The organism is Proteiniborus ethanoligenes (assembly GCF_900107485.1).
GTDB lineage: Bacteria > Bacillota > Clostridia > Tissierellales > Proteiniboraceae > Proteiniborus > Proteiniborus ethanoligenes.
The window spans coordinates 1-57524 of sequence record NZ_FNQE01000002.1 but is presented as its reverse complement, the minus strand read 5'-3'; the positions used below and the strand labels follow the sequence as shown (position 1 = coordinate 57524).

The window sequence follows — 57524 nt, the reverse complement described above, 5'->3', positions numbered from 1 at the left end:
TGCTAGTCTTATTTTACTAATACTTCTCTGAATTTAGTTATTTCGTCAGCCCACATTTCTCCATACTCTTTTTGCCCTACATAGCCTGGAATTATGTTTGACATATCCTTCTCTGATGCTTCCTTATATACATCAGAATTGTATACCTTTTCAATTATCTCTGTTAGATAGTCTTTTATTTCTTGTGGAGTACCCTTTTTAACTGCAAATCCTCTCCATGATCCTTGTGTAAATTCGATTCCTTTTTCAACTGTACATGGCACATCTTTTAACTCTTCAATCATAGTTAATCTTTCATCGTGAAGTACTACAAGAGGTTTTATATCTCCAGCTCTAACCATAGTAAGGAAAGATATAACTTTATCTTGATAGATATCAAGCTCTCCACCAAGTGCAGCTGCTTTTGTTTCAGATGCTGAGTTATATGGTACATAAGTAAGCTCTATACCAGCTTCCTTAGCAAAGCCATTAGCCATATAATCGTCTAATCCTCCTGGAGAAGTTCCGCCTATTTTTAACTTTCCTGGGTTAGCTTTTGCATACTCTATTAATTCATCTATTGTATTAAATGGACTATCTTTTGATACCCCAAATACCTGTATATCTTTTTGAAAGTTAGCTATTGGTTCAAAATCACCAGTAAGATTTGCATTTGGTCTTCCTACTGCCTCTGCTATAGCATGAGAAGGTGTTATTTGTAATATAGTATAGCCATCTGCTGGAGCTTGTGCTACATAAACCATTCCATCTACACCACCGCTACCTGCTTTGTTTATAACATTTATAGGCTTGTCTACATAATCGCCCATCCAAGTTGCAAGTTGACGAGTCATAATGTCTGCTGAACCACCTGGTCCAAATGGTACTACTATTTCTATTGCTCTTTTAGGATAATCAAGACCTGCTTCTTTTTTTGCTGAATTATCTGTTGACTGCCCACATGCCACTAAGCCCATCATCAGTACAAAAATAATAAGAAAACTAATAGCTTTTTTCATTACATTACCTCCATTTTTTATTTCATTTTTCTTTGTTTTTTATATTTACTCAGTATAAAATATTAGATTTTTAGCAATACAGCTAAATATAATCTATCCAATATTTTATATGCACTAAATATTATTTTAAAATAATGGTAGCCTTTCTAGGTTCAAAGCAGCAACTTAAACGTACACATAATATTCTTACACCACTACCTCTCGCTTCGCCAATTTTAACAAAGGTTCCAAGAGCCGTTGTTTTTCCACCTAATCCTAGAGGACCTACTCCGCTTTCATTGATTTTATCAGTTATATACTGTTCAATATCACTTTGAATATCAAAATTGCCATCCTTCAACGCCTCTACCATCATAGAACTCGCTTCATAATGAGTTCTTCCTATTCCTATGGCCGGGATACAAGGGGTGCAGCCTAACTTAGCAACCATTTCTAAAGACCACTCTACAGCTGTATCTATTAGCTGCATTTCTTCATGTTTATGAAATACATGATAGGTTTTCGATCTTATCTCTGGTCCGCCACCCTGCATTATGACAGTAACTTTTACTTCATTACCATCAATAATTCTAACATTTGTAGGTGCTGGCAAAAGCATGCCTGGATCTTCATATAGGCCATGCTTCTGAGCTAGTCTTTCAAGACCTTCTCCTTTTACTGCCATGGGTCTGCCTGGTAGTTCTCTTAGTCCATCTGCTACTCCTAATTTTATGGCTTCTAAAACTTCATACATAGTTCCATCAATAATTGCGTCTTTTCCTATTTCAATAAATGGATGGGGTATTCCAGTATCATCACACAATGGTCTAATATCCATTTCACTGATTTTTGAGTTTTCTAGGGTTTTTTCTAAAACCCATTTAGCTTTTTCATCTGTTTCTTTTAATATTGCTCTTTCATAAGCTCTTATCTGATCAGGCCTAAATGTACTGCTTCCTTTTACTAAAGCCTCACATGCAGCAGCTCTAATATCTTTTATAGATATAGACAATTCACTTCACCTCCTAGAAACGTTAAAATATGGTCTCTCCATGTGCTACAGCAACTATGCCAGGAAATCTATCAACTTCTAGCTTCCAAAAGGCTTCCATTCCTTCGTTTTCGAATGCTGCAACCTCTCTTTTTAGTGTTTTGTTAGTCAAATATGCAGATATTGGGGGAATGACTACGAAAATAGAGTTATGCTCTTTTAATACCTCTACTGTTTGTGGTGACAAAGCCCCCTTGCCGAGATGTACTTTAACTCCTGCGGCTGATAGCTCAGGAAAATTTCCTTCTATTTCAACCTTATTGCTTGATGTAGGTCCTAATCCAGCTATACTTACTGCTGAGTGAAATATAATCCCACCCTCTAGCTCAATATTATATTCACTTAATCCATTAGTTTTAATTAAGTTAACTATTTGTGGTAATACTGCATCTCTTCCCACATAAACTGTACCACTTATTTCTATAGTATCACCGACTCTTAGTTCATTGATTGCTTCATTAGTTATGGGAGTCGTAAGTCTTTTCACATTCATATATCCACCTCCAATACTTATAATTATATACCTAGCTTATCTTTCATTTCATTAACCCAGCCAGGTGCAATATCTGGAAGTTCTTCATTATTATCACGGCATGCTACATATTCCGCTATAGTTTTTCTTCTTTCTTCCTCATAAGCGCTTTTCTTTTCAGCTTTTTCAAGTACCTCTTCTATTCTGTCCCTTGGAATAACCGTTACTCCATCGTAGTCCCCAAAGATTAAATCTCCTGGCTCTACCTTTACTCCTGCACAGGTTACTACAGTATTTATTTCACCTGGTCCTACCTTTGAAGGTCCTCTTTGCATAAAGCCTTTCGCATATATAGGAATATTCAATTCCTTTAATCCAACTTTATCCCTAACGAACCCATCTATCACTATGCCATTTAAGCCAATAGCATCTGCTGCAGCTCCCATTAAATCTCCAATATATGCTCTTTCAGTATGACCTTTACCAGCCACTACTAGTACATATCCTGGTTTTCCTTGATATATAGCCACATGAATAGGGAAATTATCTCCTTCCTCTGTGTCTACTGTATAAGCTGTTCCAATCATTATCTTATTCTCATCAACAGGCATTAGGCTTGCATCCATACAACCATCGCGTAATATACCTAAATCTTTCATTCCATCGCATAATTGTGCTGGACTTAATTTTGATACTCTTTCAATAATTTCTTGAGGTATTAACTCTGGCAACTTATTATATTTCACCTTACTCATTGCTAATCTCTCCTTGTACAAGTAGTAGTTTAATTGCTTCTCTAAATTCCATATCTCCCTTTGGACCTATTACGTCTACTAAATTCATTGCTGCAAGCTGTTCTAGCTTTTCTTTTGTGCTTTTAGACATGGATGCATCTATTCCCATGCTCTCTAGAGTTGAAACAACATCTGTCATCTCTTTAGCTCTTCTTTCAGCATGCACCACAGTTCTTGCTATAAATACATTTGCTAAGTCTTCTATAGTCTTACCTACAATAGTCTCGTTTAATGATTCTACTAGTGCATCTAATGCTCCAAACTTAGCAGCCGGAATCATTGATTCAATCATTAGCTGTGGTAACCCCTTCATAAATACACTTCTAAACATTTTAATAGCAGAAGAACCGCCTATAGGTGCATTTAAATTAGTTAAATTCATACCATATTCTTTTAGACTATCATGGAAAGCGTTTGCTCCTTCCCCTGATAAAAATATAGGCACCTTATGTCCGCTTCCTGGTACAGTACTCATAACCGCTGCATCACAAACTAAGACACCCTCTGCATGAGGAATATTTCCAATATCACTTTTAAGTACAGGTGCTGCTGAGTTCATATCAACAAAAACCTGTCCTGGTAAAAGGTTAGGGATTATTAACTCTGCAACTTCATAGGCAACCTTTGAGCTTGTCAAGGATGCAATAAATTTTGCTGAAGAATATGCTTCTTCTAGAGTATCTGCAAGAGTAATTCCTGCTTCTTCAGCTCTTTTTCGGATGATTTCTCCCCTTTTTTCGTCATTTTGATTGATATCATAGGCAACAATATTCATTAATCCTTCAGATTTAAGCCCGTTGGCTATATGAAATGCCGCCTCACCAAATCCAATAAAAGTTATTAAGTTTTCCACTAATATCACCTCTTTTTTCTAGTTTTAAATAAAATATTTTACTATCATAGCTAATGAAAGATTGTGAAATGTTTTACAATGTTTCGTTGTATTTTTTTACAAGTCCTTCAGTAAAATATTTTTAATTTTGCTTATGCAATTATTAATTGCATAAACTGTGCCAAGTGATAATAGTAACTAAAAAAACAAACAAAAAGCAGAAATTATGATTATTTCAGCGTTTTTGTTTGTTTAATATAATATTAGGTTTTAGTGTCCTCTTTCTTTTTCAAATATTTATTTCATCCTATGCTCTGAATACGTTTGAAATGAAATGAAACAAAATGAAATGTTTTGAAATATGATGAAAGAAACAAATTTTATATTTCACCATATCTAACTCTTTTTAAAAAATCTTCATCTATACTATCAATCTTTTTTATTTTCCTCCAAAGTGTTGTTGTGCTAATTCCTAGCTTTTCAGCTGCTTGTCCTCTATTTCCCCTTGTTTCAATTAATACCTTCTTAATCAGCTCTACTTCCGTCATAGTCTCGCCTACATCAGTATTTTTATTTTGTCCTTTATTATCTGCCTTTTCATCAAAAATCTTTGTTATATTATTGTCTATCTCTACTGATTCTTTACTTACGATATCTGCAGCTTCTTCTACCATTTCCGAACTAATAACACCATTATTACAAATAACTATGAGTCGTTCTATGATGTTACTCAGTTGTCGTATATTACCTGGCCACTCAGCGGATGCAAGCATATTCATAGCCTTATTTGTAATTCCCTGCACCGGCGTCTTGCTATTTTCTATGAAATGTCGTACAAGACCAGGAATATCCTCTGCTCTTTCCTTTAATGAAGGTATCTTAAGTTCCAATACACAAATTCGATAATATAAATCTTCTCTAAATAATCCTTCTTTTATTTGCTTTTTTAAGTCCTTATTACTAGCTGTAATAATTCTTACGTCAATAGGTATAACTTTATCATCGCCTATACGTATTATTTTCCTTTCTTGAATAACCCTTAATAGTTTGATTTGTACATCAAGGGGAGTTTCACTTATTTCATCTAGGAATATGGTTCCTCGATGAGCAAGCTCAAATATCCCTGCTTTTCCTTCATTTAATGCGCCTGTAAACGCACCCTTGACATATCCAAATAGCTCACTTTCTAGAACACTCGGTGGAAAAGCGCCACAGTTTATTGCCACAAAGGGTGCTTCTCTTCTATTGCTATAGTTATGAATGCTTTGCGCAAAAAGTTCTTTTCCAGTCCCTGTATCTCCCAATATTAATACCGTGCTGTCTACTGCTGCATATCTCATAGCTAGTTCTTTAGTTAAACAAATTTTTTCACTCTCTCCAATAATATCATCAAATGTTTTATCCGATACATGTCCTTTATTCAGCATTGTATGTCTTATTTTTTGTTCTACGGCTTGAATTTGTTTTGATTGCTGTAAGGTAGCCACAGCTCCTATTATATGAGAATCTACTTTTACAGGCTCTATATTCACAACAAATGAAGTTTTAGCACTGTTAATAATTTCATTAGTAATAGATTCTCCGTTTTGTACTGCTTCCATAAATATATCTGAGGTTAAAATTTCGTTAATTTTCTTTCCTTCTATTTGCTGCCCCAATACTCTTATGGCATTATTATTAATGTTAGTAATGAAACCATTAGAATCGTAGCTTATGATTCCTTCTGACACACAGTTAAAAATCGAATTAATCATCTCATACTTATTTTCTAACTCCATTCTTCGGGCTTCTTTTTCAATTTCAATTCTTATAAGATGTAGTGCTTCATCAATAGCCTGACGCAAAGCCTCACTATCAGCCTCAGTCATTACATATTTAATGCCTAATGAAGTGACCTTTTTTTCTAAAGTCAATCCTCCTATTGCAACTTCAATTCCCATTTCAACCAGTTGACTAAGCTTTGCATCAATAACTTCTTTATCCTCAAATAAATTTATTGGAATAATAGTTACGCCCTCTAAAAGGTCCTTGCTTCTCTCAAGTATATGCTCAAATCCCTTGGATGTAGCTAAAAAAGCAATCTTGTCTGATATTGTCCTTGCTTTTTTATATGCAGTATAGCAATCAAAAAAAGTATGCTTAATATCTACAATAGGAATATCTAAGTTCTTCCTCAATGCTGATGCAGTAACCCCACGGCTTATTATTATCTTTACACCCTTTAAGATCAATTCCTCAGCTTCATTTACAGCATCAACTGTAAAGGCTTGTCTCACTACAATGTCAAGATTTCGCTTTTCAACTTCCTCCTTCATTTTCTGTGTTACAATACTGGAGGGTGAAATTACAGCTATTTTACTATGCATAATAATACCCCCTTAAAAAATCTATTATATATAGGTGTTCTTTAAAACAATCTTTTAATATATAAAGTACAGATTCTACAAATTTCGATAGATTCCTTTATTCTTCTTATTAAATACATTTAAAGGAATCCCTGTTGTGATAAAAAGACTATTCATCATTTTACTGTTCAATATTACATTACGATTTTTTGTACGTAACAGCTTTTCCATCTTAAATATTTAAAAAAATTCCCTTAAACCTATGGTTTAAGGGAACAAAAATATATAGAATATATTTACTTAATTATCTTAAATTTGTGGTTATAGGTTTTCATCCCTGAGACATCTGCTACATCCCATAATAATTGCAAGCATTAGCCAAAAGGAAAAAATTATTCGATAGTCAAACAAAACATGCTCCACTAAAGAGTGAAATAAAAGCCCAGAAACAGCCCCCATGGAGGCAACTACAATCCTCTTGTAGAAAGAGTCTTTCGCTTTTAGCCAAACTCTAATTCCTGTTCCATAGCTTTTAAAAACCCCCCATAGAAAGGCCAACAATCCAAATACACCTATTTCAATAGCCATCTGCAAATATGAATTGTGGGCATGAGCAGCTTTAATTCCCGGTAGCATATAGTTAGGGTAAGCCTTAATAAAGGCTGCATAGCCTAATCCTACTCCACTTGCCCAAAAATCCTTTAGCATCCCCAAGGACGCAGACCATATAAGAAATCTATATGCATTAGAGGAGTCTTTCACACTGCCAATGGTTTTCAATCGCTCAATAACTACATCTGGCAAAAAGAATATGGATACAGCTCCTAGAAGAAGCATAACTGGAATAACTCTTTTGTCTTCGGCAGTAAGTATGATTATACAGGAAATTGCAAATGCAATCCAACCGCCTCTTGACATAGTTAACAGCAATCCTACAAATATTATTCCTGTAATAGCTACTAATAATAGTTTCCTCCATATGTTTTTACTATCTAAAAACAAGGCTACTGATATACTTCCTGCAATGACCAGATATTCTGCCAATATATTAGGATTCTCCATAGTAGAATAGGCTCTGGCTTTTAAATTTGGATTGGTTTTTACATCTACCCAGCCATGGCCTCCCATTTCTCCAGTAAAATATTGAAAGATTCCATAGATCGCCACTATTGCTGCCACTCCAGCAAAAACCATGAGAATTCCTTTTAAGTTTTTTTTGTCCAAATCTCTACTTACCATAAAAGTCATTAAAAGAATTCCAGAGTAAAAATACATATCCTTAATGCTTTGGTTTAGTGTAATAGAAAATACTACAGAAAATACTAATACAATGAAAAAAATAACCAAGGGTCCATCTATGGGAGTTGTATGGATTTTTTCTTTTTTATAAACCTTTTTCCATATATAGCAGACAAAGGTATAGAACATTAATGCTGCTACATATTTGAAGTTTATAAATGGTAATGCCACCACTGCTCCATACAATCCAATTTCCGTTTTCCATAGTACCAGGACCATTGCTAGTATAGCTCCTAAGATCTTAACATTAGTATAAGTAGGTAATAAAATCATGCTTACGCCTAAAACCATGCTAATGATCAAGAGCCAGAACATTTCATTTCTTCTATTTGCTGTTGAATTCATAGCTATCTCTCCTCATTTTCATGATTAAAGGATTCATCATAAAGGATATTATAGGTAAAAGCAATAATCCTGCTATTCTTCATAATAGTAACATAATCCAATTGTAGAAAATATAAGATTATTAGCCCTAAAGCCATTAATATAAAGTTCTTGTTTCCTGCTAAGGTAAAGCTTCCTAATATTGTTTTAAAACCCATATTCATCAGTAAGGCCAAGGATAATATTAGATAAAGACTGTTTATGGCTCTCTTTTCCTTATGATGCAATATTCTAGTAAAAAAGCTAATAAAATAGCTGTCTTTTAAAGTGTTTTCTATGATGCCGTTTTTCTTTAGCCCTGATTTTAAAGCTTTTAAAAGCACACAGAACAATTTATATATTATACTATCTTTAAAAACATTTTTGCTATTAAATAGTAATTGAAAAGTCTTACTAGTGGTAATAATCTGAAATACTTTAGATAATACCCCTGAAAAGGCCTGTACAGATAAGCTATTCAAATATATGGTGCTAAGCCTTTTATATGCTCTATAAGTTACAATATTATTTTTCATGCTAACAGCCCCTTATTTCTTTAGGTCTATTTCTACAACCTTTGTGGATACTGAGTATAGCTGGTGTTTTGTAATGATAGTTCCTCCCATTCTAACCTCTTTGCTTCCTATGGATATGGCATTGTCGGTTACAATTCCTTTACACTTCAGCTTAATGTATACATCGTATTTACCTTCTACTGCTGCATTTACAATCCTACCGTCAGCAGTCTCAACAGGTTCGTAATGCTGTGTTACCTGTTTTTCAATAATTTCCCCAAATAATTGGTTGCTATCATATTCTCTTATTACATCCCCTACATTTATAACATCTACAGTTATTTGCCTCACATCTTCTACCCATAGTGTAACATCAATATCTGATTCATTAACCATAACTTTGTTGCCTAAAATAAAATACTTATATCCTACTCCTCCTATTAACGCCACCAATAGTATAACAACCATTAAATCGAATATATTGATTTTTCCAAAAAATCTTCCCTTTTCATCTATGAATTTCATGTGCGCTCCTCCTATTCATATTAGCTTTTTGTCTAAGATATATAATTATACCTTTTTATATGGGACTTGTCTAAACACAGTGTTAAATCTCCCTTCGTAGAAAGCTGTTACAGAATTTCAAGCTTTTTTCTAAGTATTATTATCTGTTACTAGCTATATTAATTAAATCCTCCACTCTCTTTTCCCAAGAGTTTTCATAAGCATACTTTTTACGTCTTTCTCGCATTTTTTCCGTATCAGACTCTAGACTTATGCCTAGTCCTTCAATAAATTCCTCCTGATTTTTGCATACTTGAACTACTTCTGTTAAGCTTTTTACTTGCTCAAATTGGGTAGAAATAACCGGATATCCAAAGTAGCAATACTGAAAAATCTTATTAGAATTTACGGTTTTTAGCCTAGGGTACCTTTCCTCCGAAACGAAGGGAATAAGTCCTATATCTAAGCTAGCAAAGTAATTCCCTATATCAGCTTTGTCCTTCTCCCCTAGATAATATACATTGGAATTTTGGCAAAGCTTATCTATTTGGTGCTGTTGATCAGTGGGACCAATCAATACAAAGCTGTAATCCCTATACTTATCTGCCAACCTACTAATCAAATCAAAATCTATCCATTGAAATAAACCACCTATAAAACCACAGACAGGCTTTTTATATTTATCTCCAAATATGTTTTTGGAATCTGCAAACTCGTCTAAATCTACCCCATTCTCCACCAAATAGACGTTGGTTTTATCTGGAGCCTTTTCCCTTAGCTGTTCTGCTGTAATGGTGATAAAATCCGATTGATCTATAGCTTCTTTTTCATAAGCCAGTACTTGTCGCTTCCATTTATCATTAGTTGCAAATTGAGAAAAATCATCACTTATATCGTAGCAAAGAATACCTTTTTCCCCCCTGCTGTTTTCTATAGCTCTTATCCAGTAGGGTGATTCTAAAATAATTAATGGCTCATCAACCATTGAAAATAATTCTTTCAACTGTGCTGTCATAATTCTATCATTTAAGCTGTAAATGCTTTTAACTTTTCCTTTTAAATATGGTAAAGCGAGTAGACTTATAATATGGATATTCTTATCTTTGTATATTTTAGGTTTAAAGCCTAAATCTCTTATATTGCTAACATTTTCTTTTTGTACATAAAAGACCTCAAAACCCTTCTTAGCAAAATATTTAGCCAACATATGAGATCTGTGTAAAAGCTTACTTTTCCAATTTAGAAGTGAAAATATCAGTACATTTTTCTTCATGTTAAGCTTCCTTTCGATACTTGATAATCTTTGCTGGATTACCTCCTACAATTGCATAGGAAGGAACATCTTTTGTAACTACTGCCCCTGCTGCTACTACAGCTCCTTTTCGAATGTGTACTCCAGGTAAAATAATGGCCCTCGCCCCAATCCAAACATCATCTTCAATAAGAACTGCTTTCTTCGGAGTATCTCCCTGTTCTATCATAGGAATATTTACATCGCTTATTTCATGATTGGATGTAAAAATCATCACTTCTGGTCCCATCATCACATCTCTTCCAATTTTTAGTGGACCGGAAACACTGCAGTTGATACCTAAGCCAGAGTTGTCTCCTATTTCGATGTTCTCTCCACTACCAAAGAATGCCCCATGTTCTATGTTCACATTTTGACCTATAAAGGAGAATAGGTGCTTGCAAAGAAAATATCTGATTTTTTTTGCCCCCAAAGCATAGGGACGATCTGATGCTGGCATATGCCTTCCTATAAAATAATATAACATAAGATATATGGTTCTCATAAGAATACACCTCGAAGTATAAATAATTATTTCTTATAAAATATAATATATTCAGTAATTAAATCATAGATAATGCTTCTGCTAATAAAGATATCATTGAAAAAGTAATGCTTGCTTTTATGCTGAGTATACCATACTTTATAGGAGCTTCAAAGCAAAAAAACTTTTACTTAATAGCTTTGTAGGAAAAGAAATCATACTGAGCTATTAACCACAAAGCCTTCAGAAGCAACATACAATGCAAATTTATTTTATCACAAAAGAGGTGCCTATTGTAAACAGAATTGTTACATTTTGATTACAGTGGTATAACTACAATTTGTATCTCCTCCGATTATAAAAACTGTAATTAGATAGGTGCATAATTAATCACAAAATTCCCTTAGACTATAGTCTAAGGGAACATCCAGCTAAAGTAGTAACTAATGTTAATACAACCATATATCTGTTCATACTGCTTACACTTTAAAGTGTCACATCAATTAAAACACCTACATTGTTATTTTGCTTGTTTATAAATATTGTAACTCCATATCCATTCTTAGAACCTATAAGGACATATGCGTCTTCTTTTTTATCCTCTACAGTAATAGTCCCATCCTTCATAATATCCTGATAGAATTCTATCACTTCTTCATAGCTCTTATCTGTCTCTAATACAATTCCTAATGCCTTGGAATCCTTATTATCATTTACATTGATGATATTAGCATCCTCTGGAAGTGGAAAAACATCTTTAGGAAATCTTTCAGGCAAGCTCATATTCTCTCCTGTTGTACCTAAGCTCACATTTACATTCATTCCACTGTTTTTCTCTGTTTCCTCGGTTGTGGAATCCGATGTTGAGCTATCTGTTGCTTCAGTAGAATCTGAACGAAGAGTTGCATTTTCATTAGGAACCTGTTTAGAATTATTCGAACAACTGATTAAGATTATAACAACTAATAACAATAATGATAAAAAGATACCTTTTCTCATGATACTTATCTCCTTTGCTTTTTATGAGTTACTCTTGTTTACTATATTACTCATGGCTTCTAAAAATTATTAATACTCCCTGAGCTCTTATAGTAGTTTTTGCTCAAAATCGTAACTACTATCTATATCAAAGTACTTCAATAAAAGTATAATATCATGTGGTATGCCTAATTAACTTTCTTAAAATCTCATATATTTTTCAAAAAATTGCTATCTTTATTCATCATTCTATATAAACATTATTCAGCTTTGTATCATCTAACAGGAATTTTTCCCATGGAACATCTAGTTTATTTGTGTTTTTCTACTTCCTATTTCCCTTAATTTTATTTTCCCTCGCTTAAATATGCGGAACCTAGTATTAGTAATCCACCTAATATTTGTAAAACTCCCATAGGCTCATCTAGAAATACAAAAGATATTAGGACTGCAAAGATTGGGTCGATATAGCTTAATATAGCTATGGATTGCCCTTTTACTTCCTTTATTGCAGAAAAATATAACAAATAAGCAACTCCAGTATGTATTATACCTACTAAAAGCATGATTATCCAGGATTTCATATCCACTGATTTTAAGTCAAAAGTATTTTCACTAATAACAAAGGGTAAGAGTATTATAGCCGCAACAAATAATTGTAATAATGTAACAGTAAATGTTGGTAAGCACTTAATATGTTTGTTGAGCATGACTACTATTGCATAAAGCACTGCTCCTGATAAGCCAAATAATATACCTTTTACATGATTATAAGACGAAATAGCGGACTTTTCTCCAGTTTGTAATATTAAAAACAGCCCTATCAATGCTATAAATATATACGTTATTTTCTTTGTACTCAATTTCTCTTTTAATATGAAAGATGAAAGAATTACTATAAATACTGGTGCGAGATAATAGCTTAGAGTAGCGTTTGATATTGTAGTATATTTATAGGCTTGAAACAGTAAAACCCAGTTGACCCCAATTATTGCACCCGATAACATTAATATAGGTAAATTCTTTTTAAATTCAGCTCCAGCCAGTTTCTCATGTTTAAATATCCCTAGAAAAAACAAAAATATGCTCCCTATTAATGCCCTAAAAAAAGCAATATCCACACTACCTAAATCTATTTCTCTAACAAAAATGCCTATTGTTCCCCATATTAGCATAGCTATTACTATTTTGATTTTTTCTTTAGTTATATTCAATGACAACATCACTTCCTTAAACATTATTTTTACTCAATGTTGTTTCCGCCCTCATCATAAAAGCTGTATTCAGTTTTAAGAGCATCGTCTGAGTATTCAAAAAAACTAATATATGGATTAGTAGTAACTTCTTCTGTTTGAATTTCTCCATTTTTAATTATTCGTTCTATTTTAGCAAACTTAGGATTCCATAAGGGTGGATGACTGACTCGGTTAGCACCGTATAATCCTATTTCAGTTCTGTACCGCCCCATTCTATAACAGTGAAACCTTCTCTTTCAAACCTGGGGAAGAGCTGCTCCTCAACTTCCTCGTACTCATCTAATGATTTAAATACCATGAATACTCTAAGTATTGAATCGGGTTTTGGTGTGATTTTTAGCTTTGCTAACTCCTCATATTCTTCTCCTGCAAAATATATAAAGTTATACGGATTATCTTTCATATGTGGAAGCCAATATACAATAAACTCGTTATACTCCTTTGGAATAAGTCCTATTTCTGAAAGTTTCTTCTGTAAAAAGTCTTTTGTGTCTTCACCTTTTACAACAAAACCTTTAGAAATGTTCCATGTGTGTTTTTTGCTTTCCCCTTCCCAAAATAAGTATGAGTACTCCAAGTTATCTTCTAAATTAATTAATACTCCATCTGGTTTAGCAACAACTTCCCATCCATTTTTATACTCTGGATATGTACAGGTCAATTCTCCTTCATACTTTAGTTTCACAGAAACTACTTTCTCATTTTCAGGATATAAATATATAATAGGCTTTGCAAGTGGAGTATTTATTATATCACTCTCATGACTATTAGCATTTAATATTACCACTATAGTTCCAGCTACGACGATAATAATAAAAACCACACTAAATATAATTAAGGACCTTTTTTTAAGGTTCATCATTTAATTATCCCTCCAAACTTAAAAGCTAATAAAGCCTTTCCTCAATCTTAAAAATATTATTTTAGATAACATCCTATCTAGTAACAAATGCTGTGCACCCATCACCTGTAACACCTAAATCAATTGACATCCCCTTAAGTAGTCGTTTTGTTACAAACTTTTCAATATCATTATCAGACTTAGCCCCAATTTTAAGAAATTCATCAAATCCATAATCGCCATAGTAAGTCATCTGATACATAGGATATTCATCTGCTTTTTCTAATGACGCTAGAGTACGTATCTCGTTAAAAAACAAAGCAGCAACAACCATAAACAAAACAGTAAAAACTAGTAAGATAGAAATACTTAATCGTTTTATTTTCATTACTTCCTCCTTGTATGATACATTGATTTCTCCTTTTTAACCTAATGTGCAACGTCTTCTAACGTCCCAGTATTTTTAACATCTCTGAGCTGGACCCCTAAGAAATATCCTTGGTGGTGCTTTGCTCCAGGTGGAGGAATTTAGTGCGCAGTATATAAGTTGTGTATATTAACGACTAAAACCAATTAAGGTTATTTTTTTAATACTCTATTTGTGAAAAAAAATCCTACCAATGAAATAATTGCGATCAAGGCAAGTATAATTGCTAACCAGTCGGGTATATCCACAATAAAGCGGTCAATTAAAATTGTTGATGAGCATAATCCCAAAGATAATAATAGTAACCATATGTTTTTGTTCTTCATCTAAATTTCCCCCCTTATAAACAAGATATAAATTTCCTTACATGTACATGATTCTACAAATACATCATAGACAGTTCCTCAATATGTTCCCTCTTTTCAGATTTTTCAATTAAGACCACAAAAGTTGCCCTGATATCATCATTTCCCTTAATGTCCTATATTTGCAAAGTCCATAAACCAGACATCAGAGGGATAACACCTGGTAGGGTTTCTCCCACATCGAGAGGCTGTGGTACACATTGTCCTAATATTACATTTAATTGCAAATACAGGCTATGTTTATTATCTTACCGAAGCCTATAAAGATATTTACATATTTCATGGTTCTCACCTTTGTAATTTCCAAAACCTTTATGCTCTAAAATGAATGAACATTTTTCTAAAACTTTACGAGAAGCAATATTGTCTCCACGACAAATCCCCCAAATACGTGCAATACCAATCTTTTTCATTATTAACGGCACAAAAGCTCTCACAGCTTCTGTTGCATAACCATTTGCTGTATAATTTGAGGCAATGTGGTATCCGACCTCCCATTCGTCATCTATCGGTATCGCTTGTACATAGCCTATATTCTCACCACTTTTTAATAAAATTGGATACACAAACGGACCCTTCATATCTCTGTAGCATTCAATTAGGAATATAATCGTGTCATGTGCTTCTTGAACTGTTTCAAATACTTCATCAGGTACAAACCTGCGGTTTTCTTCATCTAAAGAATTAACATGCACGCTTTCAGCCATGCTTTCGTCAAATTCGGTAATTATTAATCTGTCTGTTACGATTTTTAAATTTTCCACAATGCATGTCCTCCATTCACGAAATATAATTTGCATTTAATACACAATATAAAATCAATATTAGTTCTAAAAAAACTCCAAAATCTTTCACCACATTAAAGCGGCATAGTTTGCAACCATGAAACGCTTAGTAAATTATAGCATATTTTGGTAATGAATACAGTAAAATGTATGCCTTTATTAATGAAAGTTAATAATTGGAGTTATATAAAGTTGTTATATAGCTAATTTTTGTGGACAAGGGGTAATATAATATGAATGAAGACAGGAGTTTGTGTGGGTGGGAGCTGGGGTAACGTCTTGTATTTGGAACGTCCCTAAGCTGTACTCCAGGTATAGAACTGTTGGTGGAGCTTCACTCTGGTGAAGGTATGTGGCACACCCTTATGCAATTACTTTGTAGGAAGTGATGATGATTTTTACCCGTCATAATTCTTGGCATAATATAAGAAAGACGATACAAGCATATCACTATTATCCCTTTGTATTTTCATGTCTCTTTTTAGAAATAAAACCCCAGATGATACCAGCCATAATTGAGAAAATGAAAACAGTTCCCCATATTATCCAAGCATTATTTGTTCTCCCTCCACCTGGGTCTACACCATCAGTATTAAATATCATGGCAAGAACAAACCCTCCTATATACCCTACAACAGTTACTACTGGAATTATTCGATTCTCAAATATAGTAGCAATAACTATTATAACAATACTTAATATAGCCAATAGGTTTGGCCACTGTTTCATACCATGTATTTTTAAAAAAGAAAATCTGCATAGCCAATATGAGATACCAAGTAATCCAATCATACTAATTCCCCGCAGGATTTTATTTTTTATATTCGTTGATTTCAACTATACGACCTCCTATTTTATAAAAACCTTTATTCCATATTTACCTACAATTATGACATAATTTAAAACATCCAAAAAATCTCCCTAACAAACCCCCGATTAACCTACCATATTGAGGATAAGTGCCTGTATTTGTATAGATTATTACCTTGCAGATGCATTCATAGGTTTATTTGTTATGCTTGTTTTTATTATATTTTACTATTTTTCAAAAAAATCCTGGCAACTATCATCTGGTTTATAATATGTAGGTACATCTTTTCCCTCAATAATTCTATGAATGATATGTATTTCTTAACTTTAGATTAGGCTTATTACTAGAAATTAGTCAAACTTTTTAAAGAAATAGGTCACATCGTCATTAGTATTACTTGTTTTTTCACCACCAGCTTTTTCATATAGTGCACAAGCAACAGCATTATGTTTCTGTGTAAATAAAAAAAATCTACAAATGCCTGTCAGCTTACAAAGATTCTTTATACTAGTAAGAATTTGAAATCCAATGCCCTGTTTCTGATATTGTGGAAGCACACCCACCTCATGAATATATAACATATTCCCCTTGTTATCTAAACGATTAAGTTCGTATCCATAAGCAAAGCCAATAATTTGTTTTTCTTGGATACATGCAAACATCCAATTCATTGGGTTTGAAAGAAATTGCCTTGCATTTTCTTCAAAAATAAAACCACTTCGAAAATCGCTTTCCATTTGTAAGACAATTTCTAGATCTGAAAGACACAGTTTTCTAAATTCTCTTTTTTGAGTCATCGTACTCCTCCCATAATATATAAAACTCCTCAATTTTTTTATACAAGTACGGCTGAATTAATGGATAAGTTAAGCTTTCAGGTATAGTGTCAAAAAATTTAATTTCATCAATTTCAGAATTTGGTAATTCATCAAGGCATTCTACATCCGAATAAAATAATTGCCCAAAGGATTCAGTTTCGTCCCTAGCTACCGAATATATACAAACTGGAATAATAATAAAATTCTTTGCTCCTGTTTCTTCAGTCAATTCTCTTGAAGCGGTGAAATTAATACTCTCATTTTCTTCCCTATGTCCACCTGGAATTTCCCAAGTTAATCTTTCTTTATGCCTTACAAATATCCATTTGTCTTTATATCTTGCCATAATAACCGCAAATTGAAGTTTGCTATCTTCAACTGTATTTAGTTCATAAAAATTCACCTTTAACACTTTAATAACTCCTTCTTACTTTTAATTTTCATATTATATAATTCTACAACACCTTATCTTCTAACAAATTAGATCCCATAGCGGAACTTTGCCCCACGAAGAGATGTGGCGTACATCGCCCTAAGATTACGCCCTAGTACACTCTTGCAAAATTTATACTTATAAGAAAAACTTTATTCAAATAAAGTTTTAAAATATTCCGTGTTAATACCAGAATTTAAATCTTTATAAAAATAGTTATGATAGCTAATCTTATTACCACCAATAATTAGAAATTCATCTACTAACGTACTGTGGATGCCCAAAGTCTAACTATTACATTCATCTTCTCTTAGGTTTCCGAAATTCACTGTTATCTGACGTCGGACTGACTTGGATTTTGAAGCTACTATTAAATTAGCCTTATAAATATATTTACTGCTTACAATTCTTTTACATTGTTAGAAGTTTTATTTCACTTTAAGGCAGTTCTAAGAAAAAAGTCCCTAAATCCTTTAGCCATTTTATATTCTTTATTAGGATTGTTTTTTTCATGTATATCCATATAGTACTGTCCTGTTTCAATTTCTATAGAAATTGAATCCAAGGGAAATCCTTTAGTCTTCTTATTATGAGGTTTTGATGTTATAATAAATTCTTCAGATGATATATCCTCTCCATCATATTCGAAGATTGTTTCTTCATCTATTATCAAGCATATCGCATTTTTATATTTTGCTTTAACAACGCCTCCTAGTTCTGCTGCTAAATTAGTATAATATTTTATCATTTCATTATCATTTAGTTCTTTTCCATTCACCCTTCTAACATGAACACCTGGTTGTTTTTTTCTTTCCAGCCCTTCAATATATAATCCAGAGTCACAAGAAAATACAGGAACTTTAAATTCTTTAAAGTATGTCATAGCTTTAATCCTTGCATTCTCTAGTGGATCATTGCCTGTTTCGCGAACTTGTATTTTAACTGCATTACCAATATCATTTAAACCTATTATTTCTATATTTAATTTATCAAGCATTTCTTTCATATGCTGTATTTTGGCAGAGTTAGATGTTCCATACAATAATCTTATCATGTTTATACCTTCCTCCTTAAGGAAACTTATCCTATGCTTTACTGTAATTTTTCTAGAAGTCGAAGCTTTAACGCTTTTTCGTCCGCTGTAATCTAACATCTGGCATATTCAAAAGCACTTCATCTATATATTCTCTTAGAACTTCGATTGGGTATATCTCCATAAATACATAATGATACATGAGGCTTTGTTCCTTCATCAATGTATATTTTATTTTTCTGAAGCTCAGAGCGTATCTCGTTTATCCTTGTTGAACCTTCGTCATCTAAATATAATTCAATCGCATAAGGCATTAGTCTTGACTCCTTTCATTTTTACTATCATAGCATATTCACTTAACGTTTCGAGTGTTCACGACGTTCATCAGCTCCCACGAAGCTTGATCCGAGATGCTGATGGATGTTGGGAACAATCTGTTAGATAATGTGGGAACTTGACAGAAATAATAAGTCTCAAATCAAATATAATGTATTATAAAATAATCCTTAATCCCATACTACCCGTTGCCTTGCCTTTTGTATCAGTTTACTATATAAATTAACATCAAATTCATTAAAATATTTTCTGTTGAATTTATCCAATTCAAACCAACTAACTCCACTATTTTCATCTTCATTAATTTTCAGTTTCTCATTTTCATCTGCAATAAGTATATATGCAATTGAAAAATGGAGATGGGGATTAACATACCTGTTCTTTCTCATATGACCATTTACTACTCCAATATCAATTGATGCAATATTTGGTATAAAAGGTGTAACATTAATTATACCGGTTTCTTCTTTCGCTTCTTTTATGGCAACATGTAATAAATCTGTATCTCCATCTGCATGACCACCAGACCATGCCCAAGTGTTACGTATATTATGATGAACCATCAATGCTTTATCTAAAGAATTATTCATTATAAAACCAGAACTTGTAATATGAGCAACTTCATTATCTCTTAATAATACAGTTTTAGGAAACAACTTAATATAATCTAGAATTACTTTCTTGTCTTGTGTTTCTTGCTCATTAATCGGAATGTAGTCCATAATTTGTTTAACAAAATCCATTAATGTAAATCCTCCTATCATTAATGTAATTATTCCTATGTAACCTAAGATCGTGTCCTTGTGCAAATTCAATGTTATAAGATATAGCTACATTTTTTCCTCAATAATCCTTCACATAATTTAAAGAATGTGTCATTATACAGGAGGCCAAAGGTCTCCTCTACGCATTGATATGCCTATTGTAGGGGCTAGCCTTACTGGCCCGCTTACGGCACACTTATCTACCCTTGCGCAAATATGTTATTATAGGAAGTAATTATATTTTTTCCCTATAAGCCTTCTTATAATTTAGATGATACCACATTATTCTGAATAACCAATTGTAGCAAAAATTAATCTAGTAAAGCTTTATATTTATCTACATCATCAAATCTATCGCCAAAACTAAAGGGTGTATCATTAGTACTAACATTTTTCATATTAATTGGTTTTCCATCATTTAGCTTACTAATAACTATCTCAAAAGAATTATCGTCTTTTAATTCTACTTCAAAGTTTTGCCTGTTACTTTTTATTCTATATAAATTTGTGTCGACTCTTTCATAGGTTCCTTTGTCAACCTCTCTATTATTAATCCATTCAATAAAGCTATTATCTTCTTCTCGAATTTGCATTTGAATAATATGATTTCCAATCATTTCACTTTGATAAAATCCTTTTAAATTTTGATCTTCCTTAGATAACAATTTCCACAATATCAAAATAACTACCATAAATAAAATAAGAAATTTTAACCTTTTCACAACTTTCCCCCCCTGATTTTTCCTTGAATACTGCTACTGCTATATCGCAATATTTAACAAATGCCCATATGCAATTCTTCAATACATGTCTTTCCTCTCAGCTTTTTTCAACAAGACCCACAAAGAACTGCCCCGATATCATCATTCCCTATAACGTTCCCGTATTTGCGAAGTCCCTGAATCCGACCCTAAAACTAGACCCTTTGGCGGAGCTTCGCTCGCGATGAAGGGATGTAGCGACGTCTTTCCCCCAATGGTTCTTCACATAATATAAGTGATATATATTATCCATCAATATAAGCACATTTATAAATTTATGACATACTGACAGGTTTTTTTTCGCCCTGTTTTAAACATCTCATGCCATGGCGGAACATCAATAATTCCCTTTAATTTGGCACCGCTATATTCACAGGTCTTTCTTGATGCAATATTTTCTGGTGAACATGTTATAATAACTTCATCCATCTTATGCTTCTTTGCCAATATAAATAGTAGTTTGCAAGCCTTTGAAGCATAATTATTTCCCCTGAAAGGTTCATAAATTTCATATCCTATATTACCACCAAATTTTGTGTTATCATTATGACCAACTCGCAAATCACATTCACCAACTATGGTATCATCAAAGCATCTTATGATTTTAAAATGATAGGCAGGCACATATCCTTTGTCCTTATTTTCACTAGCAGTTTTGTATAGACTTAAGTAAATTTCTTGATTTTTTAAATCAGTTGTGTCAAAAAACAAGTTTACACCCCCAAAATATAACTAATCACTAGGACACATAATTTAATCTACTATTCATTCCATGTTGTTTTCTCTGTCTCTTTGCAACTTTTTCCACTTTAGCCACCTTAAATCTAATACCGTTGCTTTTTCCCTTGTCATTATTTCGTCACAAGGAAAATTCTTGCATAAACCACAATAATCAATTTTTTGATCATCTACACAATCAAATGTATAGCAATCCCCTTTTGTATGTGCTATCCTACATCCTGTACATTTATCTTTTGAGTAAGTAGGGCAACTTCCACAATAAAAGCCACATTTTCCAATTAAGTTACTTATTTTCTCATACATGTTTTTTCTTCCTCTTATGAAATTATTTTGATACAGATAATTTATCTGTTATTTCTATATTGTTTTCTTAAATCAACCCTCAAAGAACAACCCCAATATCAACATGTCTTATAACGTTTCGTATTTGCGATGTTCGTGAACCGGATCCCAAAGCATTACCCCTTGGCGGAGCTTTGTTCCCGGTGAAGGGATGTGGTGCACATCTCCCTAAGATTGTGCCCTAGTGCACCCCTGCGCAAATACATTGTTAGATGATGTTCAATAAATTGACCCTAACATAAAATCTGTTTATCTCTAAGCATACTATGGTATAATACTATTAACTAAATATGTAAAGCGAGGTGTTTTGCTATGAGTATTAAAGTGACCGTCGTTGTTCAAAAAGAAGACAACTGGTATGTTGCAAAATGTCTTGAAAATAGTGTTGCTTCACAAGGCAAGACTATTGAAGAATCAATTGATAACCTACGAGAAGCACTTGAGTTGTTCTATGAAGATACAACACCAGAAAACGTCAATGTTCCTACCTTTGTCACTACAATGGAGGTAGCGTTGTAATGGGCTCAAAATATCCTGTATTATCACCTAATGAAATCATTAAAGCCTTAGAAAAAATCGGTTTTCAAAAGATTTCTCAAAAAGGAAGTCATGCGAAATATAAAAAGTTTGGAAATCCTTCAAGAGTTATAATAATACCAATGCATGATGAAGTTGCCAAAGGCACTTTAAAAAGCATTTTAGAACAAGCTGACTTACCACTAGAAGAGTTCTTGAACCTTTTATAATATCCCATTCTTATGAATGGGTTTTCTTTTACCCGTGAGATTATTGAATGTCACCTACCGCCCACGTATTTGCGATGTCTCTGAACCGAACCCAAAAGATAGACCCCTTGGCGGTGCTTTGCTCCCGGTGAAGGGATGTGGTGCACAACGCCCTAAGATTGTGCCCGAGTGCACCCTCTCGCAAATACATTGTTATCGGATGGACGATGCCAATTTCCCATTACAAAAACTTACCCAACAAAAAAACCTCAAGAACTTCTATCAAAATTCCCAAGGTTTCATATTTTTTAAATCTCTTGCTCCATGTACAATTGTTAAAATTAGTATATAGTCTTCATCTACTTTATAAACAATACGATAATTGTTAAGTAGTATTTCTCTAATATTAGGATTATTTATCTCTGGAACTTCTCTCCCAATGTTAGGAAATCTCGATAGCTTTTCAACAGCATCGAAGATTCTTTCTACTACAATTAATCCGTAATATTCTGAGTCTCTTGATATATAATCTCTAATATTCTCTAAATCAATAACTGCTGGTTCTGTCCATCTTATTCTCATTTCTTCATAACTCTTTTCCTTACATCTTCATGGGCCATAATTCTTCCTTCTTCTGCTGCTTCTAATGAATTTGTTATTTTTTTCTTTACGTAGAATTGATACATAATATCGTCCCATGTTGCATGTTCAGGTAAACTCTCAATTATCTTTCTAGCATCATCCTTAGCATGACTCAAAATATACACCCCATTTCAAATGTAATTTTCTAACTTAATTGTATCATAAACCACCTTTATAATTCACTAATATTCAAATATTTTGTTATAGGAAGTGGTGACGTATTTTATCTCTATAAACCTTCGCAAAAAAACTATGAATTTACATAATTAACGATTTCATCTATGTTACTTTTTCTCGTAAAATCTGCTGGTTTATCTAGTACTTCAAGCATACCTATTTCATCAGATGTCAATTCTTTTTTCTTTTTCTTTTTATTCTTTATATTCCACTTCAATAATGTCATAAGCACTTTGTCAAAGGATGATAGCTTATTATAGTTAAAACCTCCTTGTAAGTAGAAAAACTTAATATGTTTTTGTTGGTCTGAAGTAAAGTTGCGTGTAATAACTTCTTTTATTACTTTTTCACTCGATGGAGAAGCACCAGAAGCAAAAACAACTACCCTTTTGCCCATTAGCTTATCAATGTTTCTTGTAATAAACTTAACACCATTAATGCCAACCGCATGTAGACTGCCACCATAAATCACAGCATCATATTTTGTCAACGTATTGACATTAACCTTTGAAACTTCATAAATATCCGCTAATAAATCTTTCGCAATCCATTCTGCATATTTCTTTACAAAACCTGTTTTTGATTTGTAAATTATAATGGTTTTCATTGTTTTAAACTCCTTCCAAAATTTGTTGCAGGTGATCACATTACTACAATATTATGTGACATAGTTTCTAATAAAATTGGTCCAAAAGAATAGTCTTGATATCATTATTACCTATAAAATCCCGTATTCGCGACGTCTCCGAACCGAACCTGGGAGATAGACCTCATAGCGGAGCTTCGCCCCCGGTGAAGGGATGTGGTGCGCTGACCTTCCCCTTAGAACGTGCCCGCCTGCATCTCCAGTAAACACGCTGTTAGACGGAGTATTTACACTTACCTCAAATATCTCTATTCTTTAAATTTGATAAAATAATTTGCATCCTCACAGTGCAATCTATCTTTCTATTTATAGCTTTTCTCCATGAATTAGATAGTGGAAAATAAATTTTATCTTTAACGGTTTGCCCCATATCCCAAAATCCATCTCCCGATGAATTTTCATTAATCCATTTAATTACATGCTTACATTTAGTTGAAATCAGATGATAATTACTCAATAATTCAAATGCACTTACGTATCTACTTGATTGTTTCGAACAATAATTGTTTGGCGGGCTTTTTAGGCTGCCATCATAAATGTAATAGATGCCTTTTTCTGAACTAATAATATAATCTAAGAACTTAGACTCTGTATCACTGGATAAAAACTTTGATAGTAAGGATACAACATAAAAATTTTGAAATCCCCACATAAATTTATCTTTTGACGACTTATGTACTTCATAATAAGCTTCTTTATAATACTCTTGGTCATATTCTTCTTTAGAAAATGCATAAGTTATGATTTTTGCCCAGTCTTTAGCTATTTCCGTAGCTAAAACATTAGATGGATCAATTATTAACATCCATGTTGAAACAAATAATCTAGTTAATAAATCCCAATCGTGTTTTTTTCTTTATAATCTCTTAAATCCAATTCTCTTAGTAAGTATTTTTCCATGTATTCAAAAGCTTTTTTGATAGGCTCATCGTTCTTATCTAAACCCAATATAAGTAATCTTCGTAACGCATACTCTGTTGTCATTACTGAACTTGATAACTGGCTCATACTGTGAAATTGCCCCCATGAACCATCATCCCATTGGAGGTTTACAATTTCTTTTACCCATTTAGTTTGTAAAACTTCACTTTTAGCATCTATTAATTCTATGTTATCTGTTTTTAATTTGAGCACATCTCTCATTAGGCGATATTTGGGTATAGGCTCTATATTTGCTTTTATCAATTCTTCTACTGTAGCCACATGTTTTCCCTCCCATCTAATTAAAGTATGTGGTGCACAATGCCCTAGGCCTGTGCCCGAGTGTACCCTTGCACAAATACAATGTTAGACGACGTATTAAATACTAACTTTCTTTTTAAATCTTATATAATATGTTTGGTTCATCTCTTCTTTTGTTATAACTTCAAATCCTATTTTTTCACCTAATTTAATATAATATTTCATGTCTTGTTGAGCTTTATTCCACAATACACCATAGGTTGTTGTAATTTTCTTATCTTTTAATTCAATTTCAAGTGGTACCAAAATTATATCTTTAATTCCTCCAGGAAATTGAGAAATAGTAGCATCCCAAATAACAAATTCACCCTCATCTTTTAAAACCCTATATATTTCTTCAAATACTTTTTGATGATACTGTTTTTCTATGTACATCAATGTAAAAAATGATGTTACTCCATCAAAAGTTTTGTTCAAAAATTTCAATTCTCTTGCATCCATAATAATTTTCAATGGTCCTTCTGCCGCCTCTTCAAGTTCATCACTTCTAGGATCAATTGCAATCACCTTTTCACCCAAAAGTTGACCAATAATTCCTTCTCCTCCACCACCAATATCTAAAACTCTCCCCTTTTGGCTAAATTCCTTTAAATTGATATTCTGGACACCAATTGAAAACATTCTTTCATCTTGATTCATATGACAAACTCCCTTCACGTAACATGATTAATCTATATAGTCACACTTAGCCTAATGTCGTCTAACGTTCCCGTATTTGCAACGTCTCTGAGCTGAGCCTCAGAGATAGGCCCGAAAGTGGAGCTTTGCTCCCTGCGCCTAAAAATAATATATTTTTCAGATTCTATGTATTCTTGATATTTCTCTAATTTTTCTCTTAAAGTGTCTTTTTCGTCATATTGTATATCACAATTATATAACCATGAAAATTCTTCTACTCTATGTATTTGACTTGATTCTGTGCTATATCTTAGTTCTCCACCTTCTGTACTAAATAGCAATATACTTTGGTTTAGAAATCTATTTATCTCATCAACAAAAGATATCATCATATTTATATTAAACGAAGGCTCACGAGATTTAATACTAAAATCCAAAGTATTCGAACAGATGGTTTGTACACTCCAAAATTCGTCTATCCAAAACAATTCATACGTATAGCTCCCATAGCCTTGATTCATATACGGATTATATCGTAATAAATAGACAGTCCCATCTTTAATATACAGAAATAAAGAGTTCCAACCTACGTGTGGTATTCCAGCACGCTCTTCCCAAATAATATTATTTTCAGCATCTATAATTTTAAGAATTGCTTCTTGTTTTTCTATAACATTTGAAATATCAACAGTTATCTTTTCTTGCATACCATTATGTGTTATATCAGCATAAGTAATAACAATGTCACCTTGGTTAACATCAGTTTTTGAATTAACTAAATCTACATTATTATTTAACAAAGCTACTTTAAGGCAGCTGAAAGAAACTATTAAAAGAATTGAACCAATAAGTGCTACCATTACTCTTTTCAATCTCAAAATCCTCCAATATGTTTTTCAAAGCATTTCCTGTATATAGGATGTTTCAGATAACGTCCCAGTATTTGCGACGTCCCTGACCTGGACCCCAAAGATAGACCCCATGCTCCCAGCGAAGGGATGTGGTGCACATTGCCCTAAGATTGCTTCCCGTGCACCCTTGGGCAAATATTGTGTTAGGTGTAGTGCGTGGCTACTATACTTGCTCCAAACTTTTTGTCATAAAACTTTCTATTAAATCTGGATTTTTCTTATATAACGTTGATAACCATTTTAAGTGTACTCCGGGCTTTAGAATAACATCCCTTCTTAATTCTTTTTGAAATAATGCTTTCCCTTCGCTTTTTAAAAAATCATCAATTGTAATTAATTCCTTACAAATCAGTTCTACATCTTTCAATTTAAGAAGTAAAATACCGTGGGTCTCAAAATAAGGTTTTGGTTCTTCTTGCGAGTATGCAAAATATGTTACTGATAATGGACCATTTTGAGTACCTTTTATAATAATTGGATATATGTCTTCCTCCAAATCTCTTTCTATTAGCTTTGGTTCTTCATCCCATTCTTCTATGTGGTATGTCACTGGTGAATTCGCTAAAGTTATTGTTATCGATGCCTCTTCTTTTAACTCTCTTTTCAAGCATTCTATAATTGTCTCATCATTTTCCCTATGACCTCCAAATCTTACTACACCCAAATCCCCTTCCTTATTTGGTCCCACCATAAAAATAAATAAATAATCATATAAAACAAATGCTCCTGCTGTAATTGCTTTCTTGTTAAAATTCATGTTTTCCCCCCTAAAACCTTCAATCCAAAATGAATTTCTATAGCATTGCACCTAACGTCCGCAGGTTTGCGACGCTGCCGGACCCTAGTAACACTTCGACTTGGGTCCGGCGGTGTGGGTGAGGCCATTACTTTCTTTTCCGCTTTCTTTATAGCAGAACCCCTTGCACAAACCCTTGCTGTTATCAGAAGGATGCCGCGCCCACAGTTGAAAGCTGAAACGGATGTCAGCTGCTTTCACATTCTTTACAGCTACGACCAAAAAATTAAATCATTCCCCACTTTTTACATTGTTCAATTCTCTTTCCATTATCACCTTGCTCTTTATCATAAGAAAACCTATTTAAAAGTTCACAAGGAAAATCTCCACATTCCCCACAATGATTTATTGTTTTATTTTCACAGCAATATTTAACTGGGCATGACTCTCCCCAAAAAGGTTTTTGAATGTTTACACAACCTTGGCAGTTCATCTCTTCCTTATAATCACACTCAGTACAAACAATACCACATCTTGATTCAATCATTTATAATTCCTCCCATTAACTCAATTTGTCTTTTTTCCCCAAATGAATTCAATACCAGTTTATTGACTGTTCAATCATATCTTTTATTATCATTTCTGGTACATTTCCATTCAAATCAAATGAATTCCAATGCACTTTATTCATGTAGTATCCAAGGGTTATATCACTATAATTTTCTCTTAAATATATTCCAAACTCAGGTTCACACTTTACCGTAAGAATTTTTTTGCCATTTTCACCATAACAAATTGCTGCAAATAACTTATTCCCAATTTGATACCTATCCCATTGCCATTCTATTTTAAAATCTTTCTTGACGGATTTTTTTGCTTAATAGGTATTCATCTAACCATGGATAATTCAATCCTTTTCCCTCCTATAGGGTTCAGGTTTAGCCCTTTTACCTGTAATCCCCGAGTTTTTATTACGTTTCAAACTCCTATATGGTTCTAATCGGCGCACACGATGTGCGCCACCCTGCGGCATCTTTCTGATAACGTTCTGTATTTGCGACGTCCCTGAGCTGGACCTCAGAGATAGACCCCATAGTGGAGCTTTGCTCCCGGCGAAGGGATGTGGTTTACATTGCCCTTGGATTGCGCTATAGTGCACCCTTGCGCAAATATTTTGTTATAGGATGTAGTGAGTGCTTTGCCTTGCCTTGGACTATCATTAAACTTACTTTGAGACACACTTCAGATGTACCAATAATATCCTTATCCTATTTTCTTTGAAATAATGTCATTAATCATATGAATAAGCATACTTTTATAATCCTCATTTTGCTTTCCAGAACCAATTTTATAGAATGTTATTCCAAATAAAACCATATAATATTCAAATGCTTCTTTTGAATAATTGTGATATCTACTATAGGATTCTAAAAAAATATCACGTTCTTTTTCTGTCCTTAAAAATTTTTGTCCTGGTCTTAATGTTAATGCCCAAGCTAAATCGTACTCTTTACTTCCATATCCAGACAATTCATAGTCCAGCAAGCAGGATACTTTGTAATCCTTCCATAAAATGTTTGCATAATGACAATCCCCGTGAATGAAGCCTTTCGTATCCTTAATTTTTGTTTCTAGCAAATATCGTTCTATATATTCCAATTTATTGTCAACATAAAATTCATGGGGTAATACAAATTCTCTTTCTTTTACTGGGAATGAATCGATTTGAACATTATGTATTTTAGCTAACAACTCCCCATAAACTTCCATATATTTTAGGGACTCCATGTTCTGGTTATCTCCTAAAATATATGATAGACGTTCGCCATCTGCCTCTTTCGTCAATATGTATCTTGGTGTATCAAAAGAATAATCTATTACAGTAGGTAAGAAAGGAAAATCTAGTTCATTAATAATTAAAACCTCCCTTTCAATATCGGCAGTTTTCTGTCTCTCTACTTTTAGAAATCCTTTGACCTCTTGTCCATCTTTGCCCATTCCCTGAACATAAAAAACATCATTTCCAGCATGAGGATAACCTAATACTTCTTTAAGATGAAAATTATTAAAATGTAATGTGGAGGGATCAATAGTTTCCCGCCATTTATCTGGTTGTTTCATCACAAATTTCCCCCCGCTATTAATCATTTTTGGTATAAAATACTAATTTTCTTTTATATACGTAATTTAGCTGATGCATATTACATGAATACTGTATTTTAATAATTCCAATTTGATTCCTAATGATTCTATTTAAAACTCTTTACTTTTTATTATGTTTATAATCTAAATACAATTTTACAAGTATAAGTACATTGGTTGAAATCAGAATAAACCTGTTATTTTTCCATATTGTAAAATAGGTAAGTACTAAAGCACACCATATAACAAGAAAAACAAATATTGAATTTTCTTTTTTCAAAACAATTTCACCCTTTTTAATAGTTTATATTTCGCTACTAATATTTAACTAAAGAAATCTCTCCAGAGTACTGCTCTGATATTGGGATGTCGCCTAACGTTTCGTGTTTGCGACGTCCCTGAACCGGACCTCAAAGATAGACCCTCTGGTGGAGCTTCGTTCCCGGTGAAGGGATGTGGTGCACCTGACTTTTCCCAAAAACTTGCTCCTGTGCACCCTTGTGTAAAAACAGTGTTGTGTGGAGTCCTCACAAAGACCCCAGCATATTTTTTATCATATTGTCTTCTCTTCAATAATAATATCTATTTTTTCTTCATTCAATCTCTCTCCAAGCCACTCTGCTTGTATTTCTCCTAGTTCAGTAAGTTTTGAATCCTTTTGTCCTTGCATTCTGCCTTCTAAGTTCCATTCTGTTTGTCCATGTCTCGTTATAAATAACCTTGTCATAATATCCTCCAAAATATAACAAAAGTTTCTTTAAATCAAATGCTTTTAAACCCACGACCCTAAAGCTAAACCCCTTGGTGGAGCTCTGCTCCCGGTGAAGGGATGTGGTACATAACGCCCTAGGCTTGTGCCCGAGTGCACCCTCTCGCAAATACATTGTTATCGGATGGACGATGCCAATTTCCCATTACAAAAACTTACCCAACAAAAAAACCTCAAGAACTTCTATCAAAATTCCCAAGGTTTCATATTTTTTAAATCTCTTGCTCCATGTACAATTATTAAAATTAGTATATAGTCCTCATCTACTTTATAAATAATACGATAATTGTTAAGTAGTATTTCTCTAATATTAGGATTATTTATCTCTGAAACTTCTCTCCCAATGTTAGGAAACCTCGATAGCTTTTCAACAGCATCGAAAATTCTTTCTACTACAATTAATCCGTAATATTCTGAGTCTCTTGATATATAATCTCTAATATTCTCTAAATCAATAACTGCTGGTTCAGTCCATCTTATCCTCATTTCTTCATAACTCTCTTCCTTACATCTTCATGGGTCATAATTCTTCCTTCTTCTGCAGCATCTAATGAATCTGTTATTTTCTTCTTTACGTAGAATTGATACATAATATCGTCCCATGTAGCGTGTTCAGGTAAACTCTCAATTATCTTTCTAGCATCATCCTTAGCATAACTCAAATTATCCACCCCATTTCAAATGTAAGTTTCTAACTTAATTATATCATAAACCACCTTTATAATTCACTAATATTCAAATATTTTCCTATAAAATTCACAAATTCACAAAGCCTTTTCAGTCTGTCCGCTAACGTTCCGTATTTGCGACGCCCCTGAACCGGACCCCAGAGATAGACCTCCTGGCGGAGCTTTGCTCCCGGTGAAGGGATGTGGTGCACATCGCCCTAGGATTGTGCCCTAGTGCACCCTTGCGCAAATATTTTGTTAGAAGATGGCATAACCTATGTAGTTTCTTCTCTCAATAACCCCAATTATAGAAAGTTATACTCTAGCTGCCCACAACATCAATATATGTTTCTTTCCCGTTTTTATAAACTTTAAGGTACTCAAAATCCTTATTTACTTTTATTCTATAAACCAATCTATTCCTCTCAACATTAGAATAATCATTTGTATAATATTCATTGAATGAGATTGCAATTGTATCTCCTTTATCCTCAACCACGACATCCTTATAAAATCCTGCCTTATCTCCTTGCTTTACATTTTTATTGTTTAAAAATAAATAAATTTCCTTTTCATTATTATAAAAAATGTAGATACCATTTGAAAGTTCATGATCTGTGATAAACTTAGCAACCCTTTTATTCAATTTTTCGGTTGTTACTTCTGAATATGTTAAATTAGGAGTATTAGCACACCCTGATATTAAAGATAATAGAATTGTTAAAAGAATCCCTATTGTTAACAACTTCTTTACCATCTTTATTATTCCTCCTTTCCATACACGTCAATGAAATATGAAATGGAATATTTATTGTTCCTGCGTCTCCCCATATCTTTTCAAATGAAGCCCAAAACAACTATCCCGGCATAATGCTGTCTTCTAACGTTTTGAGGCTTAGCGACATCGGACTTTCCCTAGATTATTTCTCCCCGATGTTGCTAAGCCTCTGTTATGCGACGGATTTTTTATATACAATTTTAAGACTCTCTATTCTCCCAGTGTTCTTTAGCTTCTTCAAAAATATCATCTACAGACATGTCTTTAAATATTTCTTTATCGATATTTAAATAATCTTCTTTACTACTGCTTTCAACCTGACGAATAAATCTTAAAAATCCTGAATAACCAAGTTCTTTTATCAATACCCTTGAACCTTTCTCAATTATTTCTTTATCTGTAAACTTTAACCTCTCATTCAATGACATCAATTTCCATCTCCTTTCTAAGAAAATCTATAGGACTAAACAACCTTATATTCCCTAATACTTCTTCTAACTTGTTTTTATTCCTAATGATTGTTTTAATGAACTTATCATCACATGTAATAAAATACTCACACCCATTATATATTGCACATGCAAGATGTAACGCATCCTTTTCTTTAGCATTCGATTTTTCAACTATATTTTTTGCTATTAATCTAATATCATTATGGGGCATAATAATTTCTTTGCACAAAGTAGAAATTGATTGGATATGTGTTTTTCTATCAGTAAATGGATTTTTGCTATTTTCGTAATCTAGCATGAAAGACCATGTTAAAATATATTGTCCTTTCTCAATAAGTTCAAACAATATATCAATAGCCATAGATTCAAATCGCACTCTAGCTTGAGTTTGATCATCAAAAATCCTATTAAATATGTTCATATCAAAATAAATCTTCATGCTCTCGCCAACCTACTTTCGTATATCGTAATTTAATTATATCATATCTTTTATAGTAAATTATACAATTCTGAATTTTCTAAACAAGTTATCTGTTGCATAACGTCCCGTATTTGCGACGTGCCTGAGCTGAACCCCAAAGATTGACCCCTTAGTGGTGCTTTGCTCACAGCGAAGGGATGTGGTGCACATTGCCCTAGGCTTGCTCCCCCGTGCACCTTTACGCAAATATATTGTTATAGGAAGTGATGATGTCCTCAATACCTATAAACCTCGCATAATAAAAACATATGTCTTGGCTTATAATAAAGTTATATATTGGCATCAAGAACGCCTTATAAAGATATAAAGTTAATTTCTTTACTTTCACTAAGCGGTAAGCCTAAGACAGTAAGATAAATTTGATTTAAAATGTTAGTAGTTGTGCATGATATAGTTCTTAGTCTCGTTTTATATTTATGTGTAGCTGTTAATTAATACAGGTTGTAAAATTGTACCATGCTTAATTTTTGTGAAATATACCTATTTTGATTTTATATATGTATAACAAAAGTTAAATATTAAATACTAACAAAAGTTAAATATTAAATACATAGTTCTATTTTCTTATTTATTTCTGTATTATAAAAGGTTAGGTATTAAACCTAGTCAAGGTTTATAAGTGATTATTAAAAAAATAAGCTCCAATTGTTAGAACTACAGATATTCCTAAAGTCGGTAAAAAAACATGTAAAAACACTTTTCCGCCACCATTAATAAAATCATATAAAGCGTATATACCTAAAAAAGCTAAAAATACTATCGCAGCTTCTCCTTTTATAAGCTTTCCAGAATCATCATTTAAAATTCTCAATATACTGTACGCCATTTTTTTAACAATGTTCTTCATATATTTTCACTCCTTTCTATGAAACTTATTAGTAACTCTATCTTTTTAATGCTTTTCAAACAGAATCCCCGAAGAACTGCTCCGATATCATCATTTCCTATAACGTCCTCGTATTTGCGACGTCCCTGAACCAGACCTTAAAGATAGACCCATTGGAGGAGCTTCGCTCCCGGTGAAGGGATGTAGTGCACAACACTCCAAAAACTTGCCCAAGTGCACCCCTATGCAAATATTTTGTTAGATGAAGTGACGTCTTGGTTCATCCAGAGCCTTCACTCTTCTAATTCTGTTTCAATTATTTTAAAAATATCCTTGTTAATATCAATGTTATTAATATACTTTATAAATTTCGATTCTGCTTCATCAAAAGATATTCCAAACGTCTCTTGAAAACAAGAGTTAAAGTTCTCATCCAAACTTTTATAAAATTCTTTATATTTTTCGATTCCAAAACTAGAAATAATATATTCAGTAAATGCACCTGATAAAGGGTATGTAATAGTACAACTATATTCATGGAAATTTATATTCTCTATTACGTCGCATAATCTAGGCAATTTATTGTTTTCTATGAAATAAGCTACCCAAGCAAAATTGGATATGCCCCACCATGTTTTATCAAAAAACATTGCTAGACCTTCTCGGATAAAATTTTGAGGTGGTCTTGATAAAGTATTGTACGAAATAATATGAGCGTCCTCATGATAACCAATACATTTAATCTGATCATTATAAACTGCATAGATTCCATCAGGCATTCTCGCAAATCCATTACAAGGCTCATTATCTCCGTATAATTTACCTACCTCAACTGGTGAATCGCAAAGAAAATAGTTTAACTTCTTATTTAACTTGACGTCTAAAACCTCACATATATATTCATAGCAATTTTCTTGTGTCTCAATAATTTTGATAATATCTTGTTCAGCATAGGAATTTTCATGATAATGAAATATATAATTTTTTGTTTCCCTTGTTTTCCACATATGAATTCCCTCCTTACAACCATAAAAACTCTGCCAGTCATTTCATCTAACGTCACAGTATTTGCGACGTCCCTGAACCGAACCCGAAAGATAGACCCACTTGGTGGAGCTTCGCTCCCAGTGAAGGGATGTGGTGCACTTCGTCCTAAGATTGCGCCCCGTGCACCTTTACGCAAATAGCATGTTATGTGATGGGCCTTTTTCCACTATAAATACCTGACTACATCTCCCAATGAATCAATAATTAATGCTTCTCCTTCTTTTTTTCCTACCCCTATACCAAACGTCTTTATCCCTAGTCTTTCTCCTAGTTCAACATCGCATAAGGAATCTCCTACAATAAAACAATCCTTTAAATCTATTTCAGGATATTTCTCTAATGCCTTTTTTACTAAACCATCTTTTGGCTTCATGCAACTACAATTTGATTCTCTAGAATGAGGGCAATAAAAAATATCTAATATTTCAATCCCATTGTCTTTTATTTTTTTATGAATTTATTCGTAAAATCTTGATATTGTTGTATTGAAATAATTTTTTCATCTATTAAATACTGATTTGTTATAATAATAATTTCATAACCCTTTCGTTTTATCTTTTCAAGTGCCTCTAGTGAACCACTTAAAAAAATTGGCTCTGTTTTATTTCTCCATAGCTCGTCCTCATAATCCTCTATAATTGTTCCATCCCTATCTAAAAACGCTACCTTCAAAAACTCACCCCTGCCCCTCCAATATTTAGCCTGTCACATAACTTATAAATCTCCGACGTAGTGTCGCTAATCTATGTAAATTAGCAAATATCACGACATCCTCTTCAATCTATTCATGTTGCCTACCATTCACATTAACCCTATCCATTATCTTATCTAATGTACTTTTTATCTTACTGATAGATGATTTAGTAACATGTATGTAAATTTCTGTTGTTTTTGAACTACTATGTTCTAAAAACTCTTGTATATATCTAATATCAGTACCTCCTTCCAATAAATGTGCTGCAAATGAATGCCTTAAGCAATGTACACTCATATTTCTATTGATTTTAGCCTTTTGGCATCCATTTTGAAATATTCTCTGCACTGTCCTTTCTGTAATAAAACTGTCTCTATTTGCATATGAATGGCTTACTTTATGATCATTTAACAAACAGCACATATAATTCTCTATATCTACCTTATTAATATCCATAGGTTTCTTATCTAAAAATTCCATAAATCTTCTTGAATGTCCTATATAACTTCTACATATTCAAACCTTTTCCTTCCACAATTTTAGTTATTTTACATAAACATGTAATCACTTAGTATGATGTCAATCTAAAATTTAAATATAAAAAAACCGGACACTTTGCCCGGCACTAGTTTAAACTCCTAGATTTCTTATTTGTCTAATATACATAGTCTTGGAGAATACATAATAGAAGGTCTGAAATACAAGATATATTGCTGCTATGGTTAGGAAATATATGGTTATGTTGTCTAATAGTAAATTGCTTAAAGCTATTATTGCGAAAGACGCATGGCTGAATGTTACTATGAATGGTAAAAAGAATACGATAAACGATTGTGTCGATATGATTTTCTTCATTTCACCATCTGTCATTCCCATTTTTCTTAAGGATATGAACTCTTGTCTATCCTTTTGAACTTCATTAAACATTTTAAAGTATATTATACTGCCTGTAGCTATAAAAAACAGTATTGATACAAAGGTTCCGATAAATAGAAATAGTGACGTAGTCTGCATTATATCTGCAAAGTCTGTTATCTTTTGTGAAAAAAGAATGTTTTCATTTTCAGGAACCATCGTTGCTATTTCTATTACTGCATTAGCTGACTTTTGCCAGTCTTTTATATTATATCCATGGTATATAACTTGTTTTTCCTTCGGAGTACTCGCCTGAAATCTTTCAAAATCAGCATCGCTTACTACGGCTATATTAGTTTTGTTCCTATCTACATCTATAACTCCTCCAACGGTTTCGCCTACAAGCTTTAGTTTATTATCTACTCCATTTATATTTAAGTTTAAAAATTCATTATTAATAAATAGTTTTTCATCTTTGGCCCCCATGATTACAAATTCATAAGAATTAACATAAACCTTACCTTCAGTTAAGGTGATATTTGGTTTTTTAAATTGATTTGCTAAAATATTATAATCTTTATTAGATATTATATAAAAGTCTTCAGTATTTGGATTACGATATGGATTTTTCTCCTTGTCGTTCTCATTAATAGGTTTATCAGCATTTTTAGCTTTTAATAATACAACCTGATTTTTATTACTTATTTCGTTGCCATGTTTTTGTAGAGTTTCTTGTACCTTTTCTAAAATAGTCATATCATTTGAACCTATTCCGACTTCCATAATGCTTATATCATGTGGATGACTTAGCTGTATTTTTGCTTTTATACTTTGCTGAACAGAATATACACTAGCTGATGCAGTTAATGTGATTGCTCCAAGTATGGATACTATGAATAATACCTTTGCATTATCCTTTAGCTTGTAGATTATCTGTGATAATGTAATCATACTGGTTCCATTATAAAATATTTTTTTATTCCTCTTAAGCTTGCTAGTTGCAAATACACTAAATTGTGAGAATAAAAAGTAGGTTCCAGCTACTGTAAAAAACAATACGGGAAACATTGTTAAAATTATCATGCCGCCTGAGATTACTGCTAATCCATAGCCTATAGCAATGAATAGAACTGCCATAATGGTCTTAGGCACAGAAAACTTAGGCACTGATTGTGCAACTCTAGCTCCTTTTAGTAGCTCTACAATATTATTGTTTTTAATCTTAAATGTAACTATAAAGCTTATTCCTTGAAATAATATAATGAAGCTTAGTGCTGTTATTCCTACTGCTTTAGATGATATCATAAAAGGTACTTCCACATCTAATGTCATAATAACTGTTATAGCCATAAAAAATAGCTTTGAAAAAAGTACTCCTAATAATAGTCCTGTAATTATAGATATAAGGGATACAAATAAATTTTCATATGTTACATATCTTCTTATTTCTGACTTAGTGAGTCCAAACATGGATAACAATCCAAACTCTTTTTCTCTAGACTTTAGAAAGTTTGAGATTGAATAATAGGTGAACAAAAAAGTAAATACTAATATTAAAACTTCACATACTATCATGGTATTAGCAGCTAATAATCCCTTCATCCCTAATTTCTTTACGTTAGAAACAGTAGGATTAAATATAAAGTTTGCAAATATGAAAAACACCATAACTACAAGAGTATTGCTTAAGTAATACATTACATATCTATTGAAATTTCCTTTAATATTCTTATATGCAATATCACGCAATGTCATTGTAATTACCTCCTAATAGAGAAAGGGAGTCTAATATTTGCTGGAAAAATGCTTGTCTGTTATCTCCTTTTACTATTTCTAAAAAGAATTGGCCATCCTTTATCATCACTATTCTGTGGCAAAAGCTTGCTGCAAAAGGATCGTGAGTTACCATCATAATAGTAGCGTTTCTTTCTTCGTTTAGGCTTTTTATAGATTCCATAACCTCTTGCGAGGACTTTGAATCAAGGTTCCCCGTAGGCTCATCTGCAAGTATTATAGATGGACTGTGTATAAGAGCTCTTGCACATGCTGCCCTCTGCTGTTGTCCACCAGATATCTCATAAGGTCTTTTATCAAGGATATCTTTAATGTTTAACAATCCAGCTATATCCTTTACTTTCTCTTCTATTGTTCTTGTCTTTACTTTTTCTAATACTAAAGGCAATATTATATTTTCTTTTATTGATAGAGTATCTAGAAGATTATAGTCTTGGAATATAAATCCTAATTCTTTTCTTCTAAATAGGGCTGTATGCTTTTCGTTTAATTTCATAGGATCAGTTCCATTTATATGAAGCTCTCCTGAAGAAGGCGTATCTATAGTAGCTAATATGTTTAAAAGAGTAGTTTTACCACTTCCTGATGGTCCCATTACCCCTACGAATTCTCCATTTTCTATATTTATGCTAAATTTATCTAGGGCTTTTACTGTTAAACCTCCTTTTTTATTGCCATATATCTTAGTTATGTTTTCTGCTTTTAATACTGACATCCCAATACCTCCATTTATTCTGGAATTTATTATTTTATAGATTATCTTAAAACCATCCCATGGGTTAGTACTTAACTATTAGTATAAATAAAAATAGGAAATCATAGTATCGATTTCCCTTTCATTATAATTATATATCTTACAATTTTGAAAGCTTAAATATATTTTTCCCTTTATAAAATATTATGAAAAACTTAGTCCCTTTCCCTTTCTCTGATTCAAATGTCAGTCCATGTCCCAGTTCATCACATATTCTCTTGGAAAGGTACATTCCCATGCCTGTTGATTCGGAGGTTTTTCTCCCATTGATTCCTGTGAAAAACGCATTGAATACTCTAGTTCTATCTTCCTTTGGTATCCCTATGCCTTGATCCTCAATAGACAAGATCGTCCTTGTCCCTTCATCTTTTATTTCAAATGTAATATGTTTATCTTCATCTGAGACATCTTTTGAATACTTTATTGCATTCACTAGGATTTGATTTATTACGAAAGATATCCACTTATTATCTGTTTCTACGGTTATATCTTCTTCACATATTATCTTAGGATATATGGAATTTCTTATTAGAGATTTTTTATTATCATTTATCACTTTTCTTATAATGGATAGTATATTTACCTTTTCAACTTTAAAATCTAGGTTAAATTGGCTTAATCTAGCATTGCAAAGCATCATCTCTAGTCCATGGGTTATCTTTTCGTTTTCTTCAAAGATACTTTCAAGTGTTTCCTTATAGTTTTCTTTATTTTTATCTTGCAGTAAGAGATTAATAACCGATACAGGAGTTTTCATCTGATGTACCCATTGATTGATGAAATAAATATATTGCCTTTGATTCTCCTCATATTTTGAGAGCTTGTCACTATAGAATTTAAATGTTTTGCTTAAAATTCTATTATACATTATTCTCTCGTAAGTCCTTGCACCTGTTACGTTTAAGATACTGTCTAAATCATCGTCAGAATTAGCAGCTTTATTAAGATAATTATAAAAGGGTTTGGCTTTAAGGTAATCATATATCATAAAAAATAAGAATAGTACAAAGGATATGATAAAAGCATAAATTACATTTTCTCTTGAAAATTTTCCATGGTTAATTATTAGGTTTAAATACATTACTAAAATTATCAAAAGTGTATTTAAGAAGAATATTATTATAAGGCTAATTCTATCTTTAATGTAATTTTTAAAATTCATAGCTCTAAGCTCCTCTGTCCTATTATTATCATCTATCTGCTCCAGTTGCTTACCATCTTGTAGCCCTGTCCTCTTTTGGTCTCTATAGCATCATCTATTCCTATTTCCTCTAATCTTTTTCTAAGTCTTGTAATGTTTACTGAAAGCGTATTATCATCTACAAAGTCTATATCATTCCATAGTATTTCTAGCAGCTCTTCTCTTGAAACTATCTGGTTAACACTTTTAAGCAGAGAATACAGCAGCAAAAATTCTTTACTGCTAAGCTCAGTTTTTCTGCCACTATACTCTATAATATTCTGGTGAACGTGCATATACAAGCCATCTACTTCATATACCTCGTTATGATTATTTTCAGAGTACTCTCCATAAACCCTTCTAATAACTCCCTTTATTTTTACTATAAGCAAATCATAGGAAAATGGCTTGGTTATATAATCATCTCCCCCATTTTCTATAGCCATGACCTGATCCATATCTGAGCCTCTGGCTGAAATGAATATAATAGGCACCTTAGAAACAGTCCTTATATCTCTACACCAGTAGAAGCCATCATAGTACGGTAGGTTAATATCCATTAGAACTAAATGAGGGCTATGATTAATAAACTCTTTTTTAATCTGCGAGAAATCTTCCACTATACAGGTTTCATACCCGTACTTCTCTAGATGGTTTTTTATTAGCTCTTGAAGCTTTTTATCATCTTCAATTACCATAATTTTATACATTAATAACACCTCTGCTTAAACCTCTACCTTAACTGTATCCTAACTTGTTTCATAAACATGCTTATTTTAGCTTAAGCTTAGACAACGCATCTGCAAGAGCTGAGTTAATCGGCTCATCGTTGCTTTTGCCTTGTTCTCTAAGATACCTTGATACATCTCTTTTTGAAACTGTATTCTTTGATTCCTTTCTTCTCTCGTTAAAAGCTGATAATTTTTCCCTATATCCGCAGCTACATACAAATATTTGTCCTTCTCCCTCTCCATGAAGCTGGAGCTTCTTTCTGCAATTCGGACATCTAGCATTTGTTTCTTTAGAAATGTTTTTTCTGTGTCCACACTCTCTATCCTGGCATATGAGCATCTTGCCCTTTTTTCCGTTTACCTCAAGCATATACTTCCCACACTCAGGGCATTTAGTTCTGGTAAGATTGTCATGTCTAAATGTGTCTTCGCTTATCTTTATCTCTTCTACAACCACTTTAGCATAGCTTTTCATTTCGTTTATAAAAGCATTTTTGTTTAATTTCCCCTTTGAAATAGCTCCTAGCTTTTGCTCCCACTCTGCTGTTAGTGTTGGTGATTTTAGGTCTTCTGGTACTAGCTCAAGAAGCTGTTTTCCTTTAGACGTAATGAATATATCCTTTCCCTTCTTTTCTATTAAAAATGTATTAAATAACTTTTCAATAATATCTGCTCTTGTGGCTACTGTACCTATACCACCTGCTTCTCCTATTATCTTAATTAGAGATTTGTCTTCACCCTCCATATACCTTTTAGGATTTTCCATAGCTGAAAGCAAGGTTCCTTCATTAAAAGGTGCTGGGGGCTTAGTCTTACCCTTTGTCTGTGTAATTGAGGAAATTTTAAGTGTCTCTCCTTTATTTATATTGGGCAATATTTGTTCTCCCATATCCTCTTCAGTATCTTCTTCAAAGTTATTTGAATATACTTCCTTCCAGCCCTGAGCTATGACTGTCTTTCCTTTAGCAATAAAGCTCTCATCTCCAATCTTAGCTTTTATGGAAGTCTCTTCATATTCAAATGGAGGATACAATACTGCTAAAAATCTCTTTACAACTAAGTCATATATCTTTCGTTCTCTATCATTTAGTTCGCTTAACAAAACCTTCTGCTCTGTTGGTATAATAGCATGATGGTCAGAAACCTTACTATCGTCAACAAAGGATTTATTCTCTTTTATAGAGCTTCTTAAGAGCTTAGAGGCTATAGCTGTATACGGTCCTACACTGCAGGCTTTTATTCTGTCCTTCAAGGTATCTACTATATCTCTAGAAATATATCTAGAGTCAGTTCTTGGATAAGTAAGTACCTTGTAACTCTCATATAGTCTTTGCATAATAGATAATGTTTCCTTTGCTGAATATCCAAATATCCTATTTGCATCTCTCTGTAATTCTGTTAAATCATATAGTCCAGGAGAGAAGCTTTTTTTATAGGATTTTTCAACATTTATTACCTCTGCATCCTTGCCTTTAATAGTTGAAAGTATTTTATGGCATTTGTCTTTATCAAAGGTTTTTATATCTTTTGTATGATTATCCTGCCATGTCAAGGTTAAGTCTTTTGATAAAGCTATAAGTCCATAATAGTCTCTAGACTTAAAGTTCTGTATTTCCTCTTCTCGCTTTGCAATCATGGCAAGAGTTGGAGTCTGGACTCTTCCACAGGATAGTTGTGCATTATATTTGCAGGTTAGGGCACGAGTAGCATTTATGCCTACTATCCAATCAGCTTCAGCACGTGCTACCGCTGATGCATAAAGATTTTCGTATTCTTTTCCATCCTTTAATTTGCTAAAGCCTTCTTTTATAGCCTTATCTGTAACTGAAGATATCCAAAGTCGTTTAATGGGCTTCCTTACATTGGCCTTTTCTATTATCCATCTTGCAACAAGCTCTCCTTCTCTTCCTGCATCAGTAGCTATTACAATTTCATTTATATCTTTCCTATGCATTTGCTCCTTAACAGTTTGAAATTGTTTCCCACTTTGTCTTATGACAACTAGCTTAAGTGGTGAAGGAAGCATAGGTAAGTCCTCAAGCTTCCATTCCTTATACCTTTTGTCGTATTCCTCAGGATCTGCTAATGTAACTAAATGACCTAAGGCCCAAGTTACTACATATTTATTTCCTTCCAAAAATCCATTTCTTTGATTATTGCAGTTTAAAACCTTTGCTATATCCCTAGCTACACTTGGTTTTTCAGCTAATACTAAAGTTTTACTCATATCTACATTCCTTTCAGCGAAACTATTGTCTCTTGTTATTTTCAATTCTTTCAGCTAATTCGTTTAAATAAATCCATCTTTGCATTTTTTCATCTAGCTCATTTTCTAGTTCCTCTTTTTGGGCTAATAGCTCTTGTAGAAGAATATAATCAGCGGACGCCTGGTTAATAGCCTCCTCTACACCCTGTATTTTTTCTTCTAATTGTGCAATTATGTCATCTATTTTTTCATACTCTATTTGTTCTTTATATGTGAATTTCAGTGGCTTTTCTCTTGCTTTTTCGGAGCTGCTCTTGCTGGATTGACTAAAATCCTTATTAGAGACATCTTTGTTCTTTCCTGATGTTGAATTGTGAATGTTGTCATCACTGTCTGTATAGTAATCTTCTTTAATTCCCGTATAGTTACCCGTATATTGTTTTATCCTTCCATTTTCACCGAAAACAAAGATTTTCTCTACCATTTTATCTAAAAAGTATCTATCGTGAGAAACAGCAATAACTGCTCCCTGAAAGTCCTCTAGGTAATCCTCTAATATTGTAAGAGTTTCAATATCTAAATCATTGGTTGGCTCGTCTAAAAGGAGTACATTTGGAGCATCCATAAGTACTCTCAATAAATGTAATCTTCTTTTTTCTCCACCAGAAAGCTTAGCTACCTGAGTCCATTGCTCATGAGAAGAGAATAAGAATCTCTCCAGCATTTGTGAAGCACTTATTTTTTGACCCTCTGCTGTAGATAAAAACTCCCCACCTTCTCTAATATATTCTATAACTCTTAAGCTATCATCCATATGATAGGTTTCTTGAGAGAATACTCCGATCCTTACTGTTTCTCCTATGTCTACCTTCCCATTATCAGGCTCTAGTCTTTTACTTATTATGTTAATAAGTGTTGATTTTCCGCTTCCATTCGGACCTATTATTCCCACTCTGTCATCTCTTAAGACTGTGTAGCTAAAATCATCTATTACTTTTTTATCATCAAAGGACTTATTGATATGCTCTAACTCTATTACCTTTCTTCCAAGACGGCTACTTGCTACTGATATATCTAGCTTCTCATCAGTTAAGTCTATGGCTTTCTCATTTAGATTTTCAAAACGCTCTATTCTTGCTTTTTGTTTAGTAGTTCGTGCCTTTGCGCCTCTCATTATCCATGCTAGCTCTTTTCTCAATAAGCTTTGCCTTTTTCTTTCGGTGGCTGCTTCCATTTCTTCTCTTTCTAGTTTTTTCTCCAGATAATAATTATAGTTCCCCTTGTACATGTGAAGATTTCCATTGTCCAATTGAACTATTCCATTAACTACTCTATCTAAAAAATATCTATCATGAGTTACCATTAAAAGGGCGCCTTTTCTCTTGCTTAGATATTCCTCTAGCCAATCTATTGTATCATTGTCCAGATGGTTGGTTGGTTCATCTAAAATAAGTAATTCAGCGGGGTTTATCAGGGCGGATGCTAATGCTATTCTCTTTCTTTGTCCTCCTGATAATGTACCTACCTTTACTCCAAAATCTAATATCCCTAGCTTTGTCAGTACTGCCTTTGCTTCGCTTTCTATTTGCCATGCGTTTGCTGCGTCCATATCACTTGTAAGCTTTGTAATTATTTCAACTGGAGTATCTGGATTTTGAACAGCCTTTTCATATTCTCTAATTATTCTCATAACATCTGAGTTACCCTTGAAAACCTGTCCTAGAACTGTGGCTTCAGGATCAAAATCAGGATTTTGTGAAAGGTATTCTATCCTAACTGAGCTGCCTTTTATTATCCTTCCTTCATCTGGCGTTTCTACTCCTGCTATTATTTTTAACAATGTAGACTTCCCTGTTCCATTTACTCCTATAACACCTATTTTGTCGCCTTCATTTATTCCAAAGCTTATATTATTAAGCAATTGCTTTTCACTATAGCTTTTTGAAAGATTCTCTATGCTCATAAGGTTCATATTATCTTTCCTTCCTATTCATTGGTTTATATTTTCTTTATAACACATGTATTAAAAAAGAGCAAATGCGACAGGATGGGCATGTTTCCTATCGCATTTGTATTATATGTAGATAAAAAACATTAAAAAACCTCATTATATCACCCTTACTTTAGATTAAATACGTGCTAAAAATCCTATTCCCTATTTAATAACTTGTGGTATGCATTTGTTTTTTCGATTATTTTATCATTTATATAATTCTTTTCTTAAATTTATTACTATTTCATTGATCTTTTAACAATAAATAAGTATATAATCCCTGCTATTGTAAGCAATGAAAATATGCCTATAGCTAAATTAAAAGATGGTTGGCTTGCAATAAAAATAGCTGTTGGTCCATCTGCACCGCCTATAATTCCTATGGAGCTTGCATTATTTACATCTTTATTCAATTTATAAGATAAATACATAGGTAGTAAAAAATTAAATCCCAATCTTATAACAGTTATCAATCCAGTTATTACAGTAAGTACAGCAACTATTTTTGTTAATTTATCTTTTCTCAATTTTCATTCACTCCAGTTCAACATATATTTAAATAACACCCATACTTATTAGCTTATCCTTGATACGCTTCATAGATGGAAAGAATTGCTCTCTTTTTATATTATCATTCCATTTACCTTCATCATCTAGGGGGCACCACACTAATTCTAGTATTTTTCTATAAGAAACCATTTCTGTTCCTATTTTTTCTACACTGTCCTTTTTAGGAATACAGAGGAACGTAACATATCTTTTATACACATCACTACCTTCTCTATTATCATCAAATAATACCTCTATAATATCAACAGCTAAATTTGTTTCCTCTTCAATCTCACGCTTAATACATTCCTCTTCTGTTTCATTGTTTTCTAGACCACCTCCAGGGAGCATCCAGTATTCTTCTTTTCTACGGTAATTATACTGCTTCAATATGAGAATGCATCCATCCTTTAAAATAATACCCTGACATCTTACTTTTCTATCCATTTTGTCCTCCCCTTAGTATAGTATTTAAAATTATAACAATTTTCTAGCTTATTAACTTAATACTTCTATAAAAGCTGTATCTTTCCTGCTATTTTTTGTTTTTGAAATAGCATAAGTATATAGAATAAAGAAAATATGCAAACAAATAAGACAAAGAAATTTTCTTTGTCCTATTTGCACTTCTTTTTTATCTCATGCTTTAATACTAAGATTTTAGTCTATAGGTATGTCAATAGTTTTGTTATATGGTTCTGTATAAGTCATTTTTTCTACGCTTAATTTATAATTATCACCTATTTGAGGAAAGCGTAGAGTTCTAGTATGCATAATGCTTCCATCCTTTAGCTTTTCAATGTCACTATTAATAGTTTCTTCAAGTGCTACTCTTTCTCCATCTACTATAAGTCCTACTTTCGTAAGGATTATATCATCTCTAGTAGTTATTGTAACGTATGTGTTTCCTTCTGATTGGGATATTTCATTTATCTGTATATTTTGTCCTAAGGCTTGTATTTCTTGATTATTGGATTCTTTGTCAATGTCTACCTTCTTGTTCACATCTCTATCCACAGAAAAGCTTACAATATTTAACTTAATGGATTCTAAGTCCTCTGGCAAAGCATCATATTCACTGTGAAATCTAATGCCCTTCATATCTGTACTTATTCCCCCACCTTGATGGTCTATTTCTTGATCATTTGCAATTAATTTTATATCTATATTTTTAGGACGAAGTCTTTCACCTAGTATTTGTTCCTTTCCTAGTTCTATAATGTTTTGTATTGAGCCGTATAAAACAGTTTTTGTTGGAGATGCCACTATTGATTCTAAATGGATTTTTGTATCCCCAGCTTTTATGGTTTTATTTATGCTTTGTTTTAATGTGTGACCCATTGCCTTGCTTGGATCAACCTTAAAGCTAATCTCTCCTTTTTCGCTGCTATTCTTATCAAATAATACAAGCTCTAATCTTAATGTTTTCTCAAATGCAGAAGGTTTTTCGAAGCTATGAATCCAATTTATTTCGGTTTTTTCATCATTCATTTCACCCTGTCCGCTCTTTGGATAATATTCTTTAAAAAATCCTTTTATAATCATACGTGGACCAAGAATATGATCAACATTCCCCTTTGGGTCCTTAACCGTATAGAAAGCTAAAAACTGGTTTTCGTCAACCATTATCCCATCTAGTATTACAGATAAACCGTTTTTGAAAGTATAGCTTTTCCCTATGGGCTGACCCTTTCCTAATTCATTTAACTGTCTTAGAGTTCCATTCATTACTTGGTCGTATCCAAGAAGTTTTTTCCCATAGTATGCAAGAGCATTAAAATTGTACCCAATCAGCAAAAATAGGATACAAGCAGCTGCTACTATGGGTTTCCAGTTTCTCTTCTTTACTTTAGGTGAAGAGCTGCTTTCTAACGCTTTATATAACCTGGATTCTAGCTCCTCTGGTACTTGAATTTTGTTTATATCATTCTTATTCTCAATTAATATTTTCTCAATGTCTTTCATAATAATCACCTCCAAGGCTTTCCTTTAATTTGTTAAGACCTATAGAAATACGTGATTTTACTGTTCCTAAAGGTATTTTTAATATCTCCGCTATGGTCTGATAATCTAAGTCTAAATAATATCTAAGCTTTATAACCTCTTGGTGCTTTTCATTTAACCTTGATAAATGTTCCTCTACTAAAAGCTGTTCTTCTTTTTCTTTTAATCTAGCTTCACAGCCTTCTTCTACAGTGTTATCTAAGGGAATTGTCTTGCTTTTGTCCTTTAAAAGCTTTTTACAGCAGTTCACTAAAATAGTTTTACTCCAGCTATAAAAGGCCTCTGGCTTTTTTAGCTGATAAATCTTTTCATATAAAATTAATATCATTTCTGACATAGCATCTAATGCATCTTCTTTGTTTTTCATGTATATAAAAGCCAGCTTATAGTATTCCTGTTTTTGAGCCATAATTAATCCAACTAGTGCTTCTTTATCACCTTTTTTTGCTTTTCTCACTTGTATCTCTATGTCCACCTTTACACCCTCTTTCATATATAAGAGTATATCATTATAGAAAAAGTTCATTCTAAATATATTTTTTATAAATAAAAAAAGAATCCTTATTCATGGATCCTTTCTCTTCTTCTACATCTACACCTTCTACTTTTCAAGACTCTCGTATTCCTCTTTAGTAATATTAAAATATTTAAGCTCTAATCCAAAAAGCTCTATATCTTTTATGTACTTAAGCCCTAGCTTTTCTATTACATTTATTGAGGCTTTATTTAAATACTTTGCTAGAGCTATTATATGGTCAAAATCTAGTTTTTCAAATGCATATTTAAGAGATGCTTTTGCTGCTTCTGTAGCATAGCCCTTTCCTCTAGCATGCTTTCCAAATGCGTATAAAACCTCTGTTTCTGATAAGTCACTAATAAAGTTCAATCCACAATGGCCTAATAAGCAGTCACTTTCCTTATCTACAACAGCCCATATACCATAATTGTATTTCTCCCAATGCTTTAATATATAATTCATAAATCTTTCTGTCTCTTCTAAGGTATGCCCCTCTCCCTTTGGAAGCCACTTACCAACCTCATCTTCTCCCATAATAAGAGCATAGGCTTCTAAGTCCTTTTCCAAATTAAAATGACGCAGATATAATCTTTCAGTTTCAATCCTCATGTATTGTCCCCCTTAATATTTTATAATGTATGATACATTTCATATTGTGAAATCAAATCTTTAGTAAAGCTAAGACGTTTTACAAAGCCTAGAAGATTTGCATTGTTAGAGAAGCTTATCATTAGCTTTCCTATATTAAGCTCTCTTACTGCATAGCTTATAAGACTCTTCCCTATGTCCTGATGACGTAGCTCAGGACTAATCCAAATAAAACTAATCTTACCCCTTGTATGAATGCTTAAACCTCCCATAAGCTTATCACTCTTAAATACGCCATAATGAACCTGTTCTTCTAGCTTCTCAATATAATCAAAATCATTCTGCCAATTAATATGTATGTCTGTGATTTGATGGCTTAAGGTTCTTAGAGTGTTTATATCTATTTCTCTGATGCTTACAGTGTCTGGGATAAAAGCCTCCAGCTCTAAAGGATTATCGTGAGAATAATAGAATATATCATAAACCTTTTCGTAGCCCTTGCTTTTGTAGAAGTTAATCGCACGATCATTGCCTACTATAACCTCTAGAAACATTTGCTTACATCCATTGTTTAAGGCTATTTCCTTATGAAGATGAAAAAGCTTTTTTCCTACCTCAGTGCCTCTATAATCTGGATGAATGCAAAGAGCACCACATCTAAGTGTTTTTATACCTTCATATGTTTTTATGCCCCCTAAGTTAAGCCCTACTGGCTCATCTCCATCAAGGGCTATAATAGAATGCTCGTAGCTATTGCCTTCTGGTCCAAAAAAACGTTTAACGAAAAAATCCTTTGGCATTTCTGTTTTAATAATATAATCAGAAAATCCTATTTGAAACCCACGAAATATAGTATCTACATCTACCTCTGTACACCTTTTATAAATTATCACTTAAATCTCCCCCATTGTTTACTTTTCCCAGGCAATACCCTGGTAGCTATTCCTTCTTTTAAGCTCCATATCAATGCCTGATAGTACTCTAAGCTTGTCTAAGCTCCATAAAGGCTCTACTAACAATGCTCTTTTGCAATCTCCTGTTAATCTATGAATAACCATGTTTGACCGTAGCTGCTCTATACTATCTACTATTAAAGATATATATTCTTCACGAGTTAATATATGAAAGGGAGATTTTTTATAATATTCGTGGAGATCAGTATCCCTTTGTATATATAGCAAGTGAAGCTTTACACCCCAAGTGTTTGTATTGGCTACATATTTTACTGTAGATAGAATCTCTTCTCTTGACTCATTGGGAAGACCAAATATTATGTGAGTCACCACCTTAATATTTCTTTTGTTAAGCTGTTTTATAGCTTCATCATAAGTCTCTAGAGGATACCCCCTCCTAATAAGTTTTATAGTTCTTTCGTGAATTGATTGTAATCCAAGCTCTACCCAGAGAAAAGTTTTCTTATTGATTTCCTCTAGTAGTTCTAGTATTTCTTCGGTTAAGCAATCTGGCCTTGTAGCAATGGCAAGTCCTACTACACCCTCTTGTGATATGGCTAAATTGTATTTCTGCTTTAAATCCTCATAGGTAGAGTAGGTGTTGGTGAAGTTCTGAAAATAGGCAATATATTTACCTTCACTCCACTTTTTTGATAAAAGCTCTTTTTGGCTCTCTATCTGTTTTTCTAAGCTTAAACTTCTAGATGCTGCAAATTCACCTGAGCCTTCTTCTCCACAAAAGATACATCCCTTATCACCTATGGTTCCATCCCTATTTGGGCAAGTGAAGCCTCCATCTAAGGATAGCTTAATTACTTTAGAATTAAACAGCCTTTTCATTTCATAGTTAAAAGAAAGATATCTTTTATCTTCCCACATCATATTATCACTGCCTTTTATTATCTTAAGTATTTTTTAATCTCCTCTGATGATATGACCTTACCTACAACTTTAACTTCATCATCAACTACAAGAGAAGGGGTTTGCATAACTCCATATGCTACCATTTCTCTAATATCAGATATTTTTTCTACTGTCGCATCTATCCCTAGTTCTTTTACTGCTTTTTTTGCATTTTCTTCTAATTTATCGCATTTAGAACATCCTGTGCCAAGTATTTTAATGATCATATGTTTTCCTCCTTAAACTTTTAATATTTAAGATGTTTTTCTATAATCAAAAAGTATCCAAACTTCAATAGTTATATGTTTGTTATGTTATCTTAACTTCATTTCCTCGCCTACTATTTCTTCCCAAGCATTAAATATTGGCTTTATTATTTGTGGTCCTACTCTCGATATTATTACTAATTGAGAGATAGGTTCTTCTCTGTCAGTAGCCTTAAAATCAATCTTTCTGCCAACTACATCGACTTGATTCCATCCATCTTCAAGCTTAAAGAAACCTTTTATTCTATAGCTATGCTGCTTAATCATATCTAAAAATCGAACTAGCTTTTCCTTATTCATTTCTCCTTCATAGGTTAAAGTCAGAGTCTTAGGTTTATTCTCTGGAGAATTTGTAGTGTCTTCTGAGTCTGCCCAATGATTCTCCATAAGATTTTTTTCTAAAAAGTTGTAGTCTAGTTTCCCATTTGTAGCGATTCCAATTTCTGTTTTATAGTTTATTTCCTTTATTTTTTCTTTAATTATATTTAAGGTTTCTCCATCTATTAAATCAACCTTGCTTATAACTGCTAAGTGGCAAAATCTGAGCTGTCTTTCTACGGTTTCTATATCTTCTATTTGATCTAAAAAATTAACTCCATCTACTATACAAATAGCTCCACTATATTCGTACACATGTCCTTTTGCAACCTCTACAGCCTCTAAGAACTCTCCTATATTGGATGGGTCTGCTAATCCTGAGCTTTCAACGAAAACATATTCCATTGATCTATCTGCCATTTCCATAAGTGCAGACACAAATGAAAGCTGTAAACATGAGCAGAAAATTGAGCCTCTATTTATTTCTACAAGCTCCATGCCTTCTTTTTTTATAATCGTTCCATCTATGCCTACTTTCCCAAACTCATTCATAATGACTCCTACTTTCTCTCCCGATAAGTCATTTAAGATATTGGTTAAAAAAGTTGTTTTTCCAGCTCCTAAAAAACCTGTAAGTAAATATAGCTTTGTTTTATTACCCACTTGTTTTCCTCCTTATGTTTGTTCAATATATAATAATTATATCCTCATATATCTATTTATGTATACATATATATAATATTTGTAAGAATTTTGTCAATATTTTAATATACAGGAATCAATCAAGGTTTTTAAACAATATAAAATCCTAGGATATACCTAGGATTTTAATATACATATGTATTGAAAGCGCTAATTTTTAATCCATACTCCTTGAAGCAATTAAATCTACTCCAGTGCCTAATATATCCTTTACAATAATCTGACCTATCCTTACAGGTGCATCAACTTCTAAAGAATTTATAAGTTTCATACATTTAAAGTTCATGTCCTTTGGTATTGCTCTGTTGGTTTTTACAGGTAATCTGCATAACTGTGCATTATTTATCTTGATGGTAGAAGTAATTACTCTAGTAGGGTTAGTCATTTCAAGTATTCCATACTCCTCTCCTCTTTTGCATTGGTTGCCTTTGACTATATATCCCTTAGAACTATTTGCATCTTTAAGGATGTGTAAACGACATCCTATTGGACAAACTATGCATATGGTTTCCATATTACTGTACCTCCTTGTCTAGCTCTACTATTAATATCTCTTCCGTAATATTCTTTAGGAGGTTTACATCTATATTTACTCTCTCCATTTCTCCTGGAGTAATGCTTCTCTTTTTAACACTTCTAATCGCTTCCTCGCCTAGCTTTACATTCATGATAACATTAGAATATACATCATCTGACCTCATGAAAAGAGTTAGGGAATTATCTAGGTTATTTAATCTTATTACCTGAGGTACTATATATCTAATACCTTTTCCTGCTTTTACACTAATGGTTTTATCTGTTTCTCTAAAGGCTTTAGCAATATATTTTGCAGCATTTTTTCCAGCTCTACGTCCTTCTTCACTAACATAATCAACTAAATCATGAACATGAACCACATTGCCACAGGCAAATATTCCTTCTATGGTTGTTTCCATAGATTCGTTTACTATAGGTCCACCAGTTATATTATCTAGCTTTACATTAGCACTATTTGAAAGTTCATTTTCAGGTATCAATCCTACGGAAAGAAGAAGAGTATCACATTCATAATATTTTTCTGTGCCTAAAATCGGTCTTTTGTTTTCGTCTACCCCTGAAACTTCTATGCCTTCAACTCTATCTCTTCCATCTATTCTAGTTATAGTATGGCTGAGCAATAATGGTATGTTATAGTCATGAAGGCACTGAACAATATTTCTTGTAAGTCCTCCTGAGTATGGCATTATCTCTGCTACTCCAATAACCTTTGCTCCTTCTAATGTGAGGCGTCTTGCCATTATAAGCCCAATGTCTCCTGAGCCTAATATAAATACCTTCTTCCCTACCATATATCCTTCCATATTAATGTATCTTTGAGCTGTCCCTGCTGTAAATATTCCTGATGGTCTTGTTCCAGGAATGTTTATTGCTCCTCTCGTTCTTTCTCTGCACCCCATTGAAAGGATTATCGCTTTAGCTTTTATATTTATAAACCCATCTACTGAGTTTATTGCACTTATGACTTTATCCTCTGATATATTTAGTACCATAGTATTAAGCTTATATTCTATATGGAGTTCCTTAACCTTTTCTATAAATCTCTCAGCGTATTCAGGTCCAGTTAATTCCTCCTTAAATTCATGTAATCCAAATCCATTGTGGATACATTGTCCTAATATACCTCCAAGCTCTCTATCCCTTTCAATAATAAGGACCCTGTCGATTCCGTTATTTTTTGCTTCTACTGCTGCAGCTAAACCTGCTGGTCCGCCTCCTATAACTACAATATCGTATTCCATCACCCCACCTCCTTATTCCTTTCCTTTATTAGTTTTGCCCGTTAATATATATGAGCTTTCTCTATCTTTTACTATCTCATCTATATCTTTATTAAGCTCTCTAGCCAGTATCTCAACTACTCTAGGCCCACAGAAGCCTCCTTGACATCTTCCTGTTCCTGGTCTAGCTCTTCTCTTAACTCCATCTATTGTAATTGCTCCTGCATTTCTCCTAATAATATCTATTATCTCTCCTTCTGTGATGTTTTCACATCTGCATATTATCCTTCCAAAGCTAGGCTCTTTTTTAATTAGCTCTGCTTTTTCTATGCTATTTAGCTTATGAAATCTAATAACCTTTCTCCTTCTTGGATTAAAATCATCTCTCTCCTTGAGATTTTGGGTTAGACCTTTCACTATTCCGGTTACATACTCTGCTATAGCTGGTGCTGATGATAGGCCAGGTGATTTTATACCTGCAACATTTATAAATCCTTTAGCATCACTTGCTTCTCCAATAATAAAATCTCCAGTGCTTACCTCTGCTCTTATTCCTGCATAGGTTGTTATTACTTTATTTACGGGTACATTGGAAGCTGAATCTCTGGAGATTTCTTTTATATAGTTTAGGCTTTCTGTAGTTGTTGATACATCTTCTTTGTCCTCTATATCTTTTGCATCAGGCCCTATTAGCATATTTCCATGGATTGTTGGAGTTATCAGTATGCCTTTCCCTACCTTTGTAGGACATTGGAATACTACAGTATTGACAAAGTCTCCCACACTTTTGTCTAATACAAAATACTGTCCCTTTCTTGGTGTTATTGTAAATGTGTTCTTTGATACCATGCTATTTATTTTATCTGCATAAACTCCTGCACAATTTATTACATATTCAGAGTCTATTTCAGCTTTATTTGTAAATATTCTATAGCCTGATTCTAGTCTTTTTATGTCTACCACTTCAGTATTTAGCATTATCTCTACTCCGTTATCAGCTGCGTTTTCTACTAAGGCTATGGTTAGCTCCCATGGGCTAATGATTCCACAGGTAGGCGCATATAAGGCCCCTACTATTGATTCGTTTAAGTTTGGTTCCATTTCCCTTACTTTATCACCATCTATTATCTCTAAGCCCGTTATATTGTTGGCTAGTCCCCGCTTATACAACTCCTCTATGGTTTGCATATCATCCTCATTAAAGCCTACAACAAATGAACCAATTCTTTTAAACTCAACATCTAGCTCCTCACATATTTTGTCGAACATTGGATTTCCAACTGAGTTGAATCTTGCCATGTTTGTCCCCTGTTTAGCATCATATCCAGCGTGGATTATTGCACTATTTGCCTTTGATGCTCCATTAGATACATCATTTTCCTTGTCTATTAATACAATGTTAAGCTCATATCTAGCTAACTCTCTTGCAATAAATGCTCCTATTACACCTGCACCTATTATTGCAATGTCATACATGTCTCCCCCTCCTTTTATGTGAGCTAATACAACAGAAATAAAACCGCACAAATCTACCCCTATTTATCATAGGTATAGAATGTGCGGCTCTCTAGCTCTAGACTTATTTCTAATATTTAAAAATTTTTATCTGTGCTATAAGCTTACTCTATGCCCTATGCTTCTTCCCACTTAAGAGCCTTGCTTACAGCCTTTTTCCATCCATCATATAATGCATTCTTCTTGTCTTCGTCCATTTCATACTCAAATACTCTATCAACATTCCATTTCTTAGCTATTTCTTCTTTGCTTTCCCAGAAATCAACCGCTAGTCCTGCTAGGTACGCAGCACCTAATGCTGTAGTTTCTATTACTTCAGGTCTATGAACAGGAACTCCTAATATATCTGATTGGAACTGCATTAGGAAGTTGTTTGCTACTGCTCCACCATCTACCTTTAGAGCTTGAAGATCTATGCCTGAATCATCCTGCATAGCCTCTAGAACATCTCTTGTTTGATAGCAAATAGATTCTAGTGCTGCTCTAATAATATGATTTCTATTTGCTCCTCTAGTTAAGCCTACGATAGTTCCTCTTGCATACATATCCCAATAAGGAGCTCCTAAGCCAACAAATGCTGGAACCAAATAAACCCCGTTATTATCTTCTACTCTTGTTGCAAAATATTCGCTGTCCTTTGCATTATCGATTAATTTTAGTTCATCTCTTAACCATTGAACTACTGCACCAGCTATAAATATACTTCCCTCTAATGCATACTCAACCTTTCCATCTACTCCCCAAGCTATTGTAGTTAGAAGCCCATTCTTAGATGGAACCATTTCTTCTCCTGTATTCATAAGCATAAAGCAGCCAGTTCCATAAGTATTTTTAGCCATACCAGGCTGGAAGCATGCCTGACCGAACAATGCAGCCTGTTGGTCTCCTGCTATACCTGCTATAGGAATCATCGCTCCGCCAAATGTAGCCTCATCTGTGTATCCATAGATTTCACTAGATGGTCTAGCTTCTGGAAGCATTGATTTTGGAATATTTAATTCTTCTAATATTTTATCATCCCACTTAAGATCTCTTATATTATAAAGCATAGTTCTGGAAGCATTTGAATAATCAGTTACATGAACCTTCCCTCTTGTAAGATTCCAGATAAGCCATGTGTCAATATTACCAAATAACAAATCTCCGCTTTCTGCTTTTTCTCTAGCTCCCTCTACATTATCTAGTATCCACTTAACCTTTGTTCCTGAAAAGTATGCATCTACAACAAGTCCTGTATTTTCTCTTATATATTCCTCAAGTCCTCTAGCTTTTAAAGCATCGCATATAGAAGCAGTTCTTCTGCATTGCCAGACTATTGCGTTATATACTGGTTTACCTGTGTTTTTGTCCCACACAACTGTAGTTTCTCTTTGATTTGTTATACCTATTGCAGCAACCTCTTCTGGTCTAACACCTGCTGTTTCTAAAACTTCTCTAGCTACTCCACTTTGAGTTCCCCATATTTCCATAGGATCATGCTCTACCCATCCTGCTTTAGGATATATCTGTGTAAATTCTTTTTGAGCAACTCCTACTATTTTGCCATCATAGTCAAATAGTACTGCTCTTGAGCTTGTCGTACCCTGGTCAAAGGCCAAAACATATTTCTTTTCCATATCGTACCCTCCTATTTTAAGTTTAGTTCTTATGCACCTAATATTCAAGCATGTTTTTTATAACAAAATAGAAGCTTTTGTTATAAAAAGCAGGATAATATATATCCTCCTAAGGTGCCTCCTAATAATGCTACTATATAATTTGGAACTCCCTTTCCAAACTTATCTCCACTCACTACTGAAGCTGTGAAAAGTCCGATTCCTGCTGCCCAAGCCATATCTATCCATGCACCTGTTTGATGAATCATACTAACACCATGGTTTAATGTCCAAGCAGTTCCAACTATGAAGCCTGCTGCCATCCATCCCCCTATGTTTCCCCAGTTTTCGCACATTTTGCCCCATAAGAGCCTAATTAGAAATGGGAATATAAACGCTCCCACAAATGTAGCTATTCCATATTGAAATGTCATATTTGACCCCCCTTTTAACAAATTTCGTATTATCGATTAACTTTTTCTTTGAATCTGCTGTTTTATTTAGCTGCAAGATATTTCTCTAGCTTAGCCGCTGCAAATCCACCAGCTATACCACCTATTAAAACTATTATTAATGTTGGTAATGCATCGATAAACACCTGTCCTCCGTTCATAAATACGTCTCTCATTGTACCCGCCATACCTATACCTACTGCCATGTCTACAAATGCACCATCTTGATTAACTAAACCTACTGCATGGTTTAGGAACCACATTGTTCCGATTATAATAAGTCCTGCAAACCATCCTCCAGCGATTCCATATGCTCCTGCAAATGCTCCCCAAACACTCATAACAAAAATTCCAGCTATGGCAGTTCCAATAATTGTACCAATATGCTTCATTGTTACACCCCCTTATTTTTTGTTATTATAGCGTTTGTCATAACTTGCAACGCTTGAAATCACTGTGTTCTATACAGTGATTTTTTCTTATCACTCAAAAATATTTCTATTTTCAAAAAGGGTTTTCGCCTCTTTATGTCAAATAATATAAGTACCACCAAATATTATATTAAGGAGGCGAAGCCCTTGTTTGAACGTCAATTAATCTTTAATAACATTGATTTATTTACATCTAATAGCAAAACAAAATTTTATGAAAAAATCTTCGATATCATTGATTTGTCTAGTTTCCCAAAATATCATTCGTCTAAAGTTGGACCTACTGGTT

Annotated in this window: 71 protein-coding genes and 1 pseudogene; 2 read left to right on the top strand and 70 right to left on the bottom strand. The window is 33.3% G+C overall.

Going from position 1 to position 57524, the window contains the following annotated elements; genetic code table 11:
* Positions 1-8 precede the first annotated feature (8 nt).
* The 27 genes from BLV37_RS01345 to BLV37_RS01225 all read right to left on the bottom strand — a co-directional run bounded on the left by BLV37_RS01345 (position 9) and on the right by BLV37_RS01225 (position 21579).
* Positions 9-998, bottom strand: a complete 990-nt coding sequence (locus tag BLV37_RS01345) for a Bug family tripartite tricarboxylate transporter substrate binding protein (RefSeq protein WP_091726172.1) — start codon at positions 996-998, stop codon at positions 9-11.
* Between the two features lie 121 nt (positions 999-1119).
* A complete protein-coding gene (locus BLV37_RS01340) occupies positions 1120-1989 on the bottom strand; it encodes a fumarate hydratase (RefSeq protein ID WP_244270441.1) in 870 nt (289 codons plus the stop codon).
* A 22-nt stretch (positions 1990-2011) separates the two neighbouring features.
* Positions 2012-2521, bottom strand: a complete 510-nt coding sequence (locus BLV37_RS01335) for a fumarate hydratase C-terminal domain-containing protein (protein ID WP_244270440.1) — start codon at positions 2519-2521, stop codon at positions 2012-2014.
* A gap of 23 nt (positions 2522-2544) precedes the next feature.
* The gene (locus tag BLV37_RS01330; RefSeq protein ID WP_091726170.1) at positions 2545-3255 is read right to left on the bottom strand and encodes an RraA family protein; all 711 of its coding nucleotides are present in this window, start codon (positions 3253-3255) and stop codon (positions 2545-2547) included.
* A complete protein-coding gene (locus BLV37_RS01325; RefSeq protein ID WP_091726167.1) occupies positions 3248-4147 on the bottom strand; it encodes a DUF1932 domain-containing protein in 900 nt (299 codons plus the stop codon). The genes BLV37_RS01330 and BLV37_RS01325 overlap by 8 nt, the downstream gene beginning before the upstream one ends.
* A 359-nt stretch (positions 4148-4506) precedes the next feature.
* Positions 4507-6492 (bottom strand): sigma 54-interacting transcriptional regulator, encoded by a 1986-nt coding sequence (locus BLV37_RS01320; RefSeq protein ID WP_091726164.1) that lies wholly within the window; start codon positions 6490-6492, stop codon positions 4507-4509.
* A 300-nt stretch (positions 6493-6792) separates the two neighbouring features.
* Entirely contained in the window at positions 6793-8115 is a 1323-nt protein-coding gene (locus BLV37_RS01315; RefSeq protein ID WP_091726162.1) for an O-antigen ligase family protein, read from the bottom strand.
* Between the two features lie 2 nt (positions 8116-8117).
* Positions 8118-8669 (bottom strand): hypothetical protein, encoded by a 552-nt coding sequence (locus BLV37_RS01310; RefSeq protein ID WP_091726159.1) that lies wholly within the window; start codon positions 8667-8669, stop codon positions 8118-8120.
* Between the two features lie 12 nt (positions 8670-8681).
* The gene (locus tag BLV37_RS01305; RefSeq protein WP_091726156.1) at positions 8682-9173 is read right to left on the bottom strand and encodes a DUF4330 domain-containing protein; all 492 of its coding nucleotides are present in this window, start codon (positions 9171-9173) and stop codon (positions 8682-8684) included.
* Positions 9174-9312: 139 nt separating this feature from the next.
* Positions 9313-10425: a glycosyltransferase gene (locus BLV37_RS01300; protein WP_091726154.1), complete on the bottom strand. Its 1113-nt coding sequence runs from the start codon at positions 10423-10425 to the stop codon at positions 9313-9315.
* Between the two features lies 1 nt (position 10426).
* A complete protein-coding gene (locus tag BLV37_RS01295) occupies positions 10427-10948 on the bottom strand; it encodes an acyltransferase (RefSeq protein WP_091726152.1) in 522 nt (173 codons plus the stop codon).
* A gap of 465 nt (positions 10949-11413) precedes the next feature.
* Positions 11414-11926: a hypothetical protein gene (locus BLV37_RS01290; RefSeq protein WP_091726150.1), complete on the bottom strand. Its 513-nt coding sequence runs from the start codon at positions 11924-11926 to the stop codon at positions 11414-11416.
* Between the two features lie 326 nt (positions 11927-12252).
* The gene (locus tag BLV37_RS01285) at positions 12253-13143 is read right to left on the bottom strand and encodes a DMT family transporter (protein ID WP_244270439.1); all 891 of its coding nucleotides are present in this window, start codon (positions 13141-13143) and stop codon (positions 12253-12255) included.
* A gap of 5 nt (positions 13144-13148) precedes the next feature.
* Entirely contained in the window at positions 13149-13373 is a 225-nt protein-coding gene (locus BLV37_RS01280) for a hypothetical protein (protein WP_091726147.1), read from the bottom strand.
* Complete coding sequence (locus BLV37_RS15250; RefSeq protein ID WP_244270438.1) at positions 13349-14023, bottom strand: hypothetical protein; 675 nt, start codon at positions 14021-14023, stop codon at positions 13349-13351. The genes BLV37_RS01280 and BLV37_RS15250 overlap by 25 nt, the downstream gene beginning before the upstream one ends.
* Before the next feature lie 73 nt (positions 14024-14096).
* Complete coding sequence (locus BLV37_RS01270; RefSeq protein WP_244270437.1) at positions 14097-14321, bottom strand: hypothetical protein; 225 nt, start codon at positions 14319-14321, stop codon at positions 14097-14099.
* 260 nt (positions 14322-14581) lie between these two features.
* A complete protein-coding gene (locus tag BLV37_RS14925) occupies positions 14582-14755 on the bottom strand; it encodes a hypothetical protein (RefSeq protein ID WP_176967817.1) in 174 nt (57 codons plus the stop codon).
* Between the two features lie 287 nt (positions 14756-15042).
* Positions 15043-15558, bottom strand: coding sequence for a GNAT family N-acetyltransferase (locus tag BLV37_RS01265; protein WP_244270436.1), 516 nt, complete (start codon positions 15556-15558; stop codon positions 15043-15045).
* A gap of 474 nt (positions 15559-16032) precedes the next feature.
* Positions 16033-16416 (bottom strand): hypothetical protein, encoded by a 384-nt coding sequence (locus BLV37_RS01260; RefSeq protein ID WP_091726143.1) that lies wholly within the window; start codon positions 16414-16416, stop codon positions 16033-16035.
* Between the two features lie 324 nt (positions 16417-16740).
* The gene (locus BLV37_RS01255; protein WP_091726140.1) at positions 16741-17187 is read right to left on the bottom strand and encodes a GNAT family N-acetyltransferase; all 447 of its coding nucleotides are present in this window, start codon (positions 17185-17187) and stop codon (positions 16741-16743) included.
* On the bottom strand, positions 17165-17620 hold the full coding sequence (locus BLV37_RS01250) for an NUDIX hydrolase (RefSeq protein WP_091726138.1): 456 nt from the start codon (positions 17618-17620) through the stop codon (positions 17165-17167). The genes BLV37_RS01255 and BLV37_RS01250 overlap by 23 nt, the downstream gene beginning before the upstream one ends.
* 454 nt (positions 17621-18074) lie before the next feature.
* Positions 18075-18695 carry a non-canonical purine NTP pyrophosphatase gene (locus BLV37_RS01245; protein ID WP_208975170.1) on the bottom strand — a complete coding sequence of 207 codons (621 nt, stop codon included), beginning with the start codon at positions 18693-18695 and terminating at the stop codon, positions 18075-18077.
* 119 nt (positions 18696-18814) lie between these two features.
* Complete coding sequence (locus tag BLV37_RS14920) at positions 18815-18988, bottom strand: hypothetical protein (protein WP_176967816.1); 174 nt, start codon at positions 18986-18988, stop codon at positions 18815-18817.
* A 192-nt stretch (positions 18989-19180) separates the two neighbouring features.
* Positions 19181-19825 carry an NUDIX hydrolase gene (locus tag BLV37_RS01240; RefSeq protein ID WP_342026572.1) on the bottom strand — a complete coding sequence of 215 codons (645 nt, stop codon included), beginning with the start codon at positions 19823-19825 and terminating at the stop codon, positions 19181-19183.
* 260 nt (positions 19826-20085) lie between these two features.
* Positions 20086-20496, bottom strand: coding sequence for a hypothetical protein (locus tag BLV37_RS01235; protein WP_091726133.1), 411 nt, complete (start codon positions 20494-20496; stop codon positions 20086-20088).
* A gap of 306 nt (positions 20497-20802) precedes the next feature.
* Complete coding sequence (locus tag BLV37_RS01230) at positions 20803-21246, bottom strand: GNAT family N-acetyltransferase (protein ID WP_091726130.1); 444 nt, start codon at positions 21244-21246, stop codon at positions 20803-20805.
* 54 nt (positions 21247-21300) lie between these two features.
* Positions 21301-21579, bottom strand: a complete 279-nt coding sequence (locus tag BLV37_RS01225; protein ID WP_091726128.1) for a DUF3795 domain-containing protein — start codon at positions 21577-21579, stop codon at positions 21301-21303.
* Positions 21580-21930: 351 nt separating this feature from the next.
* Between BLV37_RS01225 and BLV37_RS01220 the strand changes: the two genes are divergently transcribed.
* Positions 21931-22137 (top strand): type II toxin-antitoxin system HicB family antitoxin, encoded by a 207-nt coding sequence (locus BLV37_RS01220; RefSeq protein WP_091726125.1) that lies wholly within the window; start codon positions 21931-21933, stop codon positions 22135-22137.
* Positions 22137-22364, top strand: a complete 228-nt coding sequence (locus BLV37_RS01215) for a type II toxin-antitoxin system HicA family toxin (protein WP_091726122.1) — start codon at positions 22137-22139, stop codon at positions 22362-22364. Before BLV37_RS01220 ends, BLV37_RS01215 begins: the two co-directional genes overlap by 1 nt.
* A gap of 261 nt (positions 22365-22625) precedes the next feature.
* Here BLV37_RS01215 and BLV37_RS01210 read toward each other — a convergent pair whose 3' ends face one another.
* The 43 genes and pseudogenes from BLV37_RS01210 to BLV37_RS01005 all read right to left on the bottom strand — a co-directional run bounded on the left by BLV37_RS01210 (position 22626) and on the right by BLV37_RS01005 (position 57196).
* Positions 22626-22925 carry a type II toxin-antitoxin system RelE/ParE family toxin gene (locus tag BLV37_RS01210; RefSeq protein ID WP_091726119.1) on the bottom strand — a complete coding sequence of 100 codons (300 nt, stop codon included), beginning with the start codon at positions 22923-22925 and terminating at the stop codon, positions 22626-22628.
* Positions 22922-23110 carry a hypothetical protein gene (locus tag BLV37_RS01205; protein WP_244270435.1) on the bottom strand — a complete coding sequence of 63 codons (189 nt, stop codon included), beginning with the start codon at positions 23108-23110 and terminating at the stop codon, positions 22922-22924. The genes BLV37_RS01210 and BLV37_RS01205 overlap by 4 nt, the downstream gene beginning before the upstream one ends.
* A gap of 125 nt (positions 23111-23235) precedes the next feature.
* Positions 23236-23769, bottom strand: coding sequence for a flavodoxin domain-containing protein (locus tag BLV37_RS01200; RefSeq protein WP_091726113.1), 534 nt, complete (start codon positions 23767-23769; stop codon positions 23236-23238).
* Between the two features lie 277 nt (positions 23770-24046).
* Positions 24047-24613: a hypothetical protein gene (locus BLV37_RS01195; RefSeq protein ID WP_091726111.1), complete on the bottom strand. Its 567-nt coding sequence runs from the start codon at positions 24611-24613 to the stop codon at positions 24047-24049.
* 23 nt (positions 24614-24636) lie between these two features.
* Positions 24637-25011 (bottom strand): hypothetical protein, encoded by a 375-nt coding sequence (locus tag BLV37_RS01190; protein ID WP_091726108.1) that lies wholly within the window; start codon positions 25009-25011, stop codon positions 24637-24639.
* A gap of 96 nt (positions 25012-25107) precedes the next feature.
* Positions 25108-25689, bottom strand: a complete 582-nt coding sequence (locus BLV37_RS01185) for a class I SAM-dependent methyltransferase (protein WP_091726106.1) — start codon at positions 25687-25689, stop codon at positions 25108-25110.
* A 32-nt stretch (positions 25690-25721) separates the two neighbouring features.
* Positions 25722-26540, bottom strand: coding sequence for a hypothetical protein (locus BLV37_RS01180; RefSeq protein WP_091726104.1), 819 nt, complete (start codon positions 26538-26540; stop codon positions 25722-25724).
* A 202-nt stretch (positions 26541-26742) separates the two neighbouring features.
* Positions 26743-27336, bottom strand: a complete 594-nt coding sequence (locus tag BLV37_RS01175) for an NUDIX hydrolase (protein ID WP_091726101.1) — start codon at positions 27334-27336, stop codon at positions 26743-26745.
* A gap of 265 nt (positions 27337-27601) precedes the next feature.
* Complete coding sequence (locus tag BLV37_RS01170; RefSeq protein ID WP_091726100.1) at positions 27602-27862, bottom strand: DUF3795 domain-containing protein; 261 nt, start codon at positions 27860-27862, stop codon at positions 27602-27604.
* 48 nt (positions 27863-27910) lie between these two features.
* Positions 27911-28135: an MmcQ/YjbR family DNA-binding protein gene (locus tag BLV37_RS15490; RefSeq protein WP_342026582.1), complete on the bottom strand. Its 225-nt coding sequence runs from the start codon at positions 28133-28135 to the stop codon at positions 27911-27913.
* Between the two features lie 443 nt (positions 28136-28578).
* Positions 28579-29436 (bottom strand): phosphotransferase, encoded by an 858-nt coding sequence (locus BLV37_RS01160; RefSeq protein WP_176967815.1) that lies wholly within the window; start codon positions 29434-29436, stop codon positions 28579-28581.
* Positions 29437-30031: 595 nt separating this feature from the next.
* A pseudogene (locus tag BLV37_RS01155) lies at positions 30032-30184 on the bottom strand (histidine phosphatase family protein); the annotation flags it as partial.
* Between the two features lie 228 nt (positions 30185-30412).
* The gene (locus BLV37_RS01150; protein WP_091726095.1) at positions 30413-30712 is read right to left on the bottom strand and encodes a type II toxin-antitoxin system RelE/ParE family toxin; all 300 of its coding nucleotides are present in this window, start codon (positions 30710-30712) and stop codon (positions 30413-30415) included.
* Entirely contained in the window at positions 30709-30897 is a 189-nt protein-coding gene (locus tag BLV37_RS01145) for a hypothetical protein (RefSeq protein ID WP_244270434.1), read from the bottom strand. The genes BLV37_RS01150 and BLV37_RS01145 overlap by 4 nt, the downstream gene beginning before the upstream one ends.
* 319 nt (positions 30898-31216) lie before the next feature.
* The gene (locus tag BLV37_RS01140) at positions 31217-31651 is read right to left on the bottom strand and encodes a hypothetical protein (protein ID WP_091726090.1); all 435 of its coding nucleotides are present in this window, start codon (positions 31649-31651) and stop codon (positions 31217-31219) included.
* A gap of 221 nt (positions 31652-31872) precedes the next feature.
* On the bottom strand, positions 31873-32100 hold the full coding sequence (locus tag BLV37_RS01135; RefSeq protein ID WP_091726087.1) for a hypothetical protein: 228 nt from the start codon (positions 32098-32100) through the stop codon (positions 31873-31875).
* The gene (locus BLV37_RS01130) at positions 32087-32563 is read right to left on the bottom strand and encodes a PIN domain-containing protein (RefSeq protein WP_091726084.1); all 477 of its coding nucleotides are present in this window, start codon (positions 32561-32563) and stop codon (positions 32087-32089) included. The genes BLV37_RS01135 and BLV37_RS01130 overlap by 14 nt, the downstream gene beginning before the upstream one ends.
* A 655-nt stretch (positions 32564-33218) precedes the next feature.
* Positions 33219-33452 carry a hypothetical protein gene (locus BLV37_RS01125; RefSeq protein WP_091726082.1) on the bottom strand — a complete coding sequence of 78 codons (234 nt, stop codon included), beginning with the start codon at positions 33450-33452 and terminating at the stop codon, positions 33219-33221.
* A gap of 272 nt (positions 33453-33724) precedes the next feature.
* Positions 33725-34438: a hypothetical protein gene (locus tag BLV37_RS01120; protein WP_091726079.1), complete on the bottom strand. Its 714-nt coding sequence runs from the start codon at positions 34436-34438 to the stop codon at positions 33725-33727.
* Between the two features lie 206 nt (positions 34439-34644).
* Entirely contained in the window at positions 34645-34893 is a 249-nt protein-coding gene (locus BLV37_RS15245; RefSeq protein ID WP_244270447.1) for an HAD-IIIA family hydrolase, read from the bottom strand.
* Positions 34894-34919: 26 nt separating this feature from the next.
* Complete coding sequence (locus BLV37_RS15240) at positions 34920-35150, bottom strand: HAD family hydrolase (protein ID WP_244270433.1); 231 nt, start codon at positions 35148-35150, stop codon at positions 34920-34922.
* A gap of 109 nt (positions 35151-35259) precedes the next feature.
* Positions 35260-35652 (bottom strand): tyrosine-type recombinase/integrase, encoded by a 393-nt coding sequence (locus BLV37_RS01110; RefSeq protein WP_091726076.1) that lies wholly within the window; start codon positions 35650-35652, stop codon positions 35260-35262.
* Between the two features lie 150 nt (positions 35653-35802).
* Complete coding sequence (locus BLV37_RS01105; protein ID WP_091726073.1) at positions 35803-37782, bottom strand: FtsX-like permease family protein; 1980 nt, start codon at positions 37780-37782, stop codon at positions 35803-35805.
* Entirely contained in the window at positions 37769-38536 is a 768-nt protein-coding gene (locus BLV37_RS01100; protein ID WP_091726070.1) for an ABC transporter ATP-binding protein, read from the bottom strand. The genes BLV37_RS01105 and BLV37_RS01100 overlap by 14 nt, the downstream gene beginning before the upstream one ends.
* Before the next feature lie 139 nt (positions 38537-38675).
* On the bottom strand, positions 38676-39737 hold the full coding sequence (locus BLV37_RS01095) for a sensor histidine kinase (RefSeq protein ID WP_091726067.1): 1062 nt from the start codon (positions 39735-39737) through the stop codon (positions 38676-38678).
* A 32-nt stretch (positions 39738-39769) separates the two neighbouring features.
* Entirely contained in the window at positions 39770-40465 is a 696-nt protein-coding gene (locus BLV37_RS01090; RefSeq protein ID WP_091726064.1) for a response regulator transcription factor, read from the bottom strand.
* Between the two features lie 61 nt (positions 40466-40526).
* On the bottom strand, positions 40527-42713 hold the full coding sequence (locus BLV37_RS01085) for a DNA topoisomerase III (protein WP_091726493.1): 2187 nt from the start codon (positions 42711-42713) through the stop codon (positions 40527-40529).
* Positions 42714-42735: 22 nt separating this feature from the next.
* The gene (locus BLV37_RS01080) at positions 42736-44664 is read right to left on the bottom strand and encodes an ABC-F family ATP-binding cassette domain-containing protein (RefSeq protein WP_091726060.1); all 1929 of its coding nucleotides are present in this window, start codon (positions 44662-44664) and stop codon (positions 42736-42738) included.
* 260 nt (positions 44665-44924) lie between these two features.
* Positions 44925-45212, bottom strand: coding sequence for a sodium ion-translocating decarboxylase subunit beta (locus BLV37_RS01075; RefSeq protein ID WP_091726057.1), 288 nt, complete (start codon positions 45210-45212; stop codon positions 44925-44927).
* Between the two features lie 28 nt (positions 45213-45240).
* Positions 45241-45681 carry an NUDIX domain-containing protein gene (locus BLV37_RS01070; RefSeq protein WP_091726055.1) on the bottom strand — a complete coding sequence of 147 codons (441 nt, stop codon included), beginning with the start codon at positions 45679-45681 and terminating at the stop codon, positions 45241-45243.
* A 213-nt stretch (positions 45682-45894) separates the two neighbouring features.
* Positions 45895-47199, bottom strand: a complete 1305-nt coding sequence (locus tag BLV37_RS01065; protein ID WP_091726052.1) for a DUF4179 domain-containing protein — start codon at positions 47197-47199, stop codon at positions 45895-45897.
* A complete protein-coding gene (locus BLV37_RS01060; RefSeq protein WP_425287115.1) occupies positions 47186-47647 on the bottom strand; it encodes an RNA polymerase sigma factor in 462 nt (153 codons plus the stop codon). The genes BLV37_RS01065 and BLV37_RS01060 overlap by 14 nt, the downstream gene beginning before the upstream one ends.
* A 192-nt stretch (positions 47648-47839) precedes the next feature.
* A complete protein-coding gene (locus tag BLV37_RS01055) occupies positions 47840-48364 on the bottom strand; it encodes a GNAT family N-acetyltransferase (RefSeq protein ID WP_091726048.1) in 525 nt (174 codons plus the stop codon).
* Positions 48365-48384: 20 nt separating this feature from the next.
* Complete coding sequence (locus tag BLV37_RS01050; RefSeq protein ID WP_091726046.1) at positions 48385-49236, bottom strand: GNAT family N-acetyltransferase; 852 nt, start codon at positions 49234-49236, stop codon at positions 48385-48387.
* Between the two features lie 18 nt (positions 49237-49254).
* On the bottom strand, positions 49255-50178 hold the full coding sequence (mnmL, locus tag BLV37_RS01045; RefSeq protein ID WP_091726043.1) for a tRNA modification radical SAM protein MnmL/YtqA: 924 nt from the start codon (positions 50176-50178) through the stop codon (positions 49255-49257).
* A gap of 17 nt (positions 50179-50195) precedes the next feature.
* Positions 50196-50426 (bottom strand): thioredoxin family protein, encoded by a 231-nt coding sequence (locus tag BLV37_RS01040; RefSeq protein WP_091726040.1) that lies wholly within the window; start codon positions 50424-50426, stop codon positions 50196-50198.
* An 87-nt stretch (positions 50427-50513) separates the two neighbouring features.
* Entirely contained in the window at positions 50514-51446 is a 933-nt protein-coding gene (locus tag BLV37_RS01035; RefSeq protein ID WP_091726037.1) for a CobW family GTP-binding protein, read from the bottom strand.
* 196 nt (positions 51447-51642) lie between these two features.
* Positions 51643-51999, bottom strand: a complete 357-nt coding sequence (locus BLV37_RS01030) for a DUF1667 domain-containing protein (protein ID WP_091726035.1) — start codon at positions 51997-51999, stop codon at positions 51643-51645.
* Between the two features lies 1 nt (position 52000).
* Positions 52001-53263 (bottom strand): NAD(P)/FAD-dependent oxidoreductase, encoded by a 1263-nt coding sequence (locus BLV37_RS01025; protein WP_091726032.1) that lies wholly within the window; start codon positions 53261-53263, stop codon positions 52001-52003.
* A 12-nt stretch (positions 53264-53275) separates the two neighbouring features.
* On the bottom strand, positions 53276-54718 hold the full coding sequence (locus BLV37_RS01020; protein WP_091726029.1) for an NAD(P)/FAD-dependent oxidoreductase: 1443 nt from the start codon (positions 54716-54718) through the stop codon (positions 53276-53278).
* 155 nt (positions 54719-54873) lie between these two features.
* A complete protein-coding gene (gene glpK, locus BLV37_RS01015) occupies positions 54874-56373 on the bottom strand; it encodes a glycerol kinase GlpK (protein WP_091726026.1) in 1500 nt (499 codons plus the stop codon).
* Between the two features lie 80 nt (positions 56374-56453).
* Positions 56454-56786, bottom strand: a complete 333-nt coding sequence (locus BLV37_RS01010) for a Lin0368 family putative glycerol transporter subunit (protein ID WP_091726024.1) — start codon at positions 56784-56786, stop codon at positions 56454-56456.
* Positions 56787-56848: 62 nt separating this feature from the next.
* Complete coding sequence (locus BLV37_RS01005) at positions 56849-57196, bottom strand: Lin0368 family putative glycerol transporter subunit (protein ID WP_091726022.1); 348 nt, start codon at positions 57194-57196, stop codon at positions 56849-56851.
* Positions 57197-57524 lie beyond the last annotated feature (328 nt).

What these genes read in the sequence shown, in the direction of transcription:
- BLV37_RS01020 (WP_091726029.1), bottom strand. Translation starts at nt 54,718, where the DNA reads ATGTATGACATTGCAATAATAGGTGCAGGTGTAATAGGAGCATTTATT.
- BLV37_RS01110 (WP_091726076.1), bottom strand. Translation starts at nt 35,652, where the DNA reads ATGGAATTTTTAGATAAGAAACCTATGGATATTAATAAGGTAGATATA.
- BLV37_RS01065 (WP_091726052.1), bottom strand. Translation starts at nt 47,199, where the DNA reads ATGAAAGACATTGAGAAAATATTAATTGAGAATAAGAATGATATAAAC.
- BLV37_RS01330 (WP_091726170.1), bottom strand. Translation starts at nt 3,255, where the DNA reads ATGAGTAAGGTGAAATATAATAAGTTGCCAGAGTTAATACCTCAAGAA.
- BLV37_RS15250 (WP_244270438.1), bottom strand. Translation starts at nt 14,023, where the DNA reads ATGATGAACCTTAAAAAAAGGTCCTTAATTATATTTAGTGTGGTTTTT.
- BLV37_RS01140 (WP_091726090.1), bottom strand. Translation starts at nt 31,651, where the DNA reads ATGGTAAAGAAGTTGTTAACAATAGGGATTCTTTTAACAATTCTATTA.
- BLV37_RS01095 (WP_091726067.1), bottom strand. Translation starts at nt 39,737, where the DNA reads ATGAATTTTAAAAATTACATTAAAGATAGAATTAGCCTTATAATAATA.
- BLV37_RS01215 (WP_091726122.1), top strand. Translation starts at nt 22,137, where the DNA reads ATGGGCTCAAAATATCCTGTATTATCACCTAATGAAATCATTAAAGCC.
- BLV37_RS01130 (WP_091726084.1), bottom strand. Translation starts at nt 32,563, where the DNA reads ATGAAGATTTATTTTGATATGAACATATTTAATAGGATTTTTGATGAT.
- BLV37_RS01195 (WP_091726111.1), bottom strand. Translation starts at nt 24,613, where the DNA reads ATGTTAATAATTGATCCATCTAATGTTTTAGCTACGGAAATAGCTAAA.
- BLV37_RS14920 (WP_176967816.1), bottom strand. Translation starts at nt 18,988, where the DNA reads ATGCCTTATGCGATTGAATTATATTTAGATGACGAAGGTTCAACAAGG.
- BLV37_RS01025 (WP_091726032.1), bottom strand. Translation starts at nt 53,263, where the DNA reads ATGGAATACGATATTGTAGTTATAGGAGGCGGACCAGCAGGTTTAGCT.
- BLV37_RS01295 (WP_091726152.1), bottom strand. Translation starts at nt 10,948, where the DNA reads ATGAGAACCATATATCTTATGTTATATTATTTTATAGGAAGGCATATG.
- BLV37_RS01170 (WP_091726100.1), bottom strand. Translation starts at nt 27,862, where the DNA reads ATGATTGAATCAAGATGTGGTATTGTTTGTACTGAGTGTGATTATAAG.
- BLV37_RS14925 (WP_176967817.1), bottom strand. Translation starts at nt 14,755, where the DNA reads ATGAAGAACAAAAACATATGGTTACTATTATTATCTTTGGGATTATGC.
- BLV37_RS01320 (WP_091726164.1), bottom strand. Translation starts at nt 6,492, where the DNA reads ATGCATAGTAAAATAGCTGTAATTTCACCCTCCAGTATTGTAACACAG.
- BLV37_RS01280 (WP_091726147.1), bottom strand. Translation starts at nt 13,373, where the DNA reads ATGGGGCGGTACAGAACTGAAATAGGATTATACGGTGCTAACCGAGTC.
- BLV37_RS01285 (WP_244270439.1), bottom strand. Translation starts at nt 13,143, where the DNA reads ATGTTTAAGGAAGTGATGTTGTCATTGAATATAACTAAAGAAAAAATC.
- BLV37_RS01090 (WP_091726064.1), bottom strand. Translation starts at nt 40,465, where the DNA reads ATGTATAAAATTATGGTAATTGAAGATGATAAAAAGCTTCAAGAGCTA.
- BLV37_RS01125 (WP_091726082.1), bottom strand. Translation starts at nt 33,452, where the DNA reads ATGAAGAACATTGTTAAAAAAATGGCGTACAGTATATTGAGAATTTTA.
- BLV37_RS01060 (WP_425287115.1), bottom strand. Translation starts at nt 47,647, where the DNA reads ATGGCTCAAAAACAGGAATACTATAAGCTGGCTTTTATATACATGAAA.
- BLV37_RS01105 (WP_091726073.1), bottom strand. Translation starts at nt 37,782, where the DNA reads ATGACATTGCGTGATATTGCATATAAGAATATTAAAGGAAATTTCAAT.
- BLV37_RS01225 (WP_091726128.1), bottom strand. Translation starts at nt 21,579, where the DNA reads ATGTATGAGAAAATAAGTAACTTAATTGGAAAATGTGGCTTTTATTGT.
- BLV37_RS01200 (WP_091726113.1), bottom strand. Translation starts at nt 23,769, where the DNA reads ATGAAAACCATTATAATTTACAAATCAAAAACAGGTTTTGTAAAGAAA.
- glpK (WP_091726026.1), bottom strand. Translation starts at nt 56,373, where the DNA reads ATGGAAAAGAAATATGTTTTGGCCTTTGACCAGGGTACGACAAGCTCA.
- BLV37_RS01160 (WP_176967815.1), bottom strand. Translation starts at nt 29,436, where the DNA reads ATGAAACAACCAGATAAATGGCGGGAAACTATTGATCCCTCCACATTA.
- BLV37_RS01345 (WP_091726172.1), bottom strand. Translation starts at nt 998, where the DNA reads ATGAAAAAAGCTATTAGTTTTCTTATTATTTTTGTACTGATGATGGGC.
- BLV37_RS01305 (WP_091726156.1), bottom strand. Translation starts at nt 9,173, where the DNA reads ATGAAATTCATAGATGAAAAGGGAAGATTTTTTGGAAAAATCAATATA.
- BLV37_RS01290 (WP_091726150.1), bottom strand. Translation starts at nt 11,926, where the DNA reads ATGAGAAAAGGTATCTTTTTATCATTATTGTTATTAGTTGTTATAATC.
- BLV37_RS01335 (WP_244270440.1), bottom strand. Translation starts at nt 2,521, where the DNA reads ATGAATGTGAAAAGACTTACGACTCCCATAACTAATGAAGCAATCAAT.
- BLV37_RS01300 (WP_091726154.1), bottom strand. Translation starts at nt 10,425, where the DNA reads ATGAAGAAAAATGTACTGATATTTTCACTTCTAAATTGGAAAAGTAAG.
- BLV37_RS01055 (WP_091726048.1), bottom strand. Translation starts at nt 48,364, where the DNA reads ATGAGGATTGAAACTGAAAGATTATATCTGCGTCATTTTAATTTGGAA.
- mnmL (WP_091726043.1), bottom strand. Translation starts at nt 50,178, where the DNA reads ATGATGTGGGAAGATAAAAGATATCTTTCTTTTAACTATGAAATGAAA.
- BLV37_RS01080 (WP_091726060.1), bottom strand. Translation starts at nt 44,664, where the DNA reads ATGAACCTTATGAGCATAGAGAATCTTTCAAAAAGCTATAGTGAAAAG.
- BLV37_RS01135 (WP_091726087.1), bottom strand. Translation starts at nt 32,100, where the DNA reads ATGTCATTGAATGAGAGGTTAAAGTTTACAGATAAAGAAATAATTGAG.
- BLV37_RS01310 (WP_091726159.1), bottom strand. Translation starts at nt 8,669, where the DNA reads ATGAAAAATAATATTGTAACTTATAGAGCATATAAAAGGCTTAGCACC.
- BLV37_RS01255 (WP_091726140.1), bottom strand. Translation starts at nt 17,187, where the DNA reads ATGACTCAAAAAAGAGAATTTAGAAAACTGTGTCTTTCAGATCTAGAA.
- BLV37_RS01220 (WP_091726125.1), top strand. Translation starts at nt 21,931, where the DNA reads ATGAGTATTAAAGTGACCGTCGTTGTTCAAAAAGAAGACAACTGGTAT.
- BLV37_RS01085 (WP_091726493.1), bottom strand. Translation starts at nt 42,713, where the DNA reads ATGAGTAAAACTTTAGTATTAGCTGAAAAACCAAGTGTAGCTAGGGAT.
- BLV37_RS01185 (WP_091726106.1), bottom strand. Translation starts at nt 25,689, where the DNA reads ATGAATCAAGATGAAAGAATGTTTTCAATTGGTGTCCAGAATATCAAT.
- BLV37_RS01100 (WP_091726070.1), bottom strand. Translation starts at nt 38,536, where the DNA reads ATGTCAGTATTAAAAGCAGAAAACATAACTAAGATATATGGCAATAAA.
- BLV37_RS01030 (WP_091726035.1), bottom strand. Translation starts at nt 51,999, where the DNA reads ATGGAAACCATATGCATAGTTTGTCCAATAGGATGTCGTTTACACATC.
- BLV37_RS01245 (WP_208975170.1), bottom strand. Translation starts at nt 18,695, where the DNA reads ATGATAAGATTATTGTATGGAACATCTAACTCTGCCAAAATACAGCAT.
- BLV37_RS01120 (WP_091726079.1), bottom strand. Translation starts at nt 34,438, where the DNA reads ATGTGGAAAACAAGGGAAACAAAAAATTATATATTTCATTATCATGAA.
- BLV37_RS01210 (WP_091726119.1), bottom strand. Translation starts at nt 22,925, where the DNA reads ATGAGAATAAGATGGACAGAACCAGCAGTTATTGATTTAGAGAATATT.
- BLV37_RS01040 (WP_091726040.1), bottom strand. Translation starts at nt 50,426, where the DNA reads ATGATCATTAAAATACTTGGCACAGGATGTTCTAAATGCGATAAATTA.
- BLV37_RS01315 (WP_091726162.1), bottom strand. Translation starts at nt 8,115, where the DNA reads ATGAATTCAACAGCAAATAGAAGAAATGAAATGTTCTGGCTCTTGATC.
- BLV37_RS01070 (WP_091726055.1), bottom strand. Translation starts at nt 45,681, where the DNA reads ATGGATAGAAAAGTAAGATGTCAGGGTATTATTTTAAAGGATGGATGC.
- BLV37_RS01175 (WP_091726101.1), bottom strand. Translation starts at nt 27,336, where the DNA reads ATGAATTTTAACAAGAAAGCAATTACAGCAGGAGCATTTGTTTTATAT.
- BLV37_RS01005 (WP_091726022.1), bottom strand. Translation starts at nt 57,196, where the DNA reads ATGAAGCATATTGGTACAATTATTGGAACTGCCATAGCTGGAATTTTT.
- BLV37_RS01150 (WP_091726095.1), bottom strand. Translation starts at nt 30,712, where the DNA reads ATGAGGATAAGATGGACTGAACCAGCAGTTATTGATTTAGAGAATATT.
- BLV37_RS01010 (WP_091726024.1), bottom strand. Translation starts at nt 56,786, where the DNA reads ATGACATTTCAATATGGAATAGCTACATTTGTGGGAGCGTTTATATTC.